The organism is Amphritea sp., assembly GCF_048266285.1.
Taxonomy (GTDB): Bacteria; Pseudomonadota; Gammaproteobacteria; order Pseudomonadales; family Balneatricaceae; genus Amphritea.
Genome location: NZ_JBLWZV010000002.1, coordinates 295,327 through 351,908, shown reverse-complemented (window position 1 = coordinate 351,908; position 56,582 = coordinate 295,327). Strand labels below are relative to the sequence as shown.

Annotated in this window: 58 protein-coding genes and 1 tRNA gene (1 of these 59 running past the window's edge); 27 read left to right on the top strand and 32 right to left on the bottom strand. The window is 49.3% G+C overall.

All coding sequences use genetic code 11. The features are described 5' to 3' along the window. From dnaB to ACN0T0_RS05155, 6 genes are all read right to left on the bottom strand, one after another. Nucleotides 1-113, bottom strand: partial view of a replicative DNA helicase gene (gene dnaB, locus ACN0T0_RS05180; protein ID WP_417223948.1) — the beginning only. The gene continues 1,270 nt to the left of window position 1, outside the view; only the first 113 of its 1,383 coding nucleotides appear in the window; it begins with the start codon at nt 111-113; the stop codon falls past the left edge of the window. Between the two features lie 134 nt (nt 114-247). Beyond that, the gene (rplI, locus tag ACN0T0_RS05175; protein WP_417223947.1) at nt 248-694 is read right to left on the bottom strand and encodes a 50S ribosomal protein L9; all 447 of its coding nucleotides are present in this window, start codon (nt 692-694) and stop codon (nt 248-250) included. 119 nt (nt 695-813) lie between these two features. Further along, a complete protein-coding gene (gene rpsR, locus ACN0T0_RS05170; RefSeq protein WP_019622438.1) occupies nt 814-1,041 on the bottom strand; it encodes a 30S ribosomal protein S18 in 228 nt (75 codons plus the stop codon). A gap of 32 nt (nt 1,042-1,073) precedes the next feature. Then, the gene (gene rpsF, locus ACN0T0_RS05165) at nt 1,074-1,523 is read right to left on the bottom strand and encodes a 30S ribosomal protein S6 (protein WP_417223945.1); all 450 of its coding nucleotides are present in this window, start codon (nt 1,521-1,523) and stop codon (nt 1,074-1,076) included. A 142-nt stretch (nt 1,524-1,665) separates the two neighbouring features. Beyond that, the gene (locus tag ACN0T0_RS05160; RefSeq protein WP_417223944.1) at nt 1,666-2,142 is read right to left on the bottom strand and encodes a hypothetical protein; all 477 of its coding nucleotides are present in this window, start codon (nt 2,140-2,142) and stop codon (nt 1,666-1,668) included. Nucleotides 2,143-2,295: 153 nt separating this feature from the next. Then, the gene (locus ACN0T0_RS05155; RefSeq protein ID WP_417223942.1) at nt 2,296-3,243 is read right to left on the bottom strand and encodes a GlxA family transcriptional regulator; all 948 of its coding nucleotides are present in this window, start codon (nt 3,241-3,243) and stop codon (nt 2,296-2,298) included. A 115-nt stretch (nt 3,244-3,358) separates the two neighbouring features. Here ACN0T0_RS05155 and ACN0T0_RS05150 point away from each other — a divergent pair, with 115 nt between their 5' ends. Then, the gene (locus tag ACN0T0_RS05150; RefSeq protein WP_417223940.1) at nt 3,359-3,925 is read left to right on the top strand and encodes a cysteine hydrolase family protein; all 567 of its coding nucleotides are present in this window, start codon (nt 3,359-3,361) and stop codon (nt 3,923-3,925) included. Nucleotides 3,926-4,081: 156 nt separating this feature from the next. Here the strand turns inward: ACN0T0_RS05150 and ACN0T0_RS05145 are convergent, their stop codons facing one another. From ACN0T0_RS05145 to folX, 5 genes are all read right to left on the bottom strand, one after another. Beyond that, the gene (locus ACN0T0_RS05145) at nt 4,082-4,489 is read right to left on the bottom strand and encodes an OsmC family protein (protein WP_417223939.1); all 408 of its coding nucleotides are present in this window, start codon (nt 4,487-4,489) and stop codon (nt 4,082-4,084) included. A 27-nt stretch (nt 4,490-4,516) separates the two neighbouring features. Further along, complete coding sequence (gene trpC / locus ACN0T0_RS05140; RefSeq protein WP_417223938.1) at nt 4,517-5,329, bottom strand: indole-3-glycerol phosphate synthase TrpC; 813 nt, start codon at nt 5,327-5,329, stop codon at nt 4,517-4,519. A 6-nt stretch (nt 5,330-5,335) separates the two neighbouring features. Next, on the bottom strand, nt 5,336-6,370 hold the full coding sequence (gene trpD, locus ACN0T0_RS05135; RefSeq protein ID WP_417223937.1) for an anthranilate phosphoribosyltransferase: 1,035 nt from the start codon (nt 6,368-6,370) through the stop codon (nt 5,336-5,338). Between the two features lie 10 nt (nt 6,371-6,380). Then, a complete protein-coding gene (locus ACN0T0_RS05130) occupies nt 6,381-6,962 on the bottom strand; it encodes an aminodeoxychorismate/anthranilate synthase component II (protein WP_417223935.1) in 582 nt (193 codons plus the stop codon). A gap of 458 nt (nt 6,963-7,420) precedes the next feature. Further along, nucleotides 7,421-7,789 carry a dihydroneopterin triphosphate 2'-epimerase gene (gene folX / locus ACN0T0_RS05125; protein ID WP_417223933.1) on the bottom strand — a complete coding sequence of 123 codons (369 nt, stop codon included), beginning with the start codon at nt 7,787-7,789 and terminating at the stop codon, nt 7,421-7,423. Nucleotides 7,790-8,024: 235 nt separating this feature from the next. Here folX and ACN0T0_RS05120 point away from each other — a divergent pair, with 235 nt between their 5' ends. Further along, nucleotides 8,025-8,630, top strand: coding sequence for a VF530 family DNA-binding protein (locus ACN0T0_RS05120; protein ID WP_417223932.1), 606 nt, complete (start codon nt 8,025-8,027; stop codon nt 8,628-8,630). Nucleotides 8,631-8,718: 88 nt separating this feature from the next. Here the strand turns inward: ACN0T0_RS05120 and ACN0T0_RS05115 are convergent, their stop codons facing one another. The 4 genes from ACN0T0_RS05115 to ACN0T0_RS05100 all read right to left on the bottom strand — a co-directional run bounded on the left by ACN0T0_RS05115 (nt 8,719) and on the right by ACN0T0_RS05100 (nt 13,396). Beyond that, nucleotides 8,719-9,099 (bottom strand): RidA family protein, encoded by a 381-nt coding sequence (locus tag ACN0T0_RS05115; RefSeq protein WP_417223930.1) that lies wholly within the window; start codon nt 9,097-9,099, stop codon nt 8,719-8,721. 120 nt (nt 9,100-9,219) lie between these two features. Continuing rightward, nucleotides 9,220-10,800, bottom strand: a complete 1,581-nt coding sequence (locus tag ACN0T0_RS05110) for a BCCT family transporter (RefSeq protein WP_417223928.1) — start codon at nt 10,798-10,800, stop codon at nt 9,220-9,222. Nucleotides 10,801-10,915: 115 nt separating this feature from the next. Beyond that, nucleotides 10,916-11,938 carry a dipeptidase gene (locus ACN0T0_RS05105; RefSeq protein ID WP_417223926.1) on the bottom strand — a complete coding sequence of 341 codons (1,023 nt, stop codon included), beginning with the start codon at nt 11,936-11,938 and terminating at the stop codon, nt 10,916-10,918. A gap of 12 nt (nt 11,939-11,950) precedes the next feature. Next, on the bottom strand, nt 11,951-13,396 hold the full coding sequence (locus tag ACN0T0_RS05100; protein WP_417223924.1) for an aldehyde dehydrogenase family protein: 1,446 nt from the start codon (nt 13,394-13,396) through the stop codon (nt 11,951-11,953). A 129-nt stretch (nt 13,397-13,525) separates the two neighbouring features. On the opposite strand from ACN0T0_RS05100, the gene ACN0T0_RS05095 reads away from it, so the two are divergent. The 5 genes from ACN0T0_RS05095 (at nt 13,526) to purT (ending at nt 19,431) form a co-directional block, all read left to right on the top strand. After that, nucleotides 13,526-14,422, top strand: a complete 897-nt coding sequence (locus tag ACN0T0_RS05095; RefSeq protein ID WP_417223923.1) for a LysR family transcriptional regulator — start codon at nt 13,526-13,528, stop codon at nt 14,420-14,422. Nucleotides 14,423-14,801: 379 nt separating this feature from the next. Beyond that, on the top strand, nt 14,802-16,523 hold the full coding sequence (locus ACN0T0_RS05090) for a hypothetical protein (RefSeq protein WP_417223921.1): 1,722 nt from the start codon (nt 14,802-14,804) through the stop codon (nt 16,521-16,523). Beyond that, nucleotides 16,523-17,272, top strand: a complete 750-nt coding sequence (locus tag ACN0T0_RS05085; RefSeq protein ID WP_417223920.1) for a DUF3726 domain-containing protein — start codon at nt 16,523-16,525, stop codon at nt 17,270-17,272. The genes ACN0T0_RS05090 and ACN0T0_RS05085 overlap by 1 nt, the downstream gene beginning before the upstream one ends. Nucleotides 17,273-17,439: 167 nt before the next feature. Further along, nucleotides 17,440-18,174: a TSUP family transporter gene (locus tag ACN0T0_RS05080; RefSeq protein WP_417223918.1), complete on the top strand. Its 735-nt coding sequence runs from the start codon at nt 17,440-17,442 to the stop codon at nt 18,172-18,174. A 72-nt stretch (nt 18,175-18,246) separates the two neighbouring features. Continuing rightward, a complete protein-coding gene (purT, locus tag ACN0T0_RS05075; protein WP_417223916.1) occupies nt 18,247-19,431 on the top strand; it encodes a formate-dependent phosphoribosylglycinamide formyltransferase in 1,185 nt (394 codons plus the stop codon). A gap of 54 nt (nt 19,432-19,485) precedes the next feature. Here purT and ACN0T0_RS05070 read toward each other — a convergent pair whose 3' ends face one another. Continuing rightward, entirely contained in the window at nt 19,486-20,352 is an 867-nt protein-coding gene (locus ACN0T0_RS05070) for an urea carboxylase-associated family protein (protein WP_417223915.1), read from the bottom strand. A 111-nt stretch (nt 20,353-20,463) separates the two neighbouring features. On the opposite strand from ACN0T0_RS05070, the gene ACN0T0_RS05065 reads away from it, so the two are divergent. Then, complete coding sequence (locus tag ACN0T0_RS05065) at nt 20,464-21,315, top strand: LysR substrate-binding domain-containing protein (RefSeq protein ID WP_417223913.1); 852 nt, start codon at nt 20,464-20,466, stop codon at nt 21,313-21,315. Between the two features lie 446 nt (nt 21,316-21,761). Then, nucleotides 21,762-22,535 (top strand): Asp/Glu racemase, encoded by a 774-nt coding sequence (locus tag ACN0T0_RS05060; protein ID WP_417223911.1) that lies wholly within the window; start codon nt 21,762-21,764, stop codon nt 22,533-22,535. Between the two features lie 93 nt (nt 22,536-22,628). Here the strand turns inward: ACN0T0_RS05060 and ACN0T0_RS05055 are convergent, their stop codons facing one another. The 3 genes from ACN0T0_RS05055 to ACN0T0_RS05045 all read right to left on the bottom strand — a co-directional run bounded on the left by ACN0T0_RS05055 (nt 22,629) and on the right by ACN0T0_RS05045 (nt 25,826). Beyond that, entirely contained in the window at nt 22,629-23,861 is a 1,233-nt protein-coding gene (locus tag ACN0T0_RS05055; protein WP_417223910.1) for a quaternary amine ABC transporter ATP-binding protein, read from the bottom strand. Then, nucleotides 23,854-24,753, bottom strand: coding sequence for an ABC transporter permease (locus tag ACN0T0_RS05050; RefSeq protein ID WP_417223909.1), 900 nt, complete (start codon nt 24,751-24,753; stop codon nt 23,854-23,856). Before ACN0T0_RS05050 ends, ACN0T0_RS05055 begins: the two co-directional genes overlap by 8 nt. Before the next feature lie 80 nt (nt 24,754-24,833). Next, entirely contained in the window at nt 24,834-25,826 is a 993-nt protein-coding gene (locus ACN0T0_RS05045; RefSeq protein WP_417223907.1) for an ABC transporter substrate-binding protein, read from the bottom strand. A 185-nt stretch (nt 25,827-26,011) separates the two neighbouring features. Here ACN0T0_RS05045 and ACN0T0_RS05040 point away from each other — a divergent pair, with 185 nt between their 5' ends. Next, entirely contained in the window at nt 26,012-26,506 is a 495-nt protein-coding gene (locus tag ACN0T0_RS05040; RefSeq protein ID WP_417223905.1) for a MarR family winged helix-turn-helix transcriptional regulator, read from the top strand. On the opposite strand, the gene ACN0T0_RS05035 is transcribed toward ACN0T0_RS05040, so the two are convergent. Together ACN0T0_RS05035 and trpE are read right to left on the bottom strand one after the other, a co-directional pair. Continuing rightward, nucleotides 26,503-27,492 (bottom strand): CobW family GTP-binding protein, encoded by a 990-nt coding sequence (locus tag ACN0T0_RS05035; protein WP_417223903.1) that lies wholly within the window; start codon nt 27,490-27,492, stop codon nt 26,503-26,505. The genes ACN0T0_RS05040 and ACN0T0_RS05035 overlap by 4 nt on opposite strands. Before the next feature lie 168 nt (nt 27,493-27,660). Further along, nucleotides 27,661-29,145, bottom strand: a complete 1,485-nt coding sequence (trpE, locus tag ACN0T0_RS05030; RefSeq protein WP_417223901.1) for an anthranilate synthase component I — start codon at nt 29,143-29,145, stop codon at nt 27,661-27,663. 685 nt (nt 29,146-29,830) lie between these two features. Between trpE and nhaR the strand changes: the two genes are divergently transcribed. After that, a complete protein-coding gene (gene nhaR, locus ACN0T0_RS05025; RefSeq protein ID WP_417223899.1) occupies nt 29,831-30,781 on the top strand; it encodes a transcriptional activator NhaR in 951 nt (316 codons plus the stop codon). Here nhaR and ACN0T0_RS05020 read toward each other — a convergent pair. Together ACN0T0_RS05020 and rpe are read right to left on the bottom strand one after the other, a co-directional pair. Next, a complete protein-coding gene (locus ACN0T0_RS05020) occupies nt 30,747-31,430 on the bottom strand; it encodes a phosphoglycolate phosphatase (protein WP_417223898.1) in 684 nt (227 codons plus the stop codon). The two genes, nhaR and ACN0T0_RS05020, sit on opposite strands and share 35 nt — an antisense overlap. A gap of 60 nt (nt 31,431-31,490) precedes the next feature. Then, nucleotides 31,491-32,159, bottom strand: a complete 669-nt coding sequence (gene rpe / locus ACN0T0_RS05015; RefSeq protein ID WP_417223897.1) for a ribulose-phosphate 3-epimerase — start codon at nt 32,157-32,159, stop codon at nt 31,491-31,493. Nucleotides 32,160-32,273: 114 nt separating this feature from the next. Here rpe and ACN0T0_RS05010 point away from each other — a divergent pair, with 114 nt between their 5' ends. Beyond that, on the top strand, nt 32,274-33,368 hold the full coding sequence (locus tag ACN0T0_RS05010) for a DUF3530 family protein (RefSeq protein WP_417223895.1): 1,095 nt from the start codon (nt 32,274-32,276) through the stop codon (nt 33,366-33,368). 60 nt (nt 33,369-33,428) lie between these two features. Here ACN0T0_RS05010 and djlA read toward each other — a convergent pair whose 3' ends face one another. Genes djlA through ACN0T0_RS04995 form a run of 3 tightly spaced genes read right to left on the bottom strand, consistent with a single transcriptional unit; the run spans nt 33,429 to nt 36,008 of the window. Next, entirely contained in the window at nt 33,429-34,274 is an 846-nt protein-coding gene (gene djlA / locus ACN0T0_RS05005) for a co-chaperone DjlA (RefSeq protein ID WP_417223893.1), read from the bottom strand. Continuing rightward, a complete protein-coding gene (gene murU, locus ACN0T0_RS05000) occupies nt 34,264-34,956 on the bottom strand; it encodes an N-acetylmuramate alpha-1-phosphate uridylyltransferase MurU (protein ID WP_417223891.1) in 693 nt (230 codons plus the stop codon). Before murU ends, djlA begins: the two co-directional genes overlap by 11 nt. Next, nucleotides 34,956-36,008, bottom strand: coding sequence for an aminoglycoside phosphotransferase family protein (locus ACN0T0_RS04995; RefSeq protein ID WP_417223889.1), 1,053 nt, complete (start codon nt 36,006-36,008; stop codon nt 34,956-34,958). Before ACN0T0_RS04995 ends, murU begins: the two co-directional genes overlap by 1 nt. Before the next feature lie 132 nt (nt 36,009-36,140). Here ACN0T0_RS04995 and ACN0T0_RS04990 point away from each other — a divergent pair, with 132 nt between their 5' ends. Genes ACN0T0_RS04990 through ACN0T0_RS04950 form a run of 9 tightly spaced genes read left to right on the top strand, consistent with a single transcriptional unit; the run spans nt 36,141 to nt 45,392 of the window. Then, on the top strand, nt 36,141-38,885 hold the full coding sequence (locus ACN0T0_RS04990; RefSeq protein WP_417223887.1) for an LPS-assembly protein LptD: 2,745 nt from the start codon (nt 36,141-36,143) through the stop codon (nt 38,883-38,885). 25 nt (nt 38,886-38,910) lie between these two features. Beyond that, on the top strand, nt 38,911-40,167 hold the full coding sequence (locus ACN0T0_RS04985; protein WP_417223885.1) for a peptidylprolyl isomerase: 1,257 nt from the start codon (nt 38,911-38,913) through the stop codon (nt 40,165-40,167). A 5-nt stretch (nt 40,168-40,172) separates the two neighbouring features. Further along, on the top strand, nt 40,173-41,177 hold the full coding sequence (gene pdxA / locus ACN0T0_RS04980) for a 4-hydroxythreonine-4-phosphate dehydrogenase PdxA (protein ID WP_417223884.1): 1,005 nt from the start codon (nt 40,173-40,175) through the stop codon (nt 41,175-41,177). Then, nucleotides 41,170-41,970, top strand: a complete 801-nt coding sequence (gene rsmA / locus ACN0T0_RS04975) for a 16S rRNA (adenine(1518)-N(6)/adenine(1519)-N(6))-dimethyltransferase RsmA (protein ID WP_417223882.1) — start codon at nt 41,170-41,172, stop codon at nt 41,968-41,970. Before pdxA ends, rsmA begins: the two co-directional genes overlap by 8 nt. Before the next feature lie 19 nt (nt 41,971-41,989). Next, a complete protein-coding gene (gene apaG / locus ACN0T0_RS04970; RefSeq protein WP_417223880.1) occupies nt 41,990-42,376 on the top strand; it encodes a Co2+/Mg2+ efflux protein ApaG in 387 nt (128 codons plus the stop codon). 9 nt (nt 42,377-42,385) lie between these two features. Beyond that, nucleotides 42,386-43,207: a symmetrical bis(5'-nucleosyl)-tetraphosphatase gene (locus ACN0T0_RS04965; RefSeq protein ID WP_417223878.1), complete on the top strand. Its 822-nt coding sequence runs from the start codon at nt 42,386-42,388 to the stop codon at nt 43,205-43,207. Next, nucleotides 43,207-43,527 (top strand): thiosulfate sulfurtransferase GlpE, encoded by a 321-nt coding sequence (gene glpE / locus ACN0T0_RS04960; RefSeq protein WP_417223877.1) that lies wholly within the window; start codon nt 43,207-43,209, stop codon nt 43,525-43,527. The genes ACN0T0_RS04965 and glpE overlap by 1 nt, the downstream gene beginning before the upstream one ends. A gap of 3 nt (nt 43,528-43,530) precedes the next feature. Further along, nucleotides 43,531-44,652, top strand: coding sequence for a hypothetical protein (locus tag ACN0T0_RS04955; RefSeq protein ID WP_417223876.1), 1,122 nt, complete (start codon nt 43,531-43,533; stop codon nt 44,650-44,652). After that, entirely contained in the window at nt 44,652-45,392 is a 741-nt protein-coding gene (locus ACN0T0_RS04950) for a pteridine reductase (RefSeq protein WP_417223874.1), read from the top strand. The genes ACN0T0_RS04955 and ACN0T0_RS04950 overlap by 1 nt, the downstream gene beginning before the upstream one ends. Here ACN0T0_RS04950 and ACN0T0_RS04945 read toward each other — a convergent pair. The 5 genes from ACN0T0_RS04945 to ACN0T0_RS04925 are packed head-to-tail and all read right to left on the bottom strand — an operon-like array spanning nt 45,389 to nt 49,196. Next, a complete protein-coding gene (locus ACN0T0_RS04945) occupies nt 45,389-47,296 on the bottom strand; it encodes a M48 family metallopeptidase (protein ID WP_417223873.1) in 1,908 nt (635 codons plus the stop codon). The two genes, ACN0T0_RS04950 and ACN0T0_RS04945, sit on opposite strands and share 4 nt — an antisense overlap. 36 nt (nt 47,297-47,332) lie before the next feature. Further along, nucleotides 47,333-47,929, bottom strand: coding sequence for a LemA family protein (locus ACN0T0_RS04940; RefSeq protein WP_417223871.1), 597 nt, complete (start codon nt 47,927-47,929; stop codon nt 47,333-47,335). A gap of 36 nt (nt 47,930-47,965) precedes the next feature. Next, the gene (folK, locus tag ACN0T0_RS04935; protein WP_417223870.1) at nt 47,966-48,475 is read right to left on the bottom strand and encodes a 2-amino-4-hydroxy-6-hydroxymethyldihydropteridine diphosphokinase; all 510 of its coding nucleotides are present in this window, start codon (nt 48,473-48,475) and stop codon (nt 47,966-47,968) included. Further along, nucleotides 48,475-48,831 carry a dihydroneopterin aldolase gene (gene folB / locus ACN0T0_RS04930; protein ID WP_417223869.1) on the bottom strand — a complete coding sequence of 119 codons (357 nt, stop codon included), beginning with the start codon at nt 48,829-48,831 and terminating at the stop codon, nt 48,475-48,477. Before folB ends, folK begins: the two co-directional genes overlap by 1 nt. 50 nt (nt 48,832-48,881) lie before the next feature. Next, nucleotides 48,882-49,196, bottom strand: coding sequence for a hypothetical protein (locus ACN0T0_RS04925; protein WP_417223867.1), 315 nt, complete (start codon nt 49,194-49,196; stop codon nt 48,882-48,884). A 95-nt stretch (nt 49,197-49,291) separates the two neighbouring features. On the opposite strand from ACN0T0_RS04925, the gene plsY reads away from it, so the two are divergent. Then, nucleotides 49,292-49,882 carry a glycerol-3-phosphate 1-O-acyltransferase PlsY gene (gene plsY, locus ACN0T0_RS04920; protein ID WP_417223865.1) on the top strand — a complete coding sequence of 197 codons (591 nt, stop codon included), beginning with the start codon at nt 49,292-49,294 and terminating at the stop codon, nt 49,880-49,882. A 115-nt stretch (nt 49,883-49,997) separates the two neighbouring features. Here the strand turns inward: plsY and tsaD are convergent, their stop codons facing one another. Further along, nucleotides 49,998-51,032, bottom strand: coding sequence for a tRNA (adenosine(37)-N6)-threonylcarbamoyltransferase complex transferase subunit TsaD (gene tsaD, locus ACN0T0_RS04915; protein ID WP_417223864.1), 1,035 nt, complete (start codon nt 51,030-51,032; stop codon nt 49,998-50,000). Between the two features lie 218 nt (nt 51,033-51,250). Between tsaD and rpsU the strand changes: the two genes are divergently transcribed. The 5 genes from rpsU to ACN0T0_RS04890 all read left to right on the top strand — a co-directional run bounded on the left by rpsU (nt 51,251) and on the right by ACN0T0_RS04890 (nt 56,193). After that, complete coding sequence (rpsU, locus tag ACN0T0_RS04910) at nt 51,251-51,466, top strand: 30S ribosomal protein S21 (protein ID WP_019622914.1); 216 nt, start codon at nt 51,251-51,253, stop codon at nt 51,464-51,466. Between the two features lie 46 nt (nt 51,467-51,512). Further along, the gene (locus ACN0T0_RS04905; RefSeq protein WP_417223862.1) at nt 51,513-51,962 is read left to right on the top strand and encodes a GatB/YqeY domain-containing protein; all 450 of its coding nucleotides are present in this window, start codon (nt 51,513-51,515) and stop codon (nt 51,960-51,962) included. A gap of 45 nt (nt 51,963-52,007) precedes the next feature. After that, a complete protein-coding gene (dnaG, locus tag ACN0T0_RS04900) occupies nt 52,008-53,954 on the top strand; it encodes a DNA primase (RefSeq protein ID WP_417223860.1) in 1,947 nt (648 codons plus the stop codon). 214 nt (nt 53,955-54,168) lie between these two features. Continuing rightward, complete coding sequence (rpoD, locus tag ACN0T0_RS04895; RefSeq protein ID WP_417223858.1) at nt 54,169-55,974, top strand: RNA polymerase sigma factor RpoD; 1,806 nt, start codon at nt 54,169-54,171, stop codon at nt 55,972-55,974. A 142-nt stretch (nt 55,975-56,116) separates the two neighbouring features. After that, nucleotides 56,117-56,193 (top strand) — tRNA-Ile (locus ACN0T0_RS04890). The last annotated feature ends 389 nt before the right edge of the window (nt 56,194-56,582 follow it).

The window sequence follows — 56,582 nt, the reverse complement described above, 5'->3', positions numbered from 1 at the left end:
CAGGCATTGTTGTCCAGCATCAAGCCGCCGAGCACCGATTGCTCTGCTTCCTGTGAATGGGGAGGGATTTTTACACCTTCCATATCGGCAGCATTGGGATCCGGATAATCCATAAACTCTTTTACCTCAGCAAACAAAACACCAGTATCACAATCGCACTGGCCTAAAACGAAAAAAGCACTGCGCAGTATAATACTACGCAGTGCTTTTTAACTCATCTCTGACTTACGCCAGATTAGAGCAATACTTATTCGCCAACAACAATGATGCCGACAACTGCAGTAACTTCAGGGTGAAGCTGAATAGAAACTTCGAATTCACCAGTCGTGCGCAATGCACCTTCTGGCAAACGAACTTCACTTTTCGCAACTTCAATACCAGAAGCACTGATCGCATCAGCGATATCAGAAGTACCGATAGAACCGAACAATTTGCCTTCTTCGCCAGCTTTCGCAACGATAGACAGTTCGATTTCATTCAGTTGATCAGCACGAGTCTGAGCACTGTTCAGTTTTTCATTTGCAGCGGATTCCAATTCAGCACGACGTGCTTCAAAGGTTTCCAGGTTAGCTGCAGTAGCAGGAACCGCTTTCCCAAAAGGAAGAAGATAGTTACGACCGTAACCACGCTTCACGGTAACCTTGTCACCCAGGCTACCCAGTTTGCCAATTTTCTCGAGCAGGATAACTTCCATCTCGCAAACCTCTATTTTTTACGCTTGCCCACCGATGCTAAACATCTATGGGCTGAAACTTGTTTAATCACCTACCACATCGACTTAATTAGTCACAATGTGCAGTAAGTTAACCGTTATTACTGGTGGCTGTCAGTGTATGGCAGCAGTGCTACGTAACGTGCACGTTTGATAGCAGTCGCCAGCTGACGCTGGTAACGAGCTTTAGTACCAGTGATACGGCTAGGAACGATTTTACCGGTTTCAGTGATGTAACCTTTCAGGGTATCCAGATCTTTATAATCGATCTCAGTAACACCTTCAGCGGTAAAACGGCAGAATTTTCTACGACGGAAAAAACGAGCCATGGTATATCTCCTCTAAATAAATGTTAAACCGATTACTCGGCAGCAGCTTCTTCAGCAGCCGGTGCATCTGCAGCAGGCGTTTCTGTAGCAGCAGGTGCTTCAGTCACTTCAGCAGCAGGCTTCTCAGAACGTTCTTCACGACGTGGACGACGCTCTTCACGGCCTTCAGCAGCTTTAATTGGAGATACATCAGTAACAGCATCTTTACGACGTACAACAAGGTTACGGATAACCGCATCGTTGTAACGGAAGATGTTAGTTAACTCGTCCAGTGTTTCCTGAGCACATTCAACGTTCATCAGAACGTAGTGAGCTTTATGGATTTTGTTAATTGGGTAAGCCAGGTGACGACGGCCCCAATCTTCTAGACGGTGGATTTTACCTTCAGATTCTTCAATTAGCTTGGTGTAACGTTCAACCATAGCTGGAACCTGTTCACTCTGATTCGGGTGAACCAGAAAAACGATTTCGTAATGACGCATTAATTGCTCCTTACGGGTTATACAGCCTTCAGCCGCATCGAAAAACGGTAGAAAGCAAGGAGTTAAAGTGAGTTCCCTCAATGGCATAGCCAACGGGAGGCGAAATTATACGCGAAGATGGATAAAACACAAACACTCTATACTATTTAGCCGGTAATAATGTCTGGCTCATTTTAGCGCAATACAGTTTGCGGCTATGTTTGTCTGGGTCTTGACGAATAGCGGACCAACAGCTGTTGGTATCTGGATAGCGAGTGAAACGCTTACCGCCACGCAAGTCGATGAGGTACACCTTGTCGTAAAAATCATACTCATTCCACTCACTGATCTTAAGAGTCGTCTCTATACAGGTGTAATGAGGAACAATATTCAGGCCTTTTTTATGAAACCGCTCATAGCCACGGAAATACTTTTTACCCTGCTCGGAGCCTCGAATCTGATAACGTACAAAATCACGGCATTGCTCTAGCTCAGTAACTCGCTTATCGGACAAGATGACCGCCTTACTTACCGGCGTACCCTTGTAAGTAAAACGCCCCAATAGGTAGACATCTGAGCCCGCCGCAAAGGTCAATTGAGACACCAGTAGTAACCCCAGTAAAATTCCCTTAAGTAGCATTTCGATCCTCCTGAAAAACAGGGATACCCATCAAATATCGACAAGTATTCAGTAATAATGAAGCAAGTAAGCTATCTGAGCGGTTTCAAACGTTACAACCCTAAGTCATCAGCCTATCGTATCATCTCACTGTTGCAAACCTTGAATCCCTTTTTAGCGACTAAAACGAGCACGAAATTCACGTGGCGTAAGACCGATAATCTGAATAAAGACTTTCCTAAAAGCACTGACATCGTCATAGCCCACCGCCAAAGAGATCGTTTCAACGCTGTCTGGAGACGCTTCAAGCGCTTCACAGGCTTTACTGATGCGCAATTGCTGTATGTATTCTTTGGGCTTATAACCCGTTGCCCTAACGAATCGACGGAGAAAGGTCCGCTCGGTCAGATGACTATCGAACGCCAACTGCCTTACCGTGAGCGAATGCTGATAGCCATTTTGCAAACGATGCTGCACCGCTAAAATCACCCGATCACCATGATCGAATGGCGGTATAAAACAGCGATAGTAACGCTGCTCACGGGGTGCAGTATCAACCACCAACTGTTTACCCAACCGTCGCATCAGTGCTGGACTGGCAAATTGTGCCACCAACTCCAGCCCCAGATCCAACCAAGCCATTAACCCACCGGCAGTAATCAGGTCTCCATCATTAACCAGAATCTTGTTACCGTCGACCAGCACCTCAGGGAACTGCTGCGCTAATCGCTCGGTTAGCAGCCAATGAGTGGTCGCCGGCCGCTGATTTAACAGCCCCGACTGCGCCAAGATAAACGCCCCCGCACACACCGAACAAAGAAGCGCACCGGCCCCGTGTATCTCACGCAACCACGCAGCCAGTTGCGGCTGTTCCGTCAGGTAAAACTGATCGGTAATACAGGGCGGTAAAATAACGATCTGTGGATTATCTAATACCGCCGGCGTTGTTAACGCTTCAGCTTGGACTAGCTCGGAATAATCCAAGAGATGAACAGCAAACTGAAGTTCTGATGGCTGCGCTTGGCCTAAACGATTAGCCAGTTCGAATAACTCACGCAGGCCTTCCACGGCAGACCTCATTACCCCCGGGTACAACAGGATCACAACCTTAATGGTTTTCATCTACAGCACTACGCCTTGTCAGTTATTGCCTTAATTATGTCAAATACGACTGCAGTATAAGAAGTTTAGCTGCTTGATAATAGCCCTATCAACTGAACAACCCGAGGACATACCCATGAGCAAGACACACACAGATACAGCACTACTATTAATTGATTTCCAAAATGACTATTTTCCCGGCGGTAAGTGGGAACTCGACAATATTGATAATGCGGCGGCTAATGGCGCCAAACTACTGGCGGCGTTTCGTCAGCAGGGTTTGCCCGTAATTCACGTTTATCATGAGTTTGAGAGTGCCGATGCACCATTCTTTTTGGCCGCGAGCGATGGTGCCAAAATACACCCGACCTTTACCCCCCAAACGGGCGAGCCGGTGATACTAAAACATGCAGCCAACTCGTTTAAAAATACCTCATTACAAGCCGACCTCGATTCATTGGGCATTAAAAACCTAATCGTCGTAGGTGCTATGAGTAATATTTGCATTGATGCGGGGGTAAGAGCGGCGGCGGATATAGGCTATAACGTCAGCGTGGCACAAGATGCTTGCACCACTCGGGACCAAGTTTTCAACGGAGTCACCGTGCCAGCACAACAGACCCATGCCGCATTTATGGCATCACTTTCCTTTGCCTATGCACGGGTTGAAGAGACAGAGATTTTGTTGCATGAAATAAAATAAATCATTGCTCGTTGTAACCGTTCTTCGGCCAATACCACAATGTTCTTACCAAGCGCCGACGTTACGCGCTTGGTAAGAGATCAATCGAGGAAGGTTTTTGGACAACGAGCAAGCGACACGCCTTGTGACGTTCGAGTTCGAACGGCGGTTCTACATTTACGCTACTTCAATAATTTCAAAGCTATGCGTAATTTCAACGCCACCTTTTTCCAACATTAACGATGCTGAGCAGTATTGCTCCGCCGATAGTTTCACCGCCCGTTCGACTTTTTTCTCATTCAAGCCACGCCCAGAAACAATAAACTTCACGTGAATTTTAGTGAAAACAGCCGGTACTGTATCAGCACGTTCAGCATCAATTTCAGCCACGCAGTCGACAACATCTTGACGGGTTTTCTTGAGAATACCAATCACATCATAAGAAGTGCAGCCGCCTAGCCCGAGCAGTAACAACTCCATCGGCCGAGGGCCTTGCTTCTGCTCCGCATCGATGGTGACATCAAAACCCGAACCGGTGGTGCCTTTGAAACGAACATCGCCGTCCCATTTTACTTTTGCTTGCATAATCGCAGTATCTTCTTCAAATCGTTATTAGTGAGCGAACAGTTCGGCTAATTTAGCGCCGGGATCGGCTGCCCGCATAAAGGTTTCACCGACAAGGAAACTATCCACATTGTGCTCTCGCATAGCAATCACGTCCGCACGGGTCTGAATACCACTCTCCGTCACCACGATCCGGTCATCGGGAATCATATCCAGTAGCTCAAAGGTATGATCGAGGGAAACATCAAAACTGTGCAAGTCCCGGTTATTAATGCCGACAAGGCGATTACCTAACGGCAGTGAGCGTTCCAGCTCCTGCTGATTATGCACCTCAATCAATACATCCATCCCTAGCTCAGTGGCAAGCGTATTGAGTTCGGCCATCTGCGTATCCTGTAATGCTGCCACAATCAACAGGATGCAATCGGCCCCCATCGCGCGGGCTTCATACACCTGATAAGGATCAACAATAAAGTCTTTACGGATAACGGGTAATGAACAAGCAGCTCGGGCTTCCATCAAATAAGCTTCACTACCCTGAAAAAAATCAGCATCGGTCAGCACGGATAAACAGCTCGCACCACCGGCCTCATATGAGCGGGCGATCTCAGCCGGCACAAACGGGTCACGGATAACCCCCTTAGATGGACTGGCTTTCTTCACTTCAGCGATGATGGCAGAGCGCCCCTCGGCTAATGTGCGACCGAGACTCGCAGCAAAGCCACGCGGATCAAAGGCCGATCCCTGTTGACGCGCAATGGTTGCCTGCAAGTCAGCAATACTCACCTTTGGCTTACGCTCAGCAACTTCTTCGTGCTTACGGGCGATAATCTTCTTTAAAATAGTTGGGGTATCAGTCATCGTTACTCAGCTCTTCAGCGACTGACTCATGTCAGCCAACGCTTGCATTTTTGTCAGTGCGGCACCGGATTTAATCGCCTCCAAGGCAAGGGCAACACCCTCTTTATGACTGGCTGCTTGGCCGCTTAGGTAAACCGCAGCACCGGCATTCAGGGCGATCATCGCCGCCGCTTTTTTAACCGTGTTATCCTCGGCACCGGAGAACGTTTTACGAATCAACGCCAGCGACTCTGCCGGGCTATCGATCACCAAGCCGATCAGACTTTGGCTCTCAATCCCCAGATCTTCAGGGGTAATCCGATATTCAGTAATGTCACCATCTTTCAACTCAGCCACATAGGTATGGGTGGCTAGGCTGATCTCATCCAGACCATCCTCAGCATGCACCACCATAATATGTTCGCCACCCAGTTGTTGCATGACTTCCGCCATGGGCCGACAGAGTTTCTTGCTGAACACACCAATCACCAAGCGCTGCGCGCCGGCTGGATTGGTCATAGGCCCCAAGATGTTAAACAACGTTCGAGTGCCCAGCGCACGACGGGCACCAATGGCATGTTTCATCGCACCATGAAAACCCGGGGCAAACATAAAGCCGACACCGACTTCATCGATACACTTAGCAACAGCATCGGCACTCAGATCTAAATTAATACCCGCTTGCTCAAGCAGATCAGCACTGCCACTGCTTGAAGAAACACCTCGGTTACCGTGCTTAGCCACATGTACGCCACAAGCCGCAGCTACAAATGCACTGGCGGATGACACGTTAAACAGGTTTGCGCCATCGCCACCGGTGCCGACAATATCGACCAACGGTGCGGCCATAGCCCTGACTGGCGTGGCCAGCTCTCGCATTACCTGAGCGGCACCGGTGATCTCATCAATCGATTCACTCTTCATGCGTAGTGCGATCAGAAAACCGGCAATCTGTGATTCCGAACATTCACCCGTCATCACTTGACGCATAACGTCAACCATTTCATCGCGGCTCAGATCGATATGATCGACCACCCGCGCCAGCGCTTGTTTGATATCCATTGTGTCGTTGTTATCCTCGATTCAAAAAGTTTTGCAGCAGGTCATGACCTTGCTGAGTCAGGATCGACTCGGGGTGAAACTGAACCCCCTCTAAATCCAGCTCTTTATGTCGCACGCCCATAATCTCATCCATCGAACCATCATCATTCTGGGTCCAGGCGGTGATTTCAAGGCAGTCTGGCAGAGTATTTTTATCAATCACCAGCGAATGATAACGGGTAACGGAGACCGGATTTTCCAACCCTTTAAAAACCCCCGTATTATGGTGATAAACCGGTGACACTTTACCGTGCATCACTTGGCGCGCACGTACCACATCACCGCCAAACGCCTGCCCCATACTCTGATGACCCAAACAGATACCAAAAATAGGCAGTTTACCAGCAAAATGCTTAATCGCCTCGACTGAGATACCCGCTTCATTTGGCGTACAGGGCCCCGGAGAGATCACCAACTGATCCGGCTTAAGTGCCTCAATCTGTTCAATCGTAATTTCATCATTACGGTACACCTGAACATCAGCGCCCAGCTCACCCAGATATTGCACGACGTTATAGGTAAACGAGTCGTAGTTATCGATCATCAGTAGCATACAAGTTTTACCTCTTTGACAATGTGGCATAGGCTAGTGACGTGATCATGGCCATATCCACACGCATACTCTCAATTGGAAACTGTAAACAGGCCAGAGAACAGGCCTAGAGACATGTGAGCAGTCGTATATTGGTTTAATGTAGAGTCAGCTTAGCGATATTAACAAGCAAGCGAGGCCAGCGATAAAAACAAAGTAAAATCTCTACAATTTATGGGCTCAAATTCTATCACAGCTTATAACAGCACTACCAAAATTCGATGCACGTTTCACATAGCTAATACTTTATGGCTGGGTGAACAACACACTTAAACGCTAACGCTCAGCCCTGTCAACGCAAGACGAATATGATGAACGCTACAACTCTTTTCCTATATGACGGTAGTGCTTTAATACAGTACCGCCTAGGTTTTACTCTTAGAGCAAAAAGCAGGCAAGACGCTTAGCCGAGCCGTCAATCAACAGCAATGTTTTTCCAGCGTCAAGGAGACCGAATCAGCAAATCGCAGTGCATGAGGCTTATCAATAGTAACGCTAGCAAAGGTTACCCAAGGATGAGCGCTAGCGATCTCCAATACATCACCCACCAGCTTCTCTAATAACAGAAAGTGACCTTCTTCCACATGCTGAATAATATCCTTACAGACAACCTTATAGTTCAGCGCTTTTTCAACATCATCACTGATGGCCGCTTTCGCCGCCGGGTAATGAATTTCAATATTGATCACCACATCTTGCAGTTTTTCACGTTCTTCAGGGTTAAAGCCTATATAGGTACGCAGTCGCAGGTTTTTGATGCGGATGATAGCGTTGCTGACTGATGGCATATGAATCCTTTTCAATTATTTTTATCACTGACCGGTTCCTAGTCTAACAGAACAGAATGAAGTCGCCAGATGACAATAGGGCCAATAACCCCAAGGTAAAATCATCAATATTAAGCGGTTTATTGAATACGTATTATCATCGAAAAAGGTTCACTGTCTCGGCAATGGACGACGGTTGGCTGATAAATGGGCTTGAATCACGGCTTTAGGCTAGGTTGTCTGGACGCTGACAGGTATGATGCCCATACTTATCGATACTCAAAACATCCACAGGCCGCTATTGCCGGACATTATTATGACTGACGAGATCAATTACCAAAACAACCCACTACACGGTCTCGGCTTAAAAGAGTTATTAACTCAGATAGTCGATCACTACGGCTTCGAGATTCTGTATGCCTACCTGAACATCAACTGCTTTAAAACCAACCCAAGCATTGAGTCCAGTGTGAAATTTCTCAAGAAAACCGATTGGGCGCGGGAGAAGGTAGAAATCTTTTACCTGTATAAATTTAAGAACCTACCTCGGGTTTCATCTGAGCAGTTTGCCCTATCCCCTAGAGACCGTATTATCCCGGAAGGCCAAACGCCGCGAGAACCTGCAGAACTCAGCCTCGAAGATGCCGAACGGATGCGTGAAAAACAGGCGCTGAAAGCGGCTGAGCATGGCAAAACCAAAAGCTACCGCAGCAGCCGCTCTAACGGCAAGCAGGGCTATTCGAGTAAAGAGGAAAATGCTCGGGACAAACAAGAACGCTGGAAGCCGGAACGAAAAACCACAACACCAACCCAAGCTTCATCCGATAACGATGATGACCCATGGGCCAAATGGCGTAAATAAAAAACGGCATCAACAAAGCTACAACTAAAAAAACCGCCATAAGGCGGTTTTTTTTAAGGCATATCACAAGCACAGAGCAACGCTCGATTCAAACGCTAGGCACCGCCGCATAGGCGACTATTTCACACAGCATCTCTTCCCGCGCGAGCCCCGCAACCACCATCGCAGCACGATTCGGATAAGGGGCAGCGAAATAATCTGCATACACTCGATTAAAGACCGGTAACAGATCGCGATCAGTCACGTATATCAGTACTTGGGTCACATCATCCATCGTCAGCTCAGCCGCTTCAATGGTGTGTTTAAAGTTGTCCATCGTCTGACGTGCTTGAGCTTCAATCCCGCCGTCCACCACTTGCCCTTGCGCATTGATCGGAATCTGCGCGGTGGACAATTGACCATTGGCGATAACAGCCCACTCAAGCGGCGCTTTCGAGGCGAACAGATCGGTTTTTACAGCGTGTTTCATAGCAATTCACTTTTAAATATATCAATTAAATCGGTGCCTCACATAATGCTTACCTAGCGATATTAATCACTCAGGCAAACCTTATGGTTGATCCCCCTTAAATAGTCGAGTTCAACCGCATTACAAGCCTTGCTCGTCCGCCATCTTGCGGGCGATTTGCGGAGCCGTCCAAAGCGAGGGCAACAGAACAAGCGATACTGGCACGGCGGTGATAACGATAAATGACTGCAATGCTGAGATCCCGCCGGAGCCTATCGAAACTAATAGCGCCGCCACAACCCCCATCATCACACCCCAGAATACGCGCACCGAACTCTGCGGATGATCTGTACCAGTCATCACCATCGATACGGCATAGGTCATTGAGTCACCGGTGGTCGCAACAAAAATAGTGGTCAACACCAGAAACAGCACCGAGATCATAAAGCCCATGGGTAACTGATCGGTAATTGCCAACAGCGCCGCCGGTAGGTTAAAGCCGGTGAAAGGCTCAGAGATCACCCCAGGATTGGCCAGTTCATAGGCCAGCCCACTGCCACCAACAATGGTGAACCAGAAGCAGGTAATAATCGGTGCCACAACCGAGATCAGTAGGATCATTTCACGAATAGTGCGTCCCTTAGAGATACGCGCGACAAACATCGCCATCAACGGACCATAACCTAAGAACCAACCCCAGAAGAACACCGTCCACCAATCCAACCAGCCTGTATCAGCGCGGAACGTCGCCATCGGGATAAACTGGTTCAGATAGATTCCGAAGGACTGCAAATAACCGTCGATAATAAAAGCGGTCGGGCCAAACAGGAGAATAAAGGCCATGAGAATCACCGCTAGAATCACATTCGCCCGGCTCAGCATTTGTATCCCCTTCGTGACGCCTGTTACTGCCGAAAGCGTATAGATGCAGATTAAGGCGACCAAGATCATCACCTGAGTGGCATAAGTATCAGGAATGCCGAAGAGTTTTTCTAAACCAAAGCTAACCTGTAACCCTAGAAAGCCGATCGGCCCAACAGTGCCGGCCACCACGGCTAACACACAACTGGAATCAACTATCGCCCCAAAAGGACCGGTCATCACCTTATCGCCAAACACCGGATAGAGCAGTGTGCGCGGCTTTAACGGCAAACCTTTTTCATAATGCAGATACATGTACACAATGCCTGTCAGGCTGCCGAGAATCGCCCATGCAAGGAATCCCCAGTGCATAAAGCTCTGCGCTAATGCATTATAAGCCGCGCCAACCGTACCCGCTTCAGTCGCCGCAAACAGCGGTGGAGGCGAGGTAAAATGAGCCATTGGCTCGGCGGCGGCCCAAAACACACCACCACCCGCTAAGAGCGTACACATAATCACCGAAATCCACTGAAATCGTGGCATTTCTGGGGTTTTAACGCCGCCTAAAACAACCGAGCCCGTCCGCCCTATCGTCAACATCAGGCCGATCACGAAGGTGAGCAGCAACAGCACCTGCCAATAAGCGCCAAAATATTGAGTCGATATCGCAAACCCCGTATTGACCCAAGCACTCATCATATCAATGTCGTACAAGGCTAATGCCACAAACAGTACTAACACGCCCCCACTAATCAAAAAAACTGGCAGATCAACACCGGCCAATAATTTCTTACCTGCCATCTCTGGCTCATCATTCAAAACCTGTTGTCCGGTAACAACAGCTTGCGTTGCGTTACTCATAGTCGTCTCCTGACGGATCTTTATATTTATTAATTATCAGGTAAATCTATGATCCAGACAGGACTCTCAGTTGGCTGAATCATAAACAGCATTAAACTATCTATCCTGCCTTGGATTATTGCGGCTTAAGCCCTTCATCCAGAAAGTTAAGCCAGTTCAGCCCCATAATTTTACCTACTTCCATGGTGCTAAACCCTCGAGTCAACAGCCCCTGTGTTAGATTCGGGAAGTCTCGACTGTCACGAAACCAGGACAACGGCCGGGGCCAGTCCGCATTGGCTTTTGAGCCTTCGCCATAATCCATCGCTTTTGACCAGCGACCATTTCGCATCCATTCCAGAACAGACGACGGCTGCTCCTGACACAGATCGGTACCGATGCCAATATGATCAATCCCCATCAGATCAGCAGTGCTAGCGACCATGTCGCAGAATTCATTGAGGCTACAATCCGGGCCATTTTTTAGATGGAACGGATAAAGGCTAAAGCCCAATAGCCCTCCCGACTCCGCCAGCGCTTTCAGCACCTGATCGGATTTGTTGCGTTTAGCCGCATGAAAGCTCGAAGGGTTAGCATGGGATATCACGATAGGGCGCTCAGAGATTTCGATCGCATCCAGCGTGCTGCGTTCGCCACTGTGGCTCATATCCACAATCATGCCGACCCGGTTCATCTCTTTAATCGCCTGATGACCAAACCGTGTGACGCCACTGTCATGCGCTTCATAGCAACCACAAGCCAGTAAACTCTGATTGTTATAGGTCAGTTGCATAATCATCAGGTTCAGCTCACGCATCACCTCGACCATGCCGATATCATCTTCAATCGGTGAGCAGTTTTGCGCACCAAACATGACGCCAACCTTACCTAACTGTTTCGCTAAGCGGATATCTGCAGCGCTTCTCACCGGCATAATCAGATCGCTGTTCATCTCAAAATGACGATTCCACTCAGCGATTCGCAGCAGGGTTTCACGAATCTGTTCGTGATACACAATGGTCGCATGGACCATCGTCACACCACCGTCACGTAGCTGCTCGAAGATATCCCGGCTCCAGTTGGAATACTGTAAGCCATCAACCACAATCAGATCGTTATGTAACGTCATGTGCGTCGGCTGTTTTTGTAAATCATGCATAATTAGCCTCCGTTAGCCACGGATGTATGTCGTTTTAACGATGGTGTAAAACTCTTTAGCATAGCTACCTTGCTCACGTGGACCGAAGCTGGAATCCTTGCGACCACCAAAGGGCACATGGTAGTCGGTGCCTGCTGTTGGCAGATTCACCATCACACAACCTGTTTTGGCATTGCGTTTGAAGTGAGTCGCGTATTTCAGTGATTCAGTACAGATACCGCCGGTCAAACCGAAGTTCGTATCATTCAGGGTCGCCAAGGCTTCGTCATAATCCTTCACTTTGATAATGCAGCCGATGGGAGCGAACGCTTCTTCACGGTTAATCGTCATCGCGTTAGTCGTGTTCGTGAATAACGCCGGTTGCATATAATAGCCTTCGGTCTCTTCGGTCAGCACTTCACCACCATAGACCAGCGTGCCACCCTCAGCCTTGGCAATCGCCAGGTAATTCAGGTTTTGCTCCATCTGACGAGCATCAGCGACGGCGCCAATATGAACACCCGCTTTCAGCGGATGACCAACCACCAATTGCTTCATCCGCTCCACCATCGCAGCGACAAAGCGATCATGAATACCTTCCGTCACGATTAAACGGGAAGACGCAGTACACTTCTGACCCGTACCACCAAACGCGCCGCCGACGGCACACTCAACCGCGTTATCAAGATCCGCATCATCGAGCACCACCAGCGCATTCTTACTGCCCATCTCGAGTTGACACTTGACCAGATTAACCGCCGTTGCTGCAGCTACTTTACGCCCGGTTTCCAATGATCCGGTAAAGGTAAGTGCGTTAATACCACGGGAGTTAATCAAGGTATCACCGACCTCAGCCCCCGGCCCCATAACGAGGTTAAAAGTGCCAGCCGGAAGCCCCTGACGGGCGATGATCTCGGTCAGTGCCCATGCCGATGCCGGCACCTGATTGGCAGGCTTCCAGACCACCGCATTACCAAAGGCTAAAGCAGGTGCTATCTTCCACGCACCGGTCGCCGTCGGGAAATTCCATGGGGTGATAATACCGACCACACCCACCGGCTCACGTCGGGTTTCAATCTCAATGCCTAGGCGAACAGAATCAGCTGTTTCACCCATCTGGCGTAACACTTCAGCGGCATAGTAATGGAAGAATTGCCCCGAGCGGTAGGTTTCACCGACACCTTCAGCCAGCGTTTTACCCTCTTCTCGGGCCAGCAACTCACCCAGTTCATCTTTACGGGCGATCAACTCATCACCGATCGCCATGAGCACTGAATAACGCTGTTCTAGACCACTCTTTTGCCATTCAAGCTGGCCAACCGCAGCCGCTGCAATCGCCGCGTCTGTCTGAGCCTTATCGGCCTGCGCATACAGACCGATCACATCACGGGTATCCGCTGGGCTGATATTGGCCACATGGCCGCTATTACCCTCAACCCACTCACCTGCAATGTAATTACGAAAAATTGAATCAGACATATTGACCTCCTGAATGTTGATAGATCCATCATAGATTCTGTGATTCAATAAGAATAATTAATAAATAATATTCATTGATAAGGTTTCCTTATTTAGAATCCCTTCCTGATCAAATGGCTGGAGTCAACGATGCTACCGGAACTGAAAATTACTCAACTACGTCATTTTGTCTGGGTGGCCGAACTTAAAGGTTTTCATGCCGCGGCAGAGAAAGCCCACCGTACTCAACCGGCTATCTCGCTATCGATTCGCGATCTCGAAAATAAACTAAGTGAATCGTTATTTGAAAAGCGCAATGCGAAAACCGCTAAGACTGAACTGACGCCCTTTGGTAAATACTTTCTACCGAAAGCCAAAGAACTAATTGAGCACCACGATCGAATTGCCGAAGACATGACCCTACTCGCCGAGCATAAAACCGGTCACCTGCGGCTTGCATCCGTGCCATCGATTGCCAGTCAGGTCTTGCCTGAACTACTATTCGAATTTATTAAAGATACGCCGGACTTGCATATCAGCTTTTTCGATGACAACTCTGCAGCGGTTTATCGTATGGTGGAGAACCAGCAGGTCGATTTCGGCATTGCCCACCTATTTCATGAAGAGGAACACAGTGACAAAAGTTTTATTCCTATCTGGGAAGATCAAATCGGCGTTGTCTGCCCGATCAATCACCCGCTGACGGAATATAAAGAACTGCACTGGCAGGCACTGCGTCATCATCGACTAATCAGTAACGGCACATCTCGCCTGTTTGAAGGCAGTGAAGCTGAGTCCTTGATTCATGACTCACAGATCTACGTCTCGAGTATGATCTCACTCATCGCCATGTTGGAAGCCGGCTTTGGTGTCACCACCCTGCCCCGCTATGCCGTACCCAAAGACAGTCAAACCCTATGCTTCATTCCTCTGAGCGCCCCCGTCGTCGTGCGCCGAATAGGGATCGTCAAACTGACGAATAAATCGCTGACACCATCGGCACAGGCTCTAGTCGACTTTATTCTCGCCAGTAATCATGCGGTGTAAATCAGCAGCGACGGAAAATGTTTACCCTTGAGTGACAAAGAGCCATGGAAATTTATAGAAAAAATAATAGTTTTAAGGGTTTTGATAAGTTTTGCTTATTAAGCGATATAACCTTCTGATTTGTATGTGATCCTCGGTATAGCCCATGATAACCCTCATACGAACAGGACGCTCAAGATGGCTTTCAAATGAAACCATAAGATGAGACAACATCATCGATAGGTTTCGTCTTGCCGTCTAACTCCCTGTTCCGCTACGCGCTGCTACTAAACCCTAGCTTGCTGCTCAGCGAACAGAACAAACCCTGTTTAAGGTTTTGGACACATCGACAGGTTCAATGATAAAAAACGATGTGCGGCTATTTATGAGGAGAATAACAATGACCATGCCCGCTGCTATACAGGCTGCTCTACGAGGGGAAAATGCACTCCCCTTACGTCCAGCAGACCAGATTATGAACTTAGAAAGGCTCGGCGCGCTACATCAGAGCCGGTTAAGTTTCATGCGCACCTTGGTACGACGTATTATGCGCGAGCGCTGGCAGATCGCCCCCAGCCGCTTTGAGCTCGATGAGCAGGGCTACGGCAGCGTTATCTATAGCATCAAAACACCCCACAAATGCTATAGCTTTGTGCTGTTTTCCGACTACCTCTCTGCCGAAGACCGCAATGACCGAGTAATAGCTACTCAATGGGATCTAACCATGGCGTTGGTCGAAGGCGAAATCGACGATCTATATCTATCCAAACTTCGCCAGAATGTGCCTAAACAGGAAGCGGGTCGTGTCGACGCCCGCGTATTTGTTCTCTCCCGCGCCAACCGCAGTGCCCGTAATTTCGACTATGTTGTCGATCAGCTCGCCAAGGGTGAACAGCCGGACATCGCTCAGATTGCCCGGGTAGGCTATCTATATCGCACCACCGCCGTCTACGGTAGTGGCAAACTCGGCATGGCCGATTGGGAAAAGGTCGCCACTCGTCATGCTGATTTTGCCCGTCCATTCGCTGCCGAAATGTTTGTTTGTCTAATGTTGCGCAACTTCAGCCTGCTGCAGGCTGAACATATCGCCCAGCATCGTAGCCCCGACAGTTACACCCCCATGCAGGCCGATATTAAGCGCTTCTTCGGCATCGGCAACTCCACCGGCTTAGGTATGGCGCCCTATCTGATCAACCACCCACAGCTAATCAACCAGTGGATCGAGATGCGTGAGTTGGCATTGGCCAGAATCCGAGTACTGGGCAACATCAACCAGCGTGTTCTGCAACAGTTTCCACAGCTATTGCAACGTTGCACCGTCCATACCGAACAGACCGTCACTGAAGATGCATGGCAAACAGTACATAACCGCCAGGTGTTGGTTGACCTGCAGGCGATTGAGCAACACTGCGCCCAAGGGATCGAAAGCTGGGATGCACTGCTCGACTGGAGCGAGAAAAACTGTTCGCTTCAGGGTCAAGAGATGCTGATATCGGTGATGTTGGAGCTCTATCCAGAACTGGTCGACGACCTCGAAGGCCATTACAGTGTCGAAGAGTTTCTGGATCTTGATCCGGTGATGCCGCTGCAACAACTGAAGCAGGTAATTGAACAGCGTTATCAGTGGGCGTTAAAACTGGATTTTGCCGCAGACGGCGCAAAAGATACGTTCTGGTATCGTTCAGAAGAAAAAATGGAGCCTCGTTTGGGAGACACCCGGGAAGACGAAGGCAAGGATAAACAGATGGCGTTAGGCGTCGGCTATGCAGTGCGCAAATGCTATGACCAACTGTGCGATTATATGCTCGAATATCCACAGCATTCCACCGCCCGATTTATGGTTGCACAACCTAAATTACGTGGCATCGTGCGCCGTATTCAAAGCATGAACCGTTGTCTTTACGGAGATATTCAGGCCAATTTACTGGATCGCGAGATTATGCCCATGCATCTGCTACGCGCTAAGCTCGCCTGCTTTGGCGTCGGTAAATTTGATCCGCGCTCTAAGCTTTGGGTGCGCAATACCATGTTTCAAGGCGCGCCACTGCTGGAAGATATTGGTAAAACATTTAATGACGACTGGTTTATGCCTCTGGCCCCCGACGCACAAGGAGCACGCTAATGCATATTTCAATGACTGAGTTGAAAGCGGCGTTGCGACGCTGCTTTGAAGCTACGGGTTACTATGTTGGCAATTATGAAGATGCCGCCAATATGATTCTTTGGTTAGAAAAACATGGTCTAGATGGCCTTAAAGAGTTACAAAGCGCGCTGCCCTATATCGGTGACGATAGCAGCAAACCGCTCAGCACGGTGATCTATGAAGACAGTACGGCTGCCGTTATCGACAGCCATGACCGTAGCGCCTTGAACTGTATCGCCGCCTCCGTTGATCTCGCCCATGCCAAAGCACTGGAAAACGGTATCGCAACCGTTACCGTACATAACTGTCACAACCGTATGTTTATCCTCAAGGCACTGACCGACTGTGGTCGCCGAGGTATCAGCGTCACCGCTTATTGGCAAAACGGCAGTCAAACCATTACCGAACATACCGCCGCTATTAAAGCCGGCGAGCGTTACCCGAGTTACAGTGAAGCGGTGACAAACCTAACAACACATATCGATGACAAACAAGCGCTTACGATTATTTGTAGTTCACGGGTCAATCTAGCTTCATCATTGCAACAATCACAGGGTAATTATAAAGCTCGGCATATCAGCGCAGAACAGATTCAGCTGAATAAAGAACAGAGCGTGGATGATGGTATCTCTATCGACGCCGAACTCTGGGCTGAGATTAACCGTATTGGCGACGGTGTTTTAGTCGCCAATACCGAACGCTCCCGTCAGGGTGCAGGCGGACGCTAACTCGTTCATTATCGTGCGTATGGCCTGTTGGATACCTCATCCCGCAGGCCACCCCATGACCCGGCAGCTGACTGCACTTCCGTTGCCGGGTCATTTTTTCATCCAACCATACCCGTCCGCCCTATCCACAGGCATACTGTCACCTCACTCGTGAATAGCTGGAAACCATGTTATATACCCTGCCGGAACTACTGGCCGTCTTGATCGTCACCTGTGGCATTGCCCTACAAACTGTCGTAGGCATCGGTTATGGCTTACTGGCTGCACCCTTACTTTATCTGATCAATCCCGCTTATGTACCCGGCCCGGTCTTGCTCGTCGGCTTTGGTTTAGCCTTAATGATGGTCATACGGGAACCTAATGCCCTGCGCTGGCGACGGGTCATGCCCGCTATCATCGCTAGAATCCCCGGTGCTTGGTGCGGTGCAGCGTTGTTAGTCGCGCTACCACAATATGCCCTCAGCCTCTTTTTTGGTTTTTCCGTACTGACCGCCGTGTTGCTCAGCCTATGGCGGTTTAATATTTCGGCCACCCCCGTCAATCTGATCATCGGCGGCTTCTTTTCCGGTGTGGGGGGCACAGCCACCTCCGTAGGCGGGCCACCGATAGCACTGGTTTATCAGCAACAGGATAGGATTACCGCACGTAGCGAGATCGCCGCCTTTCTGTTGATCGGCACACCGATATCCCTGTTAATGCTGATCTATAAAGGCAGCCTCGACTGGCACAGCGCCCAACTGAGTCTAAAAATAGTTCCAGGGCTGTTTCTCGGTTTCTTTTTAGCCCGAAAAATTGATGGCAAGTTATCCACAACCTCAGCAAAACCGATGTTATTAGCCGTTTCCGGCGCCTCTGCGCTGATAGTCAGCATCAAAGGTCTACTCGGCTGGTTGGCGCTCTAATCCGCATAAATATTAGGGGCCACCGCATTCTTGAAATATAATCCCTACTTTTTAAAGGATAGGACTCTCCTCATGGCTCATATCGGTACACCGTTCTCATCGTCGGCAACTAAAATTTTACTCTGTGGTTCTGGCGAACTGGGCAAAGAGGTGGTGATTGAACTGCAGCGCTATGGTTGTGAAGTCATCGCCTGTGACCGTTATGAAAATGCCCCCGCCATGCAGGTTGCCGATCGCTCTTACACCTTTTCAATGCTCGATGGTGCCGAACTGCGGCGGGTAATTGAACTGGAAAAGCCTGATTATATCGTGCCGGAAATCGAAGCGATCTCAACCGATACCCTGGTTGCCTTGGAACAGGAAGGTTTCAATGTGGTGCCGACAGCCAATGCTGCGCGACTCACCATGAACCGTGAAGGGATTCGTCGTCTTGCCGCAGAAGAGCTTGGTATTCCAACCTCAAACTACCAGTTTGTCGATAACCGCACCGATTTTGAAAACGCTGTAACTGAGATCGGCATGCCCTGCGTCGTTAAACCGATTATGAGCTCTTCTGGTAAAGGCCAGAGCATAATCAAAACAGTGGCCGATATCGACAGCAGTTGGACTTATGCTCAAGAAGGCGGCCGAGCTGGCGCGGGACGGGTGATCGTCGAAGGCTTTGTCGATTTTGATTATGAAATTACCCTGCTCACCATCCGTCATATTCAGGGCACGAGTTTCTGCCTACCGATCGGACACCGTCAAGAAGATGGTGATTATCGCGAATCTTGGCAGCCACAAGCGATGAGTGACAAGGCCCTCGAACGAGCCAAAGAGATCGCCGAAAAAGTCACTGGCGCACTGGGTGGTCGTGGCATTTTCGGTGTCGAACTGTTTATCAAAGGCGATGAGGTTTACTTCAGTGAAGTCTCACCTCGCCCCCATGATACCGGTATGGTAACTATGATCTCTCAGGATCTATCGCAGTTCGCTCTGCACGCACGGGCGATCTTAGGCTTGCCGATTCCGAACATCGTGCAACATGGCCCATCGGCATCGGCTGTCGTCTTAGTCGAGGCCGAATCAAACCAGCTAAGCTTTGCGAACCTCGAAGTCGCACTCGCCGCCCCCGATACTCAGCTACGTTTATTTGGCAAACCTAACATCAACGGCAAACGCCGTATGGGCGTGGCACTCGCTCGGGGAACCGATATCGATAATGCGGTAGAGAAGGCGCTAACCGCCGCCGCGGCAGTGACCGTTAACGTCGAATAAAGTCGCCTCGAAACTACAAGGCAGCTACACCTGGTGTAGTTGCCAACACATCACTTAAACAGCATGTTTACCTCTATAGCCACTCGTAGAGGGTGACTGCCAATCCGCTAAGGCATCATTGGTCGGTTTATAAATTTCAACCAACAGTGGATAACAGGCGGTGCTGTCATCGGAATGGCTGCTGCCGCAATCGCCACCAGGACAGGCGGATAACGCCCCTAATAGGTCGATCTCAGCAAAAAACTCAATGAAGTCGCCCGGGCGCACAGGGCTCGCTTTCATAAAATATTGATGCGTGTCCTGCGTAAATCCAGTACACATAAATACATTCAGCACATCGTGCACATGTGGTTCAGCGATCTCAGGGCTCACCCCTTCAGCATGCGCCAACGCGCGGGTCAGATTTGAATGGCAGCAATGGTTGTAATCGACACCTTTAAGCATATGGTTGGTATAGGGATCACAGCGCGTACCGATCACATCATGCACACCCGCTCCATCTTCATCCCAGCCGTACCAATCCAGAGTATCATGGGTAATGGTTGCCATTGGACGCAGTGCCGGAAGAGTGCTCCATAAACGATCACCAGTGCTTACATGACTGGCATGTAACTGACGTGTTTTACCACTATAAAATCGTTCAGATAGATCATTCGCATTCCATAAATTCAGATCGCCAACCTGAGGGCCTTCGATGCTGACAATACGAAAGAAATGCCCCGCCGGCACCGTAAAAGAAGCGCCGTCTCGGGGAGGCACAACAACCTCGGACACTTTTTCCATACCTTTCCTAGCTTGCTGGTAGAGGCTCGCGTCATAGGCAGGCAAACACTCAACGTCATAACAGATAACCGGTTTAGCTGAATGTTGATGACGGGGCTCAACAGCGGGTTTTTCTTTATTAACTTTCGATGTATTCATGTTCGATTCCTCTTTGCGTTAATGGATTCAATCACATTGATATAAATCTTAGAAATGATATAAATGAAAGACATTGTTTCATTTTCACCATATATCAAGAGATGACTGCCCATGAACCTTGAACTGTTGCGCACTTTCATTGCGGTTGCCGAAGGCGAAAGTTTTACCGCAGCAACCAAGAGCAGACATTTAACTCAATCGACCGTAAGCCATCAGATCAAACGTCTTGAAGAATCTTTAGAGCAGCAGCTATTTCATCGAACAACGCGAAGCTGCCGGCTGACCGATGATGGCGATGTGCTGTATCAATATGCGAAGAAAATTATTCAGTTGTGCGACGAGGTAGAAGCGCGATTCAAAGAAAAACCATTACAGGGGCATATTAACTTTGCCGCCCCGGAAGATTATCTATCACTGCCCTTCTCCCGTGTACTGGCGCGCTTTGCTCGCATTCAAAAAGATGTAGAGATCGAAATCACCGTGGGTTTAAGTAATAACATCCGGCCAGAGGTTGATACCGGCGCGATTGATCTTGCTATCCTTACCCAGATCCCCCCAACAGGCGAGGGCACCCCACTCTATCGAGACCCATTAGTCTGGCTGGCCAGTAAAGACTTTCAAGTACCGACAAATGGCCCGATACCACTGGCACTGGTTCCTTCTCCCTGCCTCTACCGAAAAACAGCGCTAACAGCCTTAGAAGAAGCGGGTATGGCTTGGCAAATAGCACTGAGCTGCCACAGTCACGAAGCCATAAAAGCCGCCGTAGAATCTGGGCTCGCAGTCACCGTGCTGACTCAAAAAGACTTACGACCCGGTATGAGGATACTGGATGAAAAGGAGGGTTTCCCGCGTTTGGGTGAATCTGAGATTTCATTACACCAAGCCCCTAACCTAGCAAATGAGGCTGCCCAACAACTGATTCAACAGATTCTCGAACAGAGAGATACCCCGCTATTTTAAATCCTTTTATACCGTCGACTCACTGCGAAGAACGCTTTTGCCCCGTCTCAGGGGTGACTCACGCCCTCCCCCTTAACAGCGACTTTTAAGCTCTCGCTAATGAGTGCGCCCAACCAGCGGCGCAGACTTAACACAAGAAAACATCGGAACCCTATATGCAAAATAAACATTAATTTATTTCAGTTATATCATTTAAACAATGAAAGCGATTGTGCTTAAATCCATTTAGACAAGCACCTCTGATACAGCCAGTCAGATGAGTCAGGTGAATGTCACCAAGCCGATACTAGGGTTGTTGTCTTGAGCGCTTACCGCCACTTTTCTAATATCGATAGTGTCGTTATTCCATCGTTGAATCTCCAACAGAGAAATCCCCCTTCGACGCGATCACCCGACAATTGGCGCATAATACAGTGCGATAATTAAAAAAAGATGGATACATAGCGATGACAAAAATGGAAGAAGTTGGCTTTAAGCATGCTGAAAGCGAATATTTTCCCGGCGGGAAAATAGGCCTTATCGCCCTACGGACAGACCATTTAGTTGAAGATGCCATGCGCTCATTGCTCTGCGACGCTGAGGTTTCAATCATCACCAATCGAATCGCCTTCAATGACCCCGTGAATACAAAAAATCTTCAAGCAATGGCGCAGGATTTAAACCGTGCTACTGCGGACTTACTACCGGGAAAGCAGGTCGATGTGATTGCTTTTTGTTGCTCTTCCGGCACCGTCTCGATTGGCGAGCAGAAGCTGAAAGAACAAATACAGAAAATTAAGCCGCAATCTCAAGTCACCAACCCCGTCACGGCAGCGACCTCGGCTTTCTTAGCCTTGGGCGTCAAAAAACTCACTATCATCACCCCTTATATCACTGAAGTTAACAGAGAGGTGGCCAAGTTTTTTTCCGATAAAGAGCTTAACATCCTCAATATCGTCGGTTTTAATGTGATGGCCGACGCAGATATCACCCGAATAGACCCCGAAGCAATCAAGCAAGCCGCGTTAGCACAGGTTCATCCAGACGCTGAAGCCTTATTCATATCCTGTACCGCACTGCGCTCCATCGAGGTCATTGCAACCCTAGAAGAACTGTTGGGTATTCCCGTAATCACCAGCAACCAAGCGATGGCCTGGCATGTATTACAACTGCTGGGCAAACCTCACTCAGTCAGTAAAGGCGGGCGTATCTTCGCCTTAGGGGGCGCCAATACTCAATAAAGTTAACCTCGCTACTGACTTTAGCTGCCAAGCGTCAGCCACAAAAAAGGCCGACGCGTTAAGCATCAGCCTTTTGAAAGATTAACCAAGAGGCTAGCTCTTTTTCTGCTCTTCCGATGTATCCTCATTACCCAACACTTCGGCCAATGTCTGACGGGATAACTGCCCTGTCATTTGGCCCTCTTCATCGATGACCGGTAGAGAGTACTCCGCATTCAAGGTCTCGGGAATAACGGTTTCTAGCACCGCATCCTGCGAAATAGCGTCCAAGTCTTCATATTGAAGAGAATCAAGGTCTGCTTTTTTATCGTCTTCAAAAGCAGCCTGTAAGGTCTCTTCCGTCAGAACACCCTGATAACCCTCATCATTGATGTGATAACCATAATCCTGTTTGAAACCTTTCATCTGTTTCAAAGCGTCTTCAATGGTATCAGCGGTGATACGTGAAGCAGGCGCCTTCATCACGGTTTCGACGGTTAGCGCACGAGCACGGTTTACATCGCGCACAAAGGCTTCAACATAATCATTAGCGGGATTGAGCAAAATATCTTCAGGCTCACCCTGCTGTACCATTTCACCATCCTTCAAGATCGCAATACGGTCACCGATACGCAGTGCTTCATCAAGATCGTGAGTGATAAAGATAATGGTTTTGTGCAGTTTTTCCTGCAGTTCAATCAGCTGATCTTGCATCTCGGAACGGATCAATGGATCCAGTGCGGAGAACGCTTCATCCATCAATAGAATTTCAGCATCGGTACACAATGCCCGAGCCAACCCGACCCGCTGCTGCTGCCCACCCGAGAGCTGCGCCGGATACTGCTCTTCATAACCCGCCAAGCCAACCGTGGCTAACCACTCAGTCGCTTTCGCTTTACTCTCAGCCTTACTGACACCCTGTATAGAAAGTCCATAAGCAACATTATCGACGACGGATTTATGCGGTAGCAATCCAAAGCGCTGAAACACCATCGACATCTTGTGCCGACGGAATTGCTCCAACTCTTTAGGCCCGAGTTTCATGACGTCGGTGCCTTCGACTTCAATGACACCTTCAGTCGGATCGATCAGCCGGTTAAAATGACGAATCAACGTGGATTTACCGGAGCCTGATAGCCCCATAATCACGAAAATCTCGCCTTTATTGATGGTCAGATTAATATCTTTAAGACCGAGTGTATGACCCGTTTCCGCCAGAATTTCATCCTTGCTTTTACCCTCATGCACCAAAGGCATGTATTTCTTAGGATTATTCCCGAAAAGCTTATACAGCCCTTCGATCTTAATCAGTGTCGTCGCGGCAGCTTTTTTACCCGATTCACCCATTATCCATACCCCCTAGGTATCGCTGACTCCGTTTAGCATATGCCTGAGAGACTCGGTCAAAAATAATCGCCAATGCTACAATCGCTAAGCCGTTCAATAAGCCCAGCGTAAAGTACTGGTTAGTAATGGATTTCAATACTGGCTGGCCTAACCCTTTAACACCGATCATCGAGGCGATAACCACCATCGACAGCGCCATCATAATGGTTTGGTTGATACCCGCCATAATCGTTGGCATAGCCAAAGGCAGTTGCACACCGACTAAGCGCTGCATCGAGCTGGCACCATAAGCTGTTGCTGCTTCCAGCACATCTTTATCCACCAGCCGAATACCGAGATTGGTCAAACGAATCACCGGCGGTATTGCATAGATAATAACGGCAATCACACCCGGAATTTTTCCGATACCCAAGAGCATCACCACGGGAATCAAATACACAAATGCTGGCATGGTTTGCATAATATCCAATAGCGGTGTCACCACTGACTGCACCCTATCTGAGCGCGCCATGGCGATCCCTATGGGCACCCCTAAGGCGATGGCCATGAAGGTACACACCAAAATAATACTCATGGTGCGCATGGTATTATCCCACATGCCAAAATAACCGATCATAAAGAACGATATCACTACACCTAGGCTAAGCTTCCATGAACGACTGGATAGGTAAGCAAGACCGGCGATAATGGCAATCACCAACCACCACGGCGTTGCTAATAGCAGTTTTTCAAACCAAACTAAAAATGTTAACAAAGGGTCAAAAAACCCCTCAATCATCTCACCGTACTCACGGGAAAAGTCGCGATACGCAGTATCTAAAAACTTCCGGATATCCCTGAGATCCCCTCTGCTTAGTTGGGGTACCTCACTCAACCAACTTGCATCAGCCATATATAACCTCTTTCAGAAACAACACTGCCCGATTACTGTGGGCAATCAGGCAGTGATTTTTTAGCACTCAACCGCAACGATTATTGCAGAGCTTGCTTCACTTTTGCAGCAACGTCTGCCGAAACCCACGGCATCCAAAGCTCTTCATGCTCAGTAAGGAAATACTCAGCAGCAACCTCACCATCAGCCTGATTATCTTCCATCCAAGCCAACAGCGTGTTGAGCTGATTATTCGTCAATGAACGCTTAGACGCATACTCATAAGCCGCGGGAACACGGGTAGCAAACTCTTCGGTGGTGACCGTTTGTACCGCTGAAGGCGGATACATGGTTACTTTAGGGTTCTCACATTCGTTAGATGAGGTACAGTTAACGAACTCATCTTTATCAATACCCGAACCGAAATCAACTTTCACCATTTTGTATTTACCCAACACAGCAGTTGGCGCCCAGTAATAACCGAACCAAGGCTCTTCACGGGCAAACGCCTTAGCGATAGAACCTGACAGACCAGCACCTGAACCGGGATCGATCAAATCAAAACCTGCATCAGCCAGATTCAATGCTTTAAACAGATTGCTGGCACTGATCTGACAGTTCCAGCCCGCTGGACAACCATAAAAGGCGTACTTGCTATCATCTTCTGGATGCTCAAACAGTGCAGCGTGTTTCTTTACACCATCAATGGTTGCTAGCTCAGGGTATTGTTTAACCAGATATTCTGGTATCCAAAAACCCTCTTCACCACCATCAGACAATGAATTACCGGCATACCGCAGACGTTTTTCAGCCACACCTTTATCCAGCGCTTCACGCATGGAGTTGCTCCACATTTCTGGAGCAATATCAGGTTCACCTTTTTCGATCATCGAGGTACCCGTCGGCATGGTATCCCCTGGCACGAGTTCAGCTTCGCAGCCATAACCGTGTTCAAGGATAAATCTATCCACATTGGCAATCAGTGTTGCCGAGCTCCAGTTCATATCCGCAATGGTGACTTTTCCGCACTCGTCTGCCGCCTGTACTTGCGTAACGGCCAACAGCATTGCCGATGCAGCAATCAATTTTCTCATGACGTCTCCACGTTTATTTTGAACTATTATAGTTTGATGTGATTATATTAGTCCTGTAATAATTAGAACTCAAACTATTTTTCTGTTTATAATGGTTTGATTGGGCGCACTGTTATTTGTGCTGCAAGCCTGCCTAGCTATACATTCGCTCGGCTTTTCAATGAGTTAAGAGGTCTTCAGAGACAATGATTGATAATATGCCCTGCTGGCAGGATGTGCTGATTGAACTGAGAAAAATCATTCGGGCGACCGATCTTCAATCAAAACGGGTGGTAAAAGCTTGTGGTCTGACGATTCCACAGGTGATGGTGCTACGCGCCATCAAAGATTTGGGGGATGTTACCGTTAAGCGGATTTCAGATGATGTTTCGTTAAGCCAAGCGACCGTCAGCACCATTATGAATCGTTTAGAAGAGCGCCAACTGGTCGAACGGGTACGCAGCAATACTGATCGCCGCATAGTGAATGCTCGGCTGACAACAACCGGTGACGAAATTTTTCAAACCGTGCCGACGTTGTTACATGAGTCCTTTATCACTCGCTTTGAAAGTTTAGGTAATGCAGAGCAGCTGCATATACTCGCCGCTCTGCAACAGGTATCTGGGATGATGGATGCCGAAGCACTCGATGCAGCACCTTTGCTGGATATCGCCGCCCCAAACCGTGATGGAGAGTCCTAGCAACGCACCGCCATCGCCAGTAACTGCTGTTCGAGTTCGGCCCATTGGCCGGGCTCCTCATCAATCACTTCAATTCGGCTATCCATCACTTCATCAAGCGCCTGCACTTTCAAAACGGAATCGACCTGATTAAACGCAAAAATCCCTTCATCGGTAATAAACACCGCTTTCAAGCGTTCGGATTCTATACCCATCAACAACGGTTCTAACGCGGCATAAGAAAACTCAAATTCAGGGCTGAAAATCCAACCACTGCTATGATAACCCTCCCCCTGATTATCTTTACGCAGATAACCACATGCAGGGATCTCATCATCGACCTGATAATGATCGTGGTGTTGATGGGATGACTCAGCCGGTGCTTTATCCGCAATGTGCTTAGAGGCCGCTTCCAACCACGACAGATCAAACAAACCATTCGAGCTGCCGACAACCGGTGCCTGACTCTCAAGCTGGGACAGATAATCGGTCAGTTGGGCCATTTCCGTCCCGCTATAAAGATCCTCTTTATGTGCAATCACTAAGTCGGCAACCTGTAGCTGCTGATTAAAGGTTTCATGCTCGGTATATCGAGCATCCACCAGCTTACGTGCATCCACCAGCGTTATCACCGTGCGCAGATCCAAGACCTCTCGATAATGAGGCTGCTGCAATACCCGGATAACTTCTAAAGGATGACCCAACCCCGTCGGTTCAATCAGAATACGATCAGGTTTTGCCTGACGAATTAATTGACTGAGTGCAACCTGCATCGGAATACCCGCAGCACAACACATACATCCACCGGGCACCTCTTTCATAAATACGCCGGTTGACTGCTGTTCGTTGGCTAATAGACTGGCATCAATACCGATTTCCCCAAACTCATTGACCAGCACCGCCCAACGCTCACCGGCCGGCTTATCTTTTAATAGCTGTTGAATAGCGGTAGTTTTACCCACGCCGAGAAAGCCGGTAATAATATTGGTAGGTATCTGTGTAAACATGATCAACTCTGCAAAGTAATATTTGTTATAATATAACAAAAAAGCCAGTAACATCATAACACTCAAAACAAAATCGCTGGCGGGCAAAGTATGCAGCCAAATAACGCTTCAACTTAAACAAGACATAAAAAACCTCCCGTAGGAGGTTTGATATCGATCATAACGGCCTCAGAGGTTATCCAACCCTTGCTCAACCATCGCGACGGCCTTAAAGATTGCTCGGCCTTTGTTCATCGTTTCATCCCATTCGGAATCAGGCACCGAATCAGCGACGATACCAGCTCCGGCTTGAATATGCAGCTCACCATCCTTAATCACCGCCGTACGAATAGCGATCGCGGTATCCATATTGCCATTCCAAGACAGATAGCCCACAGCTCCGCCGTAAATACCTCGTTTAACCGGCTCTAACTCATCAATAATCTCCATCGCCCGCACCTTGGGCGCACCACTGAGAGTACCCGCCGGCAAGGTCGCGCGCAGCACATCCATCACCGATACCTCAGGTTTTAAATGGCCAATCACATTCGAGACGATATGCATCACATGAGAATAACGTTCAACCGCCATCTGAGCGGTTAATTCCACCTGACCTATTTGCGACACCCGGCCAACATCATTACGGCCAAGATCGATCAACATCAGATGTTCTGCCAACTCTTTCGGATCGGCTAACAGATCTTTCTCTAGTGCTAAATCTTCAGCCTCGGTTTCGCCCCGAGGACGAGTTCCGGCAATCGGTCGCACCGTGACAACACGATCTTCAACCCGGGCGAGAATTTCGGGAGAGGAGCCCACCACATGGTGATCACCTAAATTCAGCACATACATGTAAGGTGAAGGGTTAAGACAACGTAACGCCCGATAAAGATCCAACGGACTACTGGTAAAAGGGATCGTCATTCGCTGCGAGATAACGGTTTGCATCACATCCCCTGAGAGGATGTACTCTTTAATCCGATCGACGGCATCTTTAAATTGCTGCTCGCCAAAACTGGATTTAAATTCCGATTCAGACACCTCACGTCGCTCGCTCGGTGCAGTTTCCTGATGGGGTACAGAAAAGCGCAAGCGTGTGACTAACTCATCCAAGCGTAACTGCGCTTGCCCCAGGGCATCCTCATCGGCCGGGTCAGCATGGCTAATCAATACCAACTTACCGCTGAGGTTATCAAATACCACCACCTCATCGGACACCATCAACAGAATGTCCGGCGTGCCGATAACATCATCAGGAACGCTATCCGCTAACCGTTGCTCCACATAGCGGACGCTATCATAGCCAAAATAACCCACTAACCCACCGTTAAAACGAGGTAGATCAGGCAACTCTGCAGCACGATAACGCGCCTGAAATTGTTCTACAAAATCCAGCGGATCTTCAACTTCAGCTTGTTCTACCACCTCACCGTCCGTTTCCACCCGAACGCTATGGCCAAAGACTTTCAACACGGTCCGGCTAGGCAGACCAATAATCGAATACCGCCCCCACTTTTCCCCGCCTTCAACGGATTCCAGTAGATAGGTATATGGCTGATTGGCCAACTTCATATAAGTGGATAATGGTGTATCCAAATCCGCTAATACTTCGCGAACCACTGGAATACGATTGAAGTTTTGAGCCGCTAGCTCGGCAAATTGTTCAGGGGTCATGGTGTATTCTCATAACGACTCTGTCATTTATAGCGCAGAGTTTTGAAATCTATTTGGCTAAATCGATAACCGATTCAACCAGCGTAATAACTGATAAGCAGGGCTCAGTTACGCCATCGCCAGCGATCCCCGACATAGTGGGCACACAACTTAATTTCAATAGGGGATAGCAAATCTGACACAGTGATTCCAGGCAATCGTTAATTCAGAGATCCAACCTTATAGCAGCCCCCTCTTTGAATCAACCGAGTCGTTATTTACAGACTATATTTTTCAGCCTAAAGGCTTTTCGATGGCCTTCTCAAGTGTATATTCTCGTTCCCCTGAAATGATATCAGGCACCACAATGTGCGCTTCCAGGATCATGGCTAATTTTTAGACAAAAAAAACCCGGCCTTGGGCGCCGGGTGAATGATTGGATGAGAGTCCACTTACTTAAGACTAGAGAGCCTTACAACATGCTTTCATAACAGCCTAACTTTGTAACAACTTAACTGTGTAACAATTACTACAACCTTGTAACAACCTGTCTAACAACTCGGTAAGCATAAGTCTGAGGGGGAACCTGAGAACTCATGACAAAGCCGATAAGTCACAGTATAGTCAACGTAAGTATAAATAAAATACGAATTTACTATGTAAATAGTAAGATTTATTCGATCATTATTCCTATTCAGGTATTACCATGAACTTTAAACACCTGCGCTATTTTCTCGTTGTTGCCCAGGAAGGCAGCATTAATAGAGCCAGTGAGAAGCTCCACCTGACACCTCAAACCATTAGTGGCCAGCTAAAACTGCTGGAGCATGAACTGGGCACTTCGCTGTTTAAAAAACGCGGCCGCAATCTCATATTAACGAAGGCTGGACAACACGCCCTCAACTACGCCGAAGACATTTTCCAGCTAGGGGATGAACTGCAACAGAGCATTCATAATCCGGTACCCCATAAGCAGCAGCGTTTTAATATTGGCATCGCCGATGTGTTGCCCAAATTGATCACCTATCACCTGCTAGAACCGGCACTTAAACTCAATGATGCGAGCCGACTGATCTGTGAAGAGGGCCCGCTGCCTAGCTTACTGGCGGATCTTGCCACCCAAAAACTCGATCTGGTACTGGCTGACCGCCCACTTGACGCAAGCTTTCATATTCGCGGATATAACCATCTATTGGGGGAGTGCGGCCTTAGCTTTTTCGCCACCACCGCCGTAGCCGCCACTTACCGAGCTAACTTTCCCGCCTCACTGGAAGGCGCACCCATGCTGATGCCTTCCGCCGAAACAGAGCGCGGTATGGGTCTGAAACGCTGGTTCGAACGGTATAAGATTCGCCCAGATATCCGGGTGGAGTGTGCCGATACCGCATTAATCGAAGCCTTTGGCCTCTCGGGGGCCGGAATATTTTGCGCGCCAACCGTCATCGAACAACAGATGACTCGGCAATACGGTGTGGAAGTGATCGGCAGGATGGATGATATTCGGGAACGTTTTTATGCGATTTCATTGGAACGCCGAGTGAGCCACCCCGGCGTACTAGCGGTCTGCAATGCCGCCAGAATGGCTTTCTTTGATGAGATTGAGCTGTCAGACAAAACCTTAATCAGAGAGTCAACTGCATCAGATCATCGACAATAATATCCGGCTGATATAACGCAACCGGCTCGCCATGGTTATAGCCATACGTGACCGCAACCACGCGACAACCGGCGGCTTGAGCCGCTTTAATATCACTGCGTGAATCGCCCACCATCAGAGTTTGTTCGGCCGCGACACTTCGCGTAGTCATCGCATGGTGCAGCGGTAACGGATGTGGCTTTTTCTCCGCCAAACTATCACCACCCAAGACAACCGAAAAATAGCGCCGCAGATCAAACTCATCCAGTAAGGTCTCGGTGAAACTGATCGGTTTGTTGGTCACCAAACCCATATCAACATCATGCTCGAACAAAAAATTCAGATACTCTCGCACCCCAGGATAGAGCTGACTTTGCTCCGCACAACACTGGCCGTAATGCTGCAAAAACAGAGCAAATGCCTGCTCAAGCAGCGCTTCGTCCGGCTCATTATTCCCATCACCGAAGGCTAATGCCCGCTTGACCAACATCTGGGCGCCATTGCCGACCCAATCACGTACCGTAGTTTCACCGGCTAATGGCCGTGCCAACGCAGCCAACATTCGATCAACCGCGAGGGCTAAGTCGGGCACACTATCCAGCAAAGTGCCGTCCAGATCGAACAGCACCAGTTGGGGAAGTTGAGCATCATAATGGGTGGTCATAAGCATTGCGACGGGCCAACCTTTTCAATTAATCATAATACTAAGTAAACGCGGCTGACGTGTTACTTAAACTTTTGCCAATTCGGCCCGCATCTTATCAATGGTGGCTTTATAGTCGTCGGTGTTAAAGATCGCCGAGCCAGCCACAAAGGTATCCGCTCCGGCCGCGGCAATCTCCGCAATATTGTCAACACCAACGCCACCATCCACTTCGAGACGAATATCGTAGCCACTTTGTTCAATAATCGCACGGGCCTGCTTCAGCTTATTCAACGTACCCGGAATAAATTTCTGACCACCAAACCCTGGGTTAACCGACATCAGTAGAATCATATCCACCTTATCGAGCACATAGTCTAAATAGCTCAACGGGGTCGCGGGATTAAACACCAGGCCGGATTTACAACCGCCGTCACGGATCATCTGTAATGAACGGTCGATATGTTCAGAACCTTCTGGGTGAAAGGTAATAATGCTAGCACCGGCATCGATAAAATCACCGATCAAACGATCCACCGGCTTAACCATCAAATGCACATCAATCGGCGCTTCAATACCGTGTTTACGCAGCGCTTTACAGACCATAGGGCCGATGGTCAAATTAGGCACATAGTGATTATCCATTACATCGAAATGGACATAATCAGCGCCCGCAGCGAGCACATTTTCAACCTCTTCACCTAGGCGGGCGAAGTCTGCAGACAGAATGGATGGAGCAATCTTATAATCAGCCATGAACGTAACTCGGAAAGTAAAAGGTGGAGGATTCGGCTATTGTACTTTGCACGCATTGAAACTCAACCAGCTTTCGCCCTTGCTAATATCGCGTCGCTCTTGAATAATCGAAGCATGAAACTTAAACCCCTGTTTTTTACACTGTTTTTAAGCCTTGCTAGCCTTGTTTCGGCAGCCGAGAATGATACGACTGAAAACAATGACAGCAGCAACGCCGGCACCGAAGACACAACAAAAACCGACGGCGCAATCGCCAGCCGTGTCATGCCCAACCCTTCCCGGCAACGACAGGCAGACCTCGCGCTGGCACAAACCCCAGAAACCGAAGTGGTTTGGCTAGCACTCGATAATGAAAAACAATTAGCGCTGCTGCAACAAGCGACAACCGCAACGCCAACCGGCAGCATTCTCATTTTCACCGATCCCACCACGGGAGCAGACTGGCCCGACCTGATTCACCCTCTGAGAACCCAACTGACTGAATATGGCTGGAACACCCTCAGCCTATCACTACCAACTCCCCCCTCGGTCGCCGTGCCCGAACGCACACTGCCGAGCCTACAAAATCGCAATCAGATCCAGACACCTGAAACAGCCCCAGAGAGCAATGCGGCACTTAACGCCGAGACAAATCCCAACGCTAATACCGAAACCGCGGCTGTGGACAGCCAAACAGCGGCCGATACTACCGAAACAGCAACGCCGGAAGAACTTATCACCAACTATCAACAACAGATCGTGACGCTGGGTAATTTAGCCGCTAATCGTCTAGCCGAAGTACCGGGGGAGATAACCGTCATTTTAGGGGTGGGAGAAGGTGCAGTTTGGGCGATGCACTATTTCGCACAAGATGAGCTGCAAGAAAACCGATTTTTAGTCTTGCTCGACCCGATGCAACCCAAAGGAATTAACACCCCAGAACTGCTACAGATGCTCAAAGACAGCCAGGCAGCGATATTAGATCTTTGGTTCAATAACAACCGCTATCAACAGCAACAAGCCATTCTACGTAAACATACAGCCCTAAGAAGTGGCAACCCAGGTTATCGGCAGATCCGCCTAAACCAACGCAGTAACGATCCGAGAAAGGAACCTCTGTGGCTTACTCGTCAGGTTAGAGGCATTCTTAAAAACCACTTGATAACAATTCAACCTACCCAGAAAAATTCAAACCCAGCGCCCGCAGGAGAGCTTACGCCGGGAAGTTAAACGTTGGGAAGTTGATCGCTATGCCCAATCGGCCTGTCCATTAAAGCACAGCGGTATCTGTCAGCTATTTTTTCGCGCGGTACGTACTCGATCGTACGCTGCCTGAATTTCCTGAGTTTTTTCCTTCGCCAGCTGCATCATATCTTCAGGTAAACCTTTGGCCACTAGCTTATCGGGATGGTGTTGACTCATCAAACGACGGTAAGCTTTTTTCAGCTCGGCATCCGACACCGATGCCTCAACACCCAGCACGCCATAAGACTCTTTCAGCAGTTCCTGTTCCGATACATAACCGCCCTGATGGGACTGATAACTATGCTGTTGATAAGAGAACTGAGACTGCATCCGAGCGATCAGCGCGGCCATCTCCGCTTGAGACATCTGCAGCAGACCGCAGACCTCGCGAATAATAATGGTTTCGGCTTCGCTAACCTGACCATCAGCCATCGCCGCCTGCAATTGTATTTCGACAAACATCAATTTCAACGGAATACGAAACCGAATCAGCGCACTCAGTGGGCGCATCACCTCAGCGATATCAAAGTCGCTCTCTTTACCCTGCGAAAACAGCGCCATCGCTTCCAGACGACGCTCTTCACTCAACCCCATCCGGCTCATGACTTCCCGCGCGTATTGAATCTCTGCTTCGCTGACATGACCGTCTGCTTTAGCTAACTTACCCATCACCGTGAAGGTGGCCTTAAAGAAGGCATCTTGCGGGTTCAAAGCGTTACCTAAGGCATTTTTCAACGCGGCTGACAGCGCCACACCGATACCCGCACCTAATAACAGACCAAATAAGCCACCGCTCATCAGGCCAATAAAACCACCAATAATCAAAGCGGTGCGGTTTCTGCGGACCAACTGACCCAGACTAAACCCTGCCTTCTCACTTCTAAATGCCATCTACCCGACCTTTGTTAATATCTTCACTGACGTCCTGAAGTCGCTCAGGCGTCCCTATATCTCGCCAATACCCCGAAAAAAATTCCCCCGTCACGCGATGTGACTGCATCGCACCCCGTAACAGTGGTGCCAGCGGAAATTTACCCAGCTGACAGCCCTTAAACAGTTGTGGGGAAAGCAGACTAATTCCGCTAAACGTTGTTTTTTCATCGCCCTGCTCAACGATGCGGCCCTGCCGTAATTGGAAATCACCGGCGGGATTATGCGCGGGATTCTCCGTCATCACCAGATGGGCCAGATCATCAGAGCCAAATGAGTGGGACAACAAGGAAGCAAAGGGGTAGTTCGTAAAGACATCCCCATTCACCAAGAGAAAGGGTTCCCCCATATCACTCAAACAAGGCAGTGCTCGAAAGATCCCCCCACCCGTTTCTAATAGTTCGGACTCCGGCGACCAGTGCACCTTAGCTCCCCAGCGCCGACCATCACCCACAAAGGCTTCAAGTTGCTCACCCAGCCAAGCATGGTTAATCACTATCTCCGTGACCCCAGCCGCGACCAGTCGTTCAATATGGTATTCAATCAACGGTTTCCCCGCCACTGGCAGTAGCGGTTTTGGCGTTGTCAAAGTCAAAGGACGCATCCGAGTGCCTAACCCAGCGGCCAGTATCATCGCCCGCATCAGCTAAACCACTTATCCAGATGCGTCGGCTCAAATTGCTCACAGGCATACATCGCGGGTACCACAACCTCCTGCAACCAAGCCGAAAAGGTCAGCAGCTCATCATAACGTCCGGCAACCCGGATAATGTAATTCAGGGTGCGGGGAATATCTTCAAGGTAACCTGCCTTACCGTCTCGCAGCCACAACCGAGCAAAAATACCTGCCGCCTTCAAATGGCGCTGCGCGCCCATCAGATCAAACCAACGATAAAAAGTTTCCCGCTCGTAATGGGCGAGTAACCCCTCGGCCACTAGCAACTCACCAAACTCATCGACCCAGCCATACACCCGCTTATCCGGCCATTCAATATAACAATCCCGCAACAGTGACACTAAATCATAAGTCACCGGACCAATTACCGCATCCTGAAAGTCGATCACCCCGGGGGTATTGTTACCATCCACCAATAAATTACGCGAGTGATAATCACGATGAACACAGACAGTCGGCTGTTCCAGTGCTGCTTGAATAAGATACTCAGACACCTCAGCAAACAGATGCTTAACCCCCGGCCCTAGGTCGATCCCCAGCAAATCAGCCACGAACCAATCACGAAAAAGATCCATCTCTCGCTGCAACAGCGCGCGATCATAGACCGGTAGATCATGACCCTCGATCGTCTGACAGAGCTGCAACTGAGTCAAGGTGATAAAAGCCTGTCGATAAAGCGCATCGGCACTGTCGTCATTTAACTGACCTAGATATAGATCATCCCCCAAATCCGACAGCAGCATATAACCCTGATCAAAATCCACCGCATGCACCACCGGCGCATTAATCTTTAGCGGCTGCCAAGCATTGGCAATAGCGACAAAGGGGTGGCTGTTCTCTTTTTCCGGCGGAGCATCCATAAGAATCCAGCTATGATCGCCGCTGATAACGCGAAAATAACGTCTAAAACTCGCGTCTCCCGACACCGGCACACACTGCCAACCCGCAGTCAAATCGATCTTCAGCTCGGCAAAAACCTGCTCTATCCACTGCCTGAGTCCGGCCAGCCTTTGTCCCATATCTATCAATCCCCTAGCCTTGTTATAGCTGAATGTTTTATCATGCCATGCTCAATGGGCTATGTTACTCGAATCAAGGTTTAGCGATAAGAGAAAAGACACTTTTTCTGCGCTTCCTAATGGACAATCTGAATGCCGTTCTCAAGACGTTCTTCCTACACACTCACACTGGCGATAGTTGCTGCAACGCCTGCAGCACTCCAAGGCGCTGAAATGGATACCGATATCCGTGATGCCCTTTGGACCTGCACCATGGAAAATGGTCAAAACTGGCAATGCGATGAGCCCGAACGGTCTGATCTTTTGTATCAAGCGGATACAGGCGATACCCTGGTGCAGCCAGTAGCTGATGACAAACAAAACGTTAAAGCCGTTCCTGCAACTGCTCCCATAGCTGTCGCTAAACAACAGGTGAATGGTGCTTGGCTATGCGAAGCCAATGCCGCAGGCGGCTGGTCATGTCTAGAAAACAAGCCCTCCACGTCGGCATTAACCAAACCGAAACGAACGATTGCAGCAGCCACCGCGGTGCCACCAGCAGCGAAGCAGTCTAATACGACAAGCACGGCAACCCAAACTACCGCGGCGATACCGGCAGCTAAAGCGGCAGCGCAAACCACGACAAAAACAAAGCGAAGCCTCTCCAAACGCAAAAAGGCAAACCAACAAAGTCAAGCAGAAGCGGTAGCCCAAGCCGACTTGACCGATATCCGCTACGCTAGCCAAGACTGGTATCCCATCACCGGCGCATCAAAAGCATGCTATGGCGTTTATATTGAACCGACATCCGAAACAGTAACCGACTTTGACGAGAAGCTCACCGTCGATGCCGACAGCTCTAAAACAGAACTAGGCGGTCTGACACAGTTAGAAGGTAATGTTGAGCTTCGCCAACGGGGGCATTTCTTACGCGGTGATTCTGCCGAAGTAGATCAGGTCTCCAATCAGATAACTTTAAGCGGCGATATCCGTTACCGCGAACCCGGTCTGCTACTCCGAGGCGCTAAAGCGCAAACCAATGCACTCACCGGCGAAACCGTTATTAGCGATGCCGATTATATCGTCCATGAACAATCGCTACGCGGCGAAGCCAAACGGATTATCCGTCTGAAAGACAACCGGATACGGATGGAAGAGAGTAGCTACACCACCTGCCCTCCGGTCGATGAAAGCTGGAAGATTGCCTCTGATTCACTGGTTTTAGATCCCAATCGAGGTTTCGGTACTGCCCGTCATGCAACCTTGAAAATAGCGGACACCCCGATATTCTATTTCCCCTATCTAGAATTTCCGATTGACGACCTGCGCCACTCAGGCTTTTTATTCCCGTCATTAGGCTATTCTGACGATGATGGACTTGAGGTCTCAGCCCCTTATTATTTCAATCTCGCACCAAATTACGATGATACGCTGACGCCTACTATCTTTAGCGAACGCGGTTTATTGCTAGAAAACGAATTTCGCCACATGAATAGCTATGGCCAGCAATCCCTTAGTACAGGTCTGATTGTTGATGATAGCAAAGCTAACCGTGATCGCTGGGTGCTCGGCGTTGATCACACCGGCTACAAAGGCGCTTGGAGTAGCCTAGTCGATTTCAACGCGGTCAGTGATGATGACTATTTCGATGACCTAGGCTCAAGTTTAGAAGTCGACCGCTCTAACCACCTAAACCGGCTGGCAGAGGCCACCTATAGCCAGCAGAATTGGTCTGCTACACTGCGGGCCCATAGTTATCAAACAATCAGTGATAACGACACTCCGTATCAACAGATGCCTCAACTGCAAGTCAAAGGCAGCTATAGCTACGATTTAGGCCAAGAGGTGGTACTCAGCTACCTCACTGACACAACCCAATTCGACCGCGATATCGATGGTCTAACCGGCATTGATCGTGTCACCGGTAGCCGCCTACATGTTCAACCTGCGATCAGCGTACCGATGCGTTCATCTTGGGGTTTCTTAACACCAAAACTGAGCTATTGGTTAAGCCAATATGACCTAAACGATCAGATTGTCGGTGAAGATGACAGCATTAGCCGTTCAGCAGCCGTCGCCAGTATTGATTCCGGTCTGTTATTTGAGCGTCAAACCGGCCGCTATACCCAAACCCTAGAACCTCGTTTATTTGCACTCTATAGCCAAGAAGAGGATCAACAGGGCATTCCAGACTTTGATACCGCCGAAGCGGATTTTAGTTATGACGGCTTATTCAGAGAGAACCGTTTTACCGGTCTCGATAAGATTGGCGATGCACAGCAGGTAACGGCGGGGATTGGTTCCGGTTTTTACCGTGACGACGGCAGTGAAATGGCGCACCTAGGATTGGCACAAGCCTATTATTTTGCCGACCGCACGGTGCAACTTAATGGCGATACCAGTGTCGATACTGAAGAGCAATCCAACTTTGCTGCTGAAGCCTATTGGAATCCTTATTCCAAACTTCGCTTCTCAATCGATACCGAACTGGATAAAGACGACTTAACCCCATTAGAGAGTAACTTCAAAGTACGCTACACTCCGGCGCTCAATAAAGTGATCAACTTTAGCTACCGCTACCGGGAAAATGTCCGTAGCCAAGCTGAAGTTTCATTTATCTGGCCACTCTCACCCGAATGGACGGCGTTGGGACTGTGGCAAGAAGATATGGAAAACAACCAAACACCTGAAGCGATGCTCGGATTGGAGTACGCTAGCTGTTGTTGGAAAGTACGGGTTGCTGCACGCCAGTGGATAGAGGATGATAGCGGTGGTCAGGAAGACACCGCCCTATTACTGCAATTTGTCCTGAAAGGATTAGGCTCAATTGGTAACGGCAGTAAAGCGTTGCAAGATATTGATGGCTTTAATGAACGTGAAGAGAATGATGACTACTAAGCTCATAAAAAAACTAAAGCCATCTATGGCTGCCCTGATATTAGGCCTCAGCGTCTCGGCCAGCGCCGCAGATACCCCACTCGACCGAATTGTCGCGATTGTTAACGATGATATCGTCTTGCAAAGCGAACTCAGTGAACGGGAGATACTCATCAAGGGTCGCCTGAATGCTCAGGGACGTAGTTTGCCAGATGAACAAACCCTACAGAGCCAGGTACTGGATCGTCTAATCCTAGATAATATACAGCTGCAGATCGGTAAAGAACGTGGTATTCGCATCAGTGATAGCGAACTCAACGCTTCTCTCGAACGTATTGCGGCCAGCTCCAAGCTGACACTGGATCAGTTCCGTGAAGCATTAGTGGCCGAAGGACAAGACTATGCCCAAGTGCGTCAGCAAATTCGCAATGAGATGCTGATTCAACGAATTCAGCAACGAGTGGTCAATAGCCGCATCAATGTCTCGCAGCAGGAGATTGATAATTTTCTTAGCTCGCACAAAGGTGAACAGCTAGGTGACGCAAGCTACAATCTGTCACAGATACTCATTGCTGTACCTTTGCAAGCCACCTCTCAAATGCTGCAATCCGCTCAAAAGCAAGCGACAAAAATTGCCGCCGAACTAGCCAATGGTGCTGACTTTGCAGAAACAGCCATTGCCCAATCGAAAGGCCCTAACGCACTTAAAGGTGGCGAAATTGGCTGGCGCAAACTCAACGAGATGCCTGAAGAGTTCTCTGCGGTGGTACAGAAATTAAACCCCGGCGAATTCAGCGCCCCTCTGCGTAGCCCTAGTGGTTTCCACATTTTGAAGGTAAACGACAAACAGGGTGGTTCGGTTCAGTTAGTGAACCAGGTTAAAGTACAACACATCTTGCTTAGCCCTAATGAAATTCGCTCGCCTGCACAAACCCGCCGCGAGATAGATGCTATTTATCAAAAGCTACAACAAGGCGTACCCTTTGAAGAACTCGCTAAGCAGTACAGTGACGACCCTGCCAGTGGTTCTCTCGGCGGTTCCCTCGGCTGGGCACAACCAGGCCAAATGGTGCCGGAATTTGAAGAGGTGATGTTTAATACTGCCCAAGGCGAAATTAGCGCGCCCTTCGAATCTCGTTTTGGCTGGCACATACTCAAAGTTGAAGATCGTCGCCAGCAAGATATGGGCGAAGAGATGAAAACCAACCAAGCACGCGCTACCATTCGCCAGCGTAAGTTCAATGAAGAACTACAAAACTGGCTACGTGAAATCCGTTCTCAGGCGTATATCGAGCTTAAATAATACTGATGCAAACATACAGACTGGCCCTGACCCCGGGCGAACCTGCCGGAATAGGGCCGGATCTATGTATCCAGATCGCCCAGCAGGGACATAATCACCAATTAATTATTATTGCGGATCCATTGATGTTGCAGGCGCGAGCACGCCAGCTAAACCTGCCCATCAAACTGCTACCCTACAAGGCGGATGACGCGATCTTACCGACGGCCCCCGGCACACTCTGGATTGAACCGATTAGCCTCGTTAAAACCGCTGTGCCAGGACAACTAAATCCGGCAAATGCCCGCTATATTCTTGACACCTTGAGCCGTGCAACTCAAGGCTGCTTAAGCGGTGAATTTGCTGCGCTGGTGACGGCCCCGGTACATAAAGCGGTTATTAATGATGCGGGTATTCCATTCAGCGGTCACACCGAGTTTCTCGAACAGCTAACCGATACTCGCAAAGTCGTCATGATGTTAGCGACTGAAGGGTTACGAGTCGCATTAGCGACCACTCATCTCCCTTTAGCCGAAGTACCCGCCGCCATCACCCAGCCGCTACTAGAGCAAGTGCTGGAGGTCTTACACCAAGATCTGCAGCAAAGCTTCGGCCTGCCCAACCCCAGAATTCTGATTGCCGGCTTAAACCCTCATGCGGGTGAAGGTGGCCATATGGGACGGGAAGAGATCGACGTTATCCAACCCGTTATCGATCGCCTGCGAGCCCAAGGGTATAATCTTAGCGACCCATTGCCCGCAGACACTCTCTTTACCGACAAGCTGCTTAAAACCGCCGATGCGGTTCTGGCGATGTATCATGATCAGGGGCTACCGGTGCTAAAATATAAAGGCTTTGGCCGCGCGGTGAATATCACCCTCGGAATGCCGATTATCCGTACCTCTGTCGATCACGGCACCGCGCTCGATCTCGCCGGCAGCGGTAACGCAGATTGCGGCAGTCTACTAACCGCCATCAATTACGCTGCCGAGATGGCAGCTAACCGTCATACCGGAACAGTGAATGAGTAATAAGCCTGCAGGTCATAAAGCACGTAAACGCTTTGGCCAGAATTTCCTACAAGATCAGGGCGTTATTCGCCGTATTATCCGCGCCATTGCACCGGGTGAGCAGCAACACCTGATAGAGATCGGCCCAGGTCTCGGCGCCATCACTGAAGAGCTACTAGATCTGTGTCAGCGCCTTGATGTGGTCGAACTCGACCGTGACCTGATTCCAATATTGCGTACCAAGTTTTTCAGCTATGCCGATAAATTCACTATTCATGAAGGTGATGCGCTGAAGTTTGATTTCAGCACACTGCAACAGCAGGATGAGCAGCTTCGAGTTGTTGGCAATTTGCCTTATAACATATCCACGCCGTTGATTTTCCATCTACTCACCTTTGCTGATCAGATCGAAGATATGCACTTTATGCTACAGAAAGAGGTTGTCGACCGGCTCGCAGCGCAACCGGGTGATAGCGCCTATGGCCGACTCGGCATCATGGCTCAGTATTACTGCCAAATCGAACCGCTGTTCCTGGTACCGCCCCACGCATTCGATCCTGCACCCAAAGTTGATTCCGCCATTGTGCGTCTCATCCCTTACAAAGAGCTGCCTCATAAGGCGCAGGACATCAGTAAACTCGAAACCGTGGTTCGCACCGCTTTTGGGCAACGCAGAAAAACCCTGCGTAACAACCTCAAACCGTTACTCGCCGTCGATGAAATCGAAACACTGGGTATCGACCCAGGCCTTCGTCCTGAACGACTAGCACTGACTGACTTTATCCGGATAAGTGATTATCTGAGCAGTAAATAACAACTGATAACGAAACTATATGATCTACTCAGACACCGCTCATAATATCGACATCAATGTGGAAACGGCCTATCTTCCGGAGCAATCCGACCCGGAGAAAAAGCGCTATGTTTTTTCCTATCACATCACCATCACTAACCTTGAGCCCCAGCCGGTGCAGTTGCTGCGCCGCCGCTGGCTGATTGTCGATGGCGACGAACAGGTTCAGGAAGTAGAAGGCGAAGGCGTCATTGGTGAACAACCCGTCATCGAACCCCAAGAAAGCTATAGCTATACTAGTGGCACCGTACTGGCCACCCGCGTTGGCAGTATGCAGGGGCACTATCAGATGAAAACCAACGACGGCCAGACGTTCAATGCTGACATAGAGCCGTTCACCCTGGCTCTGCCAAACGCGCTGCATTGAGGTAATTAAATGGCAACCTATGCAATGGGTGACATCCAAGGCTGCTATGACGAGCTACAAGCCTTACTGCAGCATATCAATTTTAGCGATCGCGACCGACTTTGGCTGGCTGGAGATCTAGTCAACCGCGGCCCTAAATCACTCGAAACTCTGCGCTTCCTGTATCGCATTCGGGACCGGGTCGTCGTCACACTCGGCAACCACGACCTACATCTGCTGGCGGTCTACAGCGGCACAATCAAGAGCAAACGCTCAGATACCTTTGAGGATATCTTACAAGCGGAGGATGCCGACAAGCTAATGAAATGGCTACGCTCCCAACCGCTACTGGTAACCGATGAACAACTTGGATTTACCATGGTGCATGCCGGCATCCCTCCCCAGTGGTCGCTGAAAAAAGCACATAAACGGGCCAGAGAAGTTGAAACTGTTTTACAAAGCACACTGGCAAGTGAGTTTTTTAAGCGGATGTATGGCAATCAACCTACCTGTTGGTCGCCCAGCCTAGAAGGCTTTGATCGCCTGCGAACCATTACCAATTATTTTACCCGTATGCGCTTTTGCGATAGCAAAGGGCGGATGGAATTTTCTGCCAAAGGCTCTCTATCCAGTCAACCCACAGGTTTCTTACCCTGGTTCAAACATCAAGGTAAAATACTCGATCAAAGCCGCATCGTCTTTGGTCATTGGGCTGCACTGGAAGGCAAAGCCGACCGGGCGAACGTTTATGCGCTGGATACCGGCTGCGTCTGGGGTGGCAAACTCACTGCCCTACGGCTCGAAGATCAGCAAATCTTTTCTGTTAATAGTAATCAAAGGTATGGCAACTGATGGACAACTTTGAATGTATCGATATCGTCCGCGCGGAAACATTGATCGCCGAGGGCGCCGTTATTGCGGATATCCGTGATCCACAAAGCTATCAACAAAACCATATCAAAAATGCGGTACACCTGAGCAACGAAACCCTGCATGACTTTATCCAAGCCGCCGATATGGACACCCCTGTGATCGTTTGCTGTTACCACGGTTTTAGCAGTCAATCGGCCGCGGGCTTTCTCATCCAGCAGGGCTTTGATGCAGTTTATAGCCTCGATGGCGGCTTCGAACTCTGGCAAGCAAGTCGTCCCGAACAATGCGCGAACAGCTAAACGATGCAGATCTATCTGGTAGGCGGTGCGGTTCGAGACGGTTTACTTAATTACCCCGTCTACGATAAAGACTGGGTAGTTGTTGGCGCAACGCCCGAACAGATGCAACAGCAGGGCTTTCGCCCCGTTGGCAAAGACTTTCCGGTCTTTATCCATCCGGAGAGCGGCGAAGAATATGCACTGGCCCGTACTGAACGAAAATCGGGTAAAGGCTATACCGGATTTCTCTATCATGCCAGTCCTGAAGTCACACTCGAAGAGGATCTAGTCCGCCGCGATCTGACCATTAACGCCATGGCGATGGATGACCATGGCAATATTATCGACCCCTATCAAGGCCAGCTTGATCTGCAACGCAAACAGCTTCGCCATGTTTCACCGGCCTTTGCTGAAGATCCACTTCGAGTGCTTAGAGTGGCGCGCTTTCAGGCTCGCTATGCGCCACTGGGCTTTACCGTTGCTCCTGAAACACTCCAACTAATGCAGCAACTGGCCGCCAGCGATGAACTCGAACACCTCACCGCTGAACGGGTATGGCAGGAATTCCAACGTGCTTTAGGAGAGACAGCACCGCAGCAATTTTTGTTGACGTTAAAACAAGCGAATGCTCTCTCAAAACTGTTCCCTGAGCTACTGCCTGCGGTGAACAACCCACAGACACTCAGCGCCATTAGCCAACCCGCGGACGCACGGGTACGCTTTGCCATACTGCTGCGCAGCGCATTTGCTAATACCTCTAAAGCGGAATCTATTCAACTGATCAAAACATTTTGTGATGTTCACCGCGCCCCTAATGCATACCGGGATCTAGCTTTACAGTTTAGCGCTCAAGCTGACCAGCTGTGCCACTTTACTGAGCTCGACGCTCAACAGCGACTCGAATTAGTCAAAGATCTCGACCTATTGCGTCGCAGTGAGCATCTCGACTTACTCATACAAGGCTGTGCACTGATCTGTGCTGATGATTTGAGCGTAACAACACTTCTACCCGAGCTACTGCAATCGCTACAGCAGGTCGAGCCCAAGCAACTCATGCAACAAGGTTTTAAGGGCAAGGCACTGGGTAAAGCGATTCAACAGGCACAACTGCAGCTCTGCCAACAACAAATCGATGGCCAAAAATAATGAGTCAACCTGTCGCCCTGATTACCGGCGCTGCACGCAGAATTGGTGCAGCCATTACCCGCCAACTCTGGCAACAGGGCTATCGGGTGATCATCCATTGTCACCACTCGCTGACTGAAGCAGAGCAGCTCGCACAAGAACTCAACAGCACCAAGACCGATAGTGCCTGCGTCGTTCAAGCAGATCTAAACAACACAACACAGGTATCACAGCTAGCCAACAAAGCACTTAAACGCTGGGGCCAACTCGATCTACTAGTCAACAATGCATCCTCGTTTTATCCCACGCCACTGGAGCAGAGCAGTGATCAACAGTGGGACGACCTGATTAACAGCAACCTAAAAGCCGCCTACTTCCTCTCGGCACAATTAGCCGCTTCGCTAACACAACAACAGGGCTGCATAATCAATCTGATCGACATCCACGCCCAACGGGCCCTACCAGGCTATCCGATCTACTCAATCGCCAAAGCGGGCCTACAAATGATGACGCTTAGCCTAGCCAAAGAGCTAGCACCGGCAGTACGGGTGAATGGCGTAGCGCCCGGCCCTATTCTCTGGCCGGAGCAAGCCGCGGCCATTAGCCCAGACGAGCAGGCCGCGATTGTCGATAAAACCCTGTTAAAGCGTGCTGGCGCGCCTGAAGATATTGCTGAGACGGTATTATTTCTGGCTCAACAGCGCTTTATTACCGGCCAGATCATTGCGGTAGACGGCGGCAAGTCCCTTTATAGTCATTAGCCTTCAATACCTTCATCGAGCCCAGTTAATGGGCTTTCCATCACTGCGGCGATCGCGGTCATTAATTCCCGCTCAAGCGGCATAATCAGACCATCATGGCGCACAACCTGCACCATCCCTTTAAGCATCCGCTGACGTAAAAAGGGAGTAGCAGCGGCTAACTCAACCACCGCGGCGGAAAAAAGCTCACGGGTACAATCGGATCGAGAAACGATATTGAGCGTATACAACCCGACCACCCCGGCACCTCGATTGAAGGCTTTGAGCGTCATATCCTCCGAGGTTTCACCATGATAGGCCAGCATCGAAATAACGACCGCATACTCATCGGCTAATGAATCAATCTGTTTATGCCGATTTTGCCGCGACCGAACCGCCCCAAAGTGCGCATCACAATAGCGACTCACCAACTGATACAGAACCCATTCAAATAGATCTATCTGCTGATCAGCCTGTACCACTTGCAGCAGCAAGCGCTTAAACGCTTTATATTGACTGGCAGACTGCACCTTCAACGCCGGCAGTGTTAGCTCGATTAACGCCAAATATTCCGCGCGAGGCAAGCGTTCAAACTGTTCAAAACAGCCCAACAGCCTATCAACCAGCGCCTGTTCTTCTGCCGCTATCAGCTTCAACTGCTGTTGCCGAACAGCCTGATCACCATCGATCAGCAACCCCAATAACACTACGCGGGCATCATAAGGGTCTCTGGCCAACTGATACAGTGAATCCTCCTGCTGCCCAGCAGCAACCTCCGAGGCGTGATAGTCCTTCATCAACTCAGCTCCAGCTAAGGTCCCTAACAACCCCTCTATCACCCGGGTCTCAGGACGATTAGCCTTGATCGCTTCATCAGCATTCGCGTTGGTTTCGGTTAATGTGGCTTGGGGTTGCAGGTAGCGACCATCCCAATGAGGATCAACCTTTCTAATACGTACATCTAATGGTGGATGTGTCGACCAAAGCCAACTCGGCATCACCGCCGAAAAAAACAGATGACCGGCTTCCTGACACTCCGGATGTTCTAAGTGCCCCTGAACGTGGCTACCACCAATCACTTTCAGCGCGCCTCCAATACCTTCAGGATTGCGAGTAAATTGCACCGCAGAGGCATCCGCCAGAAACTCACGCTGCCGACTAATGGCCGCTTTGATCATGTTACCGGCCATCACGCCACACCAGCCAACCACCATCAAACCAACCCCTAACAAGACTAAGTAACCGCGATTAGAGCTACGAGATTTAGTCGAATCAACCCACCAACTGCTGCGACTACTGGCAAACACCCGCCCAAGTTCGGCGAAAAACACCATACCGTGCAACATCACCAGCAAACGCATATTCAGACGCATATCACCATTCAGGATATGACTAAACTCGTGCGCAATAACGCCCTGCAATTGATCCCGGTCCAGACTATCTAAAGTCCCACGAGTAACACAGATGGCCGCATCACTAATGCCTAACCCAGCCGCAAAGGCATTAATACCCTGCTCTCGACGCATCACATAAACCGGCGGCACAGGAACCCCCGCCGCCAAGGCCATCTCTTCAACCACATTGACCAAACGACGCTCTGCAGTATCGGCTGTTAACGGCAACACCTGCTCACCACCAAGTTGCTCAGCGACCGCGCCACCGCCCTGTTTAACATCCAACCATTTTAGCCAAGCAGCAAATATTAATAACAGCGCTATCGCACTGGCCACCCAGAAGATGCGTTGCCAACTCAGATAATCAAGAAATACCCTATCGGGCAGTGAGAGAGGATCGTCATTCACCCAGAGATACCAAGCGAACAACAGATTAATCAGGCAAACCAGGCCTATATTGAGTAGCACAAACAGCACTAATAGCAGTCGGCTACGCTGACGGGCCTGGTCTTGTGCCTTATAGAAATTCATAGACTTTGTGGCGCTCTAATCCTAAACACGCGCGCTTCAGAAGCTCACTTTAGGTGCAGCTTGTAGCTGCTCTCGATCTGCAAATTCGAGCAGTGAAGCATCTTGTACATGGCCAAAGGTGCCCGCAAAAATCACTGGTGGAAAACTCTGCTTGTAACTATTGTATTCCGTTACCGCATCGTTAAAGGCCTGCCGTGAAAAAGCAACACGGTTTTCGGTCGAAGTCAGTTCTTCACTGAGCTGACGCATATTGGTATCGGCTTTTAGCTCTGGATACGCCTCAACCACAATACTCAGTTTGCCCATCGCTCCCTGCAAGCCGCCCTCAGCTTGCGCCAGTTGCGCTAAAGCCTCAGCACTACCGGGATTAGCCGCAGCCGCCTTAAGCCCCGCCAGCGCCTCATTACGCGCAGCAATAACCGCTTCTAGCGTTCCTCGCTCATGTTCAAGATAGGCTTTCGCTGTCTCAACTAAGTTCGGAATCAGATCGTAGCGCCGTTTCAGTTGCACATCGATTTGCGAAAAACTGTTTTGAAAACGATTTTTTAATGTCACTAGTCGGTTGTAAATCGCCACTACGTAAAGCACCAACGCAACAACGATGACTAAAAACACAAGCGTGCCCATTTCCATAGTTTACCCCTGTCTATTTCACTGCTGGCTTGCACATCAGGCAGAGAGGTCTTTATCTCGCCAGACAAACGACACCGGATTCAGTGATTGTTTTTCTTTATCGTAATCCAACCATAGCTGCTGGTAAGTTTCTGCCAACACAGGGTGACGAGACTTTGGTGCAAGCTCGGCTAACGGCCACAACACAAAAGCATTTTCAGTAATTTCATCACGGGGCAATGTGACACCGTCAATCTTACCGATCAGCGCGTCGTAGGTCAGAATATCCACATCCAACGTTCGGCCGCTAAACTTCTCTGAAGTACGGCACCGGTCATTGTCATCTTCAATTTTCTTTAACGCTTTGCTTAACTCACCAACCGATAATTCGGTCTTGAAAGACGCGACAAGATTATAGAAATTATCGCCATCAAACCCCACCGCTTCACTTTCATAAACCGGCGACAGCTCAAGCTTTTCAAACTGAGCATCCAGTGCCTCAAGACAGCGTTCTATATAGACTTCACGGTCGGTATTACTACCGATACTTACAAACACCTCAGCCATCAGAAGCGCTCTCCTCGTTCAATAATTACACCAACATCTTGGGCCATTGGCACAGCGCCGGGCTTACCCAGCTTCAGTTTTAACCAACGTACACCAAACTCATCCATCACAATCTGCGCAATCTCCTCCGCCATGGTCTCAACCAACAAAAACTCACTGGTTTCAATAAAGCTGATTAAGCGATCAGAGACTGTCTTATAATTAAGGGTGCTATCAATATCTTCAGCGGCCGCAGCCTGTTGAATATCCGTCGCCATCTTAATATCTAGACAGACGGTCTGACGAATTTCGCGTTCCCAATCGTAGATTCCGATCACGGTTTCTACCTTTAAACCCTCAATGTACACAATATCCAAGACAAAACCCTTACAATCCTGAAATTGATCTCAGATTCTTCACTAAGCATTTAAAGCGGAGCTTTAAGCGCTCGCTTTGAACGAGTCCAACTTGTTTTAATAATCATCCGCCCCGCCACCTGCACCAGTATATAACGGCCATTACGCCACCAAATAAGCCGCCGGGTTGAGCAATATGTTCGCTTTAACTTAATGATGTGATTACAGGTTTCTTCACTAATAAGTCGATGATCTTCTTTTCCCCACTGAGAATAGATAAGACCAATATTATCACCAGCCCTGATCAAACTACCATCTTCCATTCGCAATCCTGCGGAACAGTAGTTTGCCAGTAACAACAGCCCAAACACTATGAGTTTCTTCATCCCTGAACTCCTTCACGCACCTTTACTGCTTTCATCCTGTGCATAAGTACGCTATAAAAAATAGTTTAACCCTTAAAGAACAGCGGACCAGAACTATGATCGAAGCAGATGCTGCAACAACGCTGTGCGTAATGGTCGTCGCTTATCTGCTAGGTTCTATTTCTAATGCTGTGCTTGTTTGCCACTTTATGGGGATCGGCGACCCTCGTCAACTCGGCTCTGGCAACCCAGGTGCAACCAATGTATTGCGGACAGGCAACAGAGCTGCAGCATTACTAACTCTGACCGGCGATATCAGTAAGGGAATGCTAGCCGTATCCATTGCACAATGGCTTGAATTGACACTATTTGACCAAGCATTAGTGGGAATATGCGCCCTAATCGGTCATGTTTGGTCTATTTTTCTGCGTTTCAGAGGTGGCAAGGGTGTGGCCACCATGCTGGGCTGCTGCCTTTTCCTAGACTACCGACTGGCACTTTTTCAAATAGCTGTCTGGCTGTTATTATTGGCGATTCGGCGAATCTCATCACTGGCCGCGGTGGGGATGGCCTTAATGAGCCCGGCCTTCTGCTGGTTAGTCATTCCAGAACTGCTATTGCCACTTATCATCATGAGCAGTCTTATATTGGCGACTCACCACCAAAACATCCGTAAACTACTAAATTGTCAAGAAAATCCGCTATAACGACAAGCGAACAACAACTGCAGAGTACCGGCAAAGCACAGATCGCACGGCCGCTGTGGCGCCACGCCTGTTATGCTACAGAAGAATAGACACCTCACCAGCACGCTTATTTAACTCAAACGTTCGCGATAGGTTCAAGGGTATCCATCGGCCAACGAGGCTGACACTGAATCGACAGATCACTGCTCTGCCCCGCCATAAGACGCTGACATCCCGCATAAGCGATCATCGCGCCATTGTCGGTACAAAAACGAGGACGAGCATAGAATAGCGAAGCTCGTTCTTTCTTAACCATCTCTTCTAGACGATCTCGCAAGCGCTGATTGGCACTCACCCCACCGGCAATAATTAACTGTTTAAAACCGGTTTGCTGTAACGCTCGACGGCATTTTATCGCCAAGGTATCAACCACCGCATCCTCAAAGGCCGCGGCAATATCGCATCGATCTTTGTCGGACAACTCGCCATCCACCCGCAGATCATTAGCAGTATTCAGCGTAAATGTTTTCAATCCACTAAAGCTGAAATCCAAGCCTGGGCGATCGGTCATCGGCCGCGGAAAACGAAACCGACTATGATCGCCCTGCTCTGCCAAGCGCGCGACTTCTGGCCCACCCGGGTAATGAAGGCCAATCATCTTTGCAGCTTTATCAAAGGCCTCACCGGCAGCATCGTCAAGGGATTCACCTAGTAGCGTGTACTCACCGATACCATCAACCTGCACCAACTGCGTATGCCCTCCAGAGACCAACAGCGCGACAAACGGAAAGGCCGGCGGATGCTCTTCCAGCATCGGCGCTAATAAGTGCCCCTCCATATGATGCACACCAATGGCCGGAACATCCCACGCCAGCGCCATAGCCCGCCCCGTCGAAGCCCCGACCATCAATGCACCAATAAGCCCCGGGCCTGCCGTATAGGCAACCGCATCCAGCTCACTGCCGGTCATATTGGCCTGCTGCAATACCTCTTTGACTAACGGCAACAGTTTGCGCACGTGATCTCGGGATGCCAGCTCAGGCACAACACCGCCATATTCAGCGTGCACCGCAATCTGACTGTAGAGAGCATCACCCAACAAGCCAGCCTCACTATCATAGATAGCCACACCGGTTTCATCACAGGAGGTTTCGATTCCTAGCACACGCATTGTTAACTGTTCTCGCTCATAATCATGGATAAATGCCCGCCTTAAAACCGCAGGACAGTTGAGATCGGGCTATTATCATCCATTTTAACAATCATTTCATCGTATTTAGGCTTTACACTGTCGATCCATAAGAATAAAATACCGGCCCTTATTGGCCAGCTGTGTCTAATACTCAGCGGAACAGACATTAAATTTCTACAGGAAAGGTAAGGTATTATATGCCAGCAGTTAAAGTTAAAGAAAACGAGCCATTTGACGTAGCTCTGCGTCGTTTCAAACGTTCTTGCGAAAAAGCCGGTGTTCTGGCTGAAGTGCGTCGTCGTGAATTCTACGAAAAGCCAACTTCAATCCGTAAGCGTAAGGCTGCTGCTGCTGTTAAGCGTCACCTGAAGAAAGTTCAGCGCGAAAACCAGCGCCGCGTACGTCTGTACTAAGATCTTCACCACGCATTAACTAGCCCAATACAGACAGGAGACCGGTATGTCCGAACTGAAGCAACGCATCAGTATCGAGATGAAAGCAGCCATGCGCGCGAAAGCAAAAGAGCGCTTGGGTACTATCCGGATGATCCTGTCTGAGCTCAAACGCATCGAAGTTGATGAACGTATTGAGCTAGATGATGCACGCGTACTCGCGACGCTCGATAAAATGCAAAAACAGCGCCGCGACTCGATTGAGCAGTTTAATACTGCCGGTCGTGATGATCTGGCCGATATTGAGCAACAGGAGCTTCTTGTTATTAAGGAGTTCCTGCCTCAACCTCTGACAGAGTCAGAACTTGCCACCATTGTTGAGCAAGCCGTAGCAGATTCCGGCGCGCAAAATATGCAAGAGATGGGCAAGGTCATGGCACTAGTCAAACCTCAGGTTCAAGGTCGCGCAGATATGGGCGCTATCAGCCAACTCGTCAAAAACGCGTTAAATAGTTAATACAACTGCTGACCCCATCCTCTAATCAGCAGGTAGTCTGACATTATGGCCGGACGTATACCGCAATCTTTCATTGATGACCTTCTTGCACGCGTCAACGTTCTCGATATCGTTGAAGCCCGCGTAAAGCTTAAGCGCAGCGGCAAAAACTACTCTGGCCTCTGCCCATTCCATAAAGAAAAATCACCTTCATTTACCGTCAACAATGAAAAACAGTTCTATTACTGCTTTGGTTGTGGTGCCGGTGGTAACTCGCTTAGCTTTCTAATGGAACATGACCGTCTTAGCTTCCCTGAAGCCGTAGAAGAACTCGCCAAGCTAGCGGGCGTTGAGATGCCAAAAGCTGACGGCCCCGTTGATCATCAACGAGAGCAACGCATCAAGGATATCTATGCCCTACTAGAAGAGGCCTCCGCCTTTTACCAGCGACAGCTTAGAGAGCACTCCAACAAAGAGATCGCAGTTAGCTATCTTAAAGACCGCGGCCTGACCGGGCAATTTGCCGCCCGTTTCGGTATTGGGTACGCACCACCGGGCTGGGACAACCTGCTTAAAAAACTCGCCAAAGACGAAGCGACCAAAGTTAGGCTTGAACAAGCCGGCATGCTGATCAAAAAAGAGGAAACCGAGCGCTATTACGACCGCTTCAGGGAACGCATTATGTTTCCAATACGAGATATGCGTGGTCGGGTGATCGCCTTTGGTGGCCGAGTACTCGGCGATGAAAAACCCAAATACCTTAACTCCCCGGAAACCGACACCTTCCATAAAAGCCGCGAACTCTACGGCCTATATGAAGCACGTAAGTTTAACCAAACACTGGATCGCCTGATTATCGTTGAAGGCTATATGGATGTCGTCGGCTTAGCGCAATACGGCATCGGCTATGCCGTCGCTACCCTAGGTACCGCCACCACCGCACAGCACCTCGAGCGATTACTCAAGATGGTGCCTGAAGTCATATTTTGCTTTGATGGTGATGAAGCCGGGCGAAAAGCAGCCAAACGCGCGCTAGATACAACTTTACCCGTCATTACCGATGGCAAACAAGCGCGCTTTCTATTCCTCCCCGAAGGCGAAGATCCCGATAGCTTGGTACGCCAAGAAGGCTGCGATAAATTTGAACAGCGCATCAGTGAATCATTACCGCTATCTGATTTTTTCTTTAAAACACTGGAAGACGGGGCCGACATGCTCTCACTCGATGGCCGTGCTCGATTTAGCAACCAAGCACTACCCCTGATTGATCAGATGCAGCCGGGCATTCTTAAACAGATGATGCAGGAAAAAATCTCTGAACTCACCGGATTGAGCCTTGAACAACTAGTGAGTGTTAACAACCTGCAAGAAACCACTGTCAGCCACGCGGCACCAGAACCTGACTACCCTTACGAAACGGCCGATTATCAAGACGATGGCTATTTTGATCAACCACCCGATTTCAATAGCTTTGAGCAAGGCAGCTTTAGCCAAAACAGCCAGAATCGTAAGTCAAAAAAAGAGTTTGGCAAAGGCAATAAGAAATCGCGCCCTGCACCACCGGGCGGCTCAGCCGTACATTTCAACCCTAGCAGTACCGCGGTCTCCATACTACTCCACTTGCCGGCGTTAGCGACGTTGTGCGGCAATCTTGAGATGCTTGCCAGCTCCGATGACAGTGCTGAAATCCTACTCTACCAACTCGCCTCTTATTTACAGGAAAACCCCGGTGTCACCCCCGGCATCCTCGCAATCGACTGGCAGGAACATGAGCACCTCAAACCGCTGATCCGCCAGCTCAACGAAATCGCTCACCAAACACCGATTATTGACGCAAGCAATGCACAGCAAGTATTAAGCGATTGCCTTAACCGATTACAAGAGCGCCACCTCGATCGAGAGATACTACAACTCAAGTCTCAACCCCATTTGAGTGCCGAGGATAAACAACGCCTGAACCAATTAATCATGAAGCAAGCCGGCAGCCGGCTAAGAAAGACACCTGAAAAATAACCATCCGCCTTGAAATTCGGCAAACTACCCCCATAATTGAGCTACAGAGAAAACTCAGACTTATTTTCACCTTTCTGCCCCAGCGCATTGAAAATAGTCTATTTTTATAAGGGATTTATCCCTATAAGCTTAGACCGTCTGTAGAATTCCCCCCCCGAAATCGCTATAATGTCGGGCTAATTTTTTTCACTTTTGTCATCACTGAAGGGCAATTATGTCAGATACCTCAAAGCAGCAGTCACGCCTCAAGGAATTGATCGCAAGGGGTAAGGAACAAGGCTACCTTACCTATGCTGAAGTTAATGACCATCTGCCAGAAGATATTGCTGATCCGGACCAGGTCGAAGATATAATCCGTATGATCAACGATATGGGTATCTCGGTCACCGAAGAAGCACCGGATGCAGAAACCCTTCTGATGACCGAAGGCGACTCCGCTGAAGAAGCAGATGAAGAAGCTGTCGCCGCGCTGGCGGCCGTTGAATCAGACGCTGGCCGCACCACCGACCCAGTACGTATGTATATGCGTGAAATGGGCACGGTTGAACTTCTAACCCGTCAGGGTGAGATCGAAATCGCCAAGCGGATTGAAGAAGGTCTACGTGAAGTCATGGCCGGCTTAGCCGCCTTCCCAGGCTCGGTTGACGCTATTCTTGCCGCTTATGATATGACGGTTGAAGAAGAAACTCGCCTGAGCGACATCTTCAGTGGCTATATCGATCCTGATGACGGCGTTGAAATCCCCTCCGCAGCACAGCAAGCAGAAGCTGCTGACGACGATGACGATGACGAAGAAAAAGAGCGTGGTCCTGACCCAGAGGAAGCCAAACGTCGTTTTAACCTGCTACGCAGCACCTTCGACACCTACAAGAAAGCCGTAGAGAAAGAAGGCCGTAACAGCAAAACCGCCGCAAAAGCATTCGAAGAACTGGCCGACGCCTTCTCGCCGATCAAACTTTCGCCTCGCTATTACGACATGCTGGTCACCAATGTCCGCAGCTCCATTGATAAAATTCGTAAGCAAGAACGTACGATCATGCAGATTTGTACCCAGCGTGCAAAAATGCCACGTCGTCAATTTATCAAAGAGTTTCCTGGCAATGAAACCAACAGCGAATGGCTAGATAACCTGCTGAACTCTGATACGGATTACGCCAAAATACTCAGACGTCATGAGATTGAGCTGCGCCGTGCACAGAAGAAACTGGTTCAATCTGAACAAGATATTCACCTGACACTCAACGAAATGAAAGAGGTTAACCGTCGCATGTCGATCGGTGAAGCCCGCGCTCGTCGAGCCAAGAAGGAAATGGTTGAAGCCAACCTTCGTCTGGTTATCTCCATTGCTAAGAAATATACAAACCGGGGCTTGCAGTTCCTTGATTTGATTCAAGAAGGCAACATCGGCTTGATGAAAGCGGTTGATAAGTTCGAATACCGTCGCGGCTATAAGTTCTCCACCTATGCAACTTGGTGGATTCGTCAGGCCATTACCCGTTCGATTGCCGACCAAGCACGGACTATTCGTATTCCGGTGCATATGATCGAAACGATCAACAAGCTGAATCGTATCTCCCGTCAAATGCTTCAGGAAATGGGTCGTGAACCCTCTCCGGAAGAGCTGGCTGAACGTATGGATATGCCGGAAGACAAGATTCGCAAGGTACTGAAAATCGCTAAAGAACCTATCTCTATGGAAACCCCCATCGGCGACGATGAAGATTCCAGCTTGGGCGACTTTATCGAAGACATCACCATCGACTCTCCGGTCGACTCTGCCACCGGTGAAGGCCTACGTGAAGCGACTAAAGAAGTGCTAGCCGGCTTAACCGCCCGTGAAGCCAAAGTGTTGCGTATGCGTTTCGGTATTAACATGAACACTGACCACACCCTTGAAGAGGTGGGTAAACAGTTCGATGTCACCCGTGAGCGAATTCGCCAGATCGAAGCAAAAGCGCTTCGCAAGCTACGTCATCCAAGCCGTTCAGACCATCTGCGCAGTTTCCTAGACGAACATTAAAATCTTTTAAATCAGACCGTTGCGCCCATAATATCCTGTGGTATTATGGGCGTCCTCTCCCAGAGAGCGGCTTTAACTCAGTTGATCTATAGCCCTAGCGCTTAACATCCACACTGATTTAGTCATAAGCCAAACCCTATGGGGGCCTTTAGCTCAGTTGGTTAGAGCGCTCGACTCATAATCGATCGGTCGCAGGTTCAAGTCCTGCAAGGCCCACCACCTTCCATAAATATCCAATAGAAAAAACTCGACTCAACTCTCTAATAGAGATGTATCGGTCGCAGGTTCAAGTCCTGCAAGGCCCACCACCTCCCATAAATATTCAACAGAAAAAGCTCGACTCAACTCTCTAATAGAGATGTATCGGTCGCAGGTTCAAGCCCTGCAAGGCCCACCACCTCCCATAAATATCCAATAGAAAAAAATCGACTCAACTCTCTAATAGAGATGTATCGGTCGCAGGTTCAAGTCCTGCAAGGCCCACCACCTCCCATAAATATTCAACAGAAAAAGCTCGACTCAACTCTCTAGTAGAGATGTATCGGTCGCAGGTTCAAGTCCTGCAAGGCCCACCACCTTCTACGAATACTCAATGGAAAGAGCTCGAC

Excerpts from the sequence above, each read along its gene's own strand:
- rplI (WP_417223947.1), bottom strand. The coding sequence starts at position 694 with ATGGAAGTTATCCTGCTCGAGAAAATTGGCAAACTGGGTAGCCTGGGT.
- rpsR (WP_019622438.1), bottom strand. The coding sequence starts at position 1,041 with ATGGCTCGTTTTTTCCGTCGTAGAAAATTCTGCCGTTTTACCGCTGAA.
- rpsF (WP_417223945.1), bottom strand. The coding sequence starts at position 1,523 with ATGCGTCATTACGAAATCGTTTTTCTGGTTCACCCGAATCAGAGTGAA.
- ACN0T0_RS05160 (WP_417223944.1), bottom strand. The coding sequence starts at position 2,142 with ATGCTACTTAAGGGAATTTTACTGGGGTTACTACTGGTGTCTCAATTG.
- ACN0T0_RS05155 (WP_417223942.1), bottom strand. The coding sequence starts at position 3,243 with ATGAAAACCATTAAGGTTGTGATCCTGTTGTACCCGGGGGTAATGAGG.
- ACN0T0_RS05150 (WP_417223940.1), top strand. The coding sequence starts at position 3,359 with ATGAGCAAGACACACACAGATACAGCACTACTATTAATTGATTTCCAA.
- ACN0T0_RS05145 (WP_417223939.1), bottom strand. The coding sequence starts at position 4,489 with ATGCAAGCAAAAGTAAAATGGGACGGCGATGTTCGTTTCAAAGGCACC.
- trpC (WP_417223938.1), bottom strand. The coding sequence starts at position 5,329 with ATGACTGATACCCCAACTATTTTAAAGAAGATTATCGCCCGTAAGCAC.
- trpD (WP_417223937.1), bottom strand. The coding sequence starts at position 6,370 with ATGGATATCAAACAAGCGCTGGCGCGGGTGGTCGATCATATCGATCTG.
- ACN0T0_RS05130 (WP_417223935.1), bottom strand. The coding sequence starts at position 6,962 with ATGCTACTGATGATCGATAACTACGACTCGTTTACCTATAACGTCGTG.
- folX (WP_417223933.1), bottom strand. The coding sequence starts at position 7,789 with ATGCCATCAGTCAGCAACGCTATCATCCGCATCAAAAACCTGCGACTG.
- ACN0T0_RS05120 (WP_417223932.1), top strand. The coding sequence starts at position 8,025 with ATGATGCCCATACTTATCGATACTCAAAACATCCACAGGCCGCTATTG.
- ACN0T0_RS05115 (WP_417223930.1), bottom strand. The coding sequence starts at position 9,099 with ATGAAACACGCTGTAAAAACCGATCTGTTCGCCTCGAAAGCGCCGCTT.
- ACN0T0_RS05110 (WP_417223928.1), bottom strand. The coding sequence starts at position 10,800 with ATGAGTAACGCAACGCAAGCTGTTGTTACCGGACAACAGGTTTTGAAT.
- ACN0T0_RS05105 (WP_417223926.1), bottom strand. The coding sequence starts at position 11,938 with ATGCATGATTTACAAAAACAGCCGACGCACATGACGTTACATAACGAT.
- ACN0T0_RS05100 (WP_417223924.1), bottom strand. The coding sequence starts at position 13,396 with ATGTCTGATTCAATTTTTCGTAATTACATTGCAGGTGAGTGGGTTGAG.
- ACN0T0_RS05095 (WP_417223923.1), top strand. The coding sequence starts at position 13,526 with ATGCTACCGGAACTGAAAATTACTCAACTACGTCATTTTGTCTGGGTG.
- ACN0T0_RS05090 (WP_417223921.1), top strand. The coding sequence starts at position 14,802 with ATGACCATGCCCGCTGCTATACAGGCTGCTCTACGAGGGGAAAATGCA.
- ACN0T0_RS05085 (WP_417223920.1), top strand. The coding sequence starts at position 16,523 with ATGCATATTTCAATGACTGAGTTGAAAGCGGCGTTGCGACGCTGCTTT.
- ACN0T0_RS05080 (WP_417223918.1), top strand. The coding sequence starts at position 17,440 with ATGTTATATACCCTGCCGGAACTACTGGCCGTCTTGATCGTCACCTGT.
- purT (WP_417223916.1), top strand. The coding sequence starts at position 18,247 with ATGGCTCATATCGGTACACCGTTCTCATCGTCGGCAACTAAAATTTTA.
- ACN0T0_RS05070 (WP_417223915.1), bottom strand. The coding sequence starts at position 20,352 with ATGAATACATCGAAAGTTAATAAAGAAAAACCCGCTGTTGAGCCCCGT.
- ACN0T0_RS05065 (WP_417223913.1), top strand. The coding sequence starts at position 20,464 with ATGAACCTTGAACTGTTGCGCACTTTCATTGCGGTTGCCGAAGGCGAA.
- ACN0T0_RS05060 (WP_417223911.1), top strand. The coding sequence starts at position 21,762 with ATGACAAAAATGGAAGAAGTTGGCTTTAAGCATGCTGAAAGCGAATAT.
- ACN0T0_RS05055 (WP_417223910.1), bottom strand. The coding sequence starts at position 23,861 with ATGGGTGAATCGGGTAAAAAAGCTGCCGCGACGACACTGATTAAGATC.
- ACN0T0_RS05050 (WP_417223909.1), bottom strand. The coding sequence starts at position 24,753 with ATGGCTGATGCAAGTTGGTTGAGTGAGGTACCCCAACTAAGCAGAGGG.
- ACN0T0_RS05045 (WP_417223907.1), bottom strand. The coding sequence starts at position 25,826 with ATGAGAAAATTGATTGCTGCATCGGCAATGCTGTTGGCCGTTACGCAA.
- ACN0T0_RS05040 (WP_417223905.1), top strand. The coding sequence starts at position 26,012 with ATGATTGATAATATGCCCTGCTGGCAGGATGTGCTGATTGAACTGAGA.
- ACN0T0_RS05035 (WP_417223903.1), bottom strand. The coding sequence starts at position 27,492 with ATGTTTACACAGATACCTACCAATATTATTACCGGCTTTCTCGGCGTG.
- trpE (WP_417223901.1), bottom strand. The coding sequence starts at position 29,145 with ATGACCCCTGAACAATTTGCCGAGCTAGCGGCTCAAAACTTCAATCGT.
- nhaR (WP_417223899.1), top strand. The coding sequence starts at position 29,831 with ATGAACTTTAAACACCTGCGCTATTTTCTCGTTGTTGCCCAGGAAGGC.
- ACN0T0_RS05020 (WP_417223898.1), bottom strand. The coding sequence starts at position 31,430 with ATGCTTATGACCACCCATTATGATGCTCAACTTCCCCAACTGGTGCTG.
- rpe (WP_417223897.1), bottom strand. The coding sequence starts at position 32,159 with ATGGCTGATTATAAGATTGCTCCATCCATTCTGTCTGCAGACTTCGCC.
- ACN0T0_RS05010 (WP_417223895.1), top strand. The coding sequence starts at position 32,274 with ATGAAACTTAAACCCCTGTTTTTTACACTGTTTTTAAGCCTTGCTAGC.
- djlA (WP_417223893.1), bottom strand. The coding sequence starts at position 34,274 with ATGGCATTTAGAAGTGAGAAGGCAGGGTTTAGTCTGGGTCAGTTGGTC.
- murU (WP_417223891.1), bottom strand. The coding sequence starts at position 34,956 with ATGCGGGCGATGATACTGGCCGCTGGGTTAGGCACTCGGATGCGTCCT.
- ACN0T0_RS04995 (WP_417223889.1), bottom strand. The coding sequence starts at position 36,008 with ATGGGACAAAGGCTGGCCGGACTCAGGCAGTGGATAGAGCAGGTTTTT.
- ACN0T0_RS04990 (WP_417223887.1), top strand. The coding sequence starts at position 36,141 with ATGCCGTTCTCAAGACGTTCTTCCTACACACTCACACTGGCGATAGTT.
- ACN0T0_RS04985 (WP_417223885.1), top strand. The coding sequence starts at position 38,911 with ATGGCTGCCCTGATATTAGGCCTCAGCGTCTCGGCCAGCGCCGCAGAT.
- pdxA (WP_417223884.1), top strand. The coding sequence starts at position 40,173 with ATGCAAACATACAGACTGGCCCTGACCCCGGGCGAACCTGCCGGAATA.
- rsmA (WP_417223882.1), top strand. The coding sequence starts at position 41,170 with ATGAGTAATAAGCCTGCAGGTCATAAAGCACGTAAACGCTTTGGCCAG.
- apaG (WP_417223880.1), top strand. The coding sequence starts at position 41,990 with ATGATCTACTCAGACACCGCTCATAATATCGACATCAATGTGGAAACG.
- ACN0T0_RS04965 (WP_417223878.1), top strand. The coding sequence starts at position 42,386 with ATGGCAACCTATGCAATGGGTGACATCCAAGGCTGCTATGACGAGCTA.
- glpE (WP_417223877.1), top strand. The coding sequence starts at position 43,207 with ATGGACAACTTTGAATGTATCGATATCGTCCGCGCGGAAACATTGATC.
- ACN0T0_RS04955 (WP_417223876.1), top strand. The coding sequence starts at position 43,531 with ATGCAGATCTATCTGGTAGGCGGTGCGGTTCGAGACGGTTTACTTAAT.
- ACN0T0_RS04950 (WP_417223874.1), top strand. The coding sequence starts at position 44,652 with ATGAGTCAACCTGTCGCCCTGATTACCGGCGCTGCACGCAGAATTGGT.
- ACN0T0_RS04945 (WP_417223873.1), bottom strand. The coding sequence starts at position 47,296 with ATGAATTTCTATAAGGCACAAGACCAGGCCCGTCAGCGTAGCCGACTG.
- ACN0T0_RS04940 (WP_417223871.1), bottom strand. The coding sequence starts at position 47,929 with ATGGAAATGGGCACGCTTGTGTTTTTAGTCATCGTTGTTGCGTTGGTG.
- folK (WP_417223870.1), bottom strand. The coding sequence starts at position 48,475 with ATGGCTGAGGTGTTTGTAAGTATCGGTAGTAATACCGACCGTGAAGTC.
- ACN0T0_RS04925 (WP_417223867.1), bottom strand. The coding sequence starts at position 49,196 with ATGAAGAAACTCATAGTGTTTGGGCTGTTGTTACTGGCAAACTACTGT.
- plsY (WP_417223865.1), top strand. The coding sequence starts at position 49,292 with ATGATCGAAGCAGATGCTGCAACAACGCTGTGCGTAATGGTCGTCGCT.
- tsaD (WP_417223864.1), bottom strand. The coding sequence starts at position 51,032 with ATGCGTGTGCTAGGAATCGAAACCTCCTGTGATGAAACCGGTGTGGCT.
- rpsU (WP_019622914.1), top strand. The coding sequence starts at position 51,251 with ATGCCAGCAGTTAAAGTTAAAGAAAACGAGCCATTTGACGTAGCTCTG.
- ACN0T0_RS04905 (WP_417223862.1), top strand. The coding sequence starts at position 51,513 with ATGTCCGAACTGAAGCAACGCATCAGTATCGAGATGAAAGCAGCCATG.
- dnaG (WP_417223860.1), top strand. The coding sequence starts at position 52,008 with ATGGCCGGACGTATACCGCAATCTTTCATTGATGACCTTCTTGCACGC.
- rpoD (WP_417223858.1), top strand. The coding sequence starts at position 54,169 with ATGTCAGATACCTCAAAGCAGCAGTCACGCCTCAAGGAATTGATCGCA.